50 protein-coding genes and 1 tRNA gene (1 of these 51 only partly in view) are annotated in these 57,671 nt (G+C 67.1%); 42 read left to right on the top strand and 9 right to left on the bottom strand.

The genetic code is table 11. From position 1 onward, the window contains the following. Positions 1-9: 9 nt before the first annotated feature. Together AC1REM_RS13810 and AC1REM_RS13805 are read right to left on the bottom strand one after the other, a co-directional pair. A tRNA-Arg gene (locus AC1REM_RS13810) sits at positions 10-82 on the bottom strand. A 16-nt stretch (positions 83-98) separates the two neighbouring features. After that, the gene (locus AC1REM_RS13805) at positions 99-893 is read right to left on the bottom strand and encodes an SGNH/GDSL hydrolase family protein (protein WP_492515119.1); all 795 of its coding nucleotides are present in this window, start codon (positions 891-893) and stop codon (positions 99-101) included. A 51-nt stretch (positions 894-944) separates the two neighbouring features. Here AC1REM_RS13805 and argS point away from each other — a divergent pair, with 51 nt between their 5' ends. Beyond that, a complete protein-coding gene (gene argS, locus AC1REM_RS13800; RefSeq protein ID WP_492515118.1) occupies positions 945-2,612 on the top strand; it encodes an arginine--tRNA ligase in 1,668 nt (555 codons plus the stop codon). Positions 2,613-2,615: 3 nt separating this feature from the next. Then, the gene (locus tag AC1REM_RS13795) at positions 2,616-3,473 is read left to right on the top strand and encodes an LmeA family phospholipid-binding protein (protein ID WP_492515117.1); all 858 of its coding nucleotides are present in this window, start codon (positions 2,616-2,618) and stop codon (positions 3,471-3,473) included. Positions 3,474-3,479: 6 nt separating this feature from the next. On the opposite strand, the gene AC1REM_RS13790 is transcribed toward AC1REM_RS13795, so the two are convergent. Next, the gene (locus tag AC1REM_RS13790) at positions 3,480-4,493 is read right to left on the bottom strand and encodes a YihY/virulence factor BrkB family protein (RefSeq protein ID WP_492515116.1); all 1,014 of its coding nucleotides are present in this window, start codon (positions 4,491-4,493) and stop codon (positions 3,480-3,482) included. Positions 4,494-4,635: 142 nt separating this feature from the next. On the opposite strand from AC1REM_RS13790, the gene lysA reads away from it, so the two are divergent. From lysA to AC1REM_RS13760, 6 genes are all read left to right on the top strand, one after another. After that, positions 4,636-6,069 carry a diaminopimelate decarboxylase gene (lysA, locus tag AC1REM_RS13785; protein WP_492515115.1) on the top strand — a complete coding sequence of 478 codons (1,434 nt, stop codon included), beginning with the start codon at positions 4,636-4,638 and terminating at the stop codon, positions 6,067-6,069. Beyond that, positions 6,066-7,370, top strand: coding sequence for a homoserine dehydrogenase (locus tag AC1REM_RS13780; RefSeq protein WP_492515114.1), 1,305 nt, complete (start codon positions 6,066-6,068; stop codon positions 7,368-7,370). Before lysA ends, AC1REM_RS13780 begins: the two co-directional genes overlap by 4 nt. Position 7,371: 1 nt before the next feature. Continuing rightward, positions 7,372-8,328 (top strand): homoserine kinase, encoded by a 957-nt coding sequence (thrB, locus tag AC1REM_RS13775; RefSeq protein ID WP_492515113.1) that lies wholly within the window; start codon positions 7,372-7,374, stop codon positions 8,326-8,328. 161 nt (positions 8,329-8,489) lie between these two features. Then, a complete protein-coding gene (gene rho / locus AC1REM_RS13770; protein WP_492515112.1) occupies positions 8,490-10,484 on the top strand; it encodes a transcription termination factor Rho in 1,995 nt (664 codons plus the stop codon). Positions 10,485-10,507: 23 nt separating this feature from the next. Continuing rightward, positions 10,508-11,590, top strand: a complete 1,083-nt coding sequence (gene prfA, locus AC1REM_RS13765; RefSeq protein WP_492515111.1) for a peptide chain release factor 1 — start codon at positions 10,508-10,510, stop codon at positions 11,588-11,590. Positions 11,591-11,649: 59 nt separating this feature from the next. Beyond that, positions 11,650-12,051, top strand: coding sequence for a hypothetical protein (locus tag AC1REM_RS13760; protein ID WP_492515110.1), 402 nt, complete (start codon positions 11,650-11,652; stop codon positions 12,049-12,051). Between the two features lie 3 nt (positions 12,052-12,054). On the opposite strand, the gene epsC is transcribed toward AC1REM_RS13760, so the two are convergent. Next, positions 12,055-12,606 carry a serine O-acetyltransferase EpsC gene (epsC, locus tag AC1REM_RS13755; RefSeq protein ID WP_492515499.1) on the bottom strand — a complete coding sequence of 184 codons (552 nt, stop codon included), beginning with the start codon at positions 12,604-12,606 and terminating at the stop codon, positions 12,055-12,057. A 21-nt stretch (positions 12,607-12,627) separates the two neighbouring features. Further along, positions 12,628-13,566, bottom strand: a complete 939-nt coding sequence (cysK, locus tag AC1REM_RS13750) for a cysteine synthase A (protein WP_204937650.1) — start codon at positions 13,564-13,566, stop codon at positions 12,628-12,630. Between the two features lie 126 nt (positions 13,567-13,692). Here cysK and prmC point away from each other — a divergent pair, with 126 nt between their 5' ends. From prmC to AC1REM_RS13665, 17 genes are all read left to right on the top strand, one after another. Further along, positions 13,693-14,571 carry a peptide chain release factor N(5)-glutamine methyltransferase gene (prmC, locus tag AC1REM_RS13745; protein WP_492515498.1) on the top strand — a complete coding sequence of 293 codons (879 nt, stop codon included), beginning with the start codon at positions 13,693-13,695 and terminating at the stop codon, positions 14,569-14,571. A gap of 59 nt (positions 14,572-14,630) precedes the next feature. Then, the gene (locus AC1REM_RS13740; protein WP_492515109.1) at positions 14,631-15,314 is read left to right on the top strand and encodes an L-threonylcarbamoyladenylate synthase; all 684 of its coding nucleotides are present in this window, start codon (positions 14,631-14,633) and stop codon (positions 15,312-15,314) included. Then, complete coding sequence (locus tag AC1REM_RS13735) at positions 15,311-16,474, top strand: MraY family glycosyltransferase (protein ID WP_492515108.1); 1,164 nt, start codon at positions 15,311-15,313, stop codon at positions 16,472-16,474. Before AC1REM_RS13740 ends, AC1REM_RS13735 begins: the two co-directional genes overlap by 4 nt. Then, complete coding sequence (locus AC1REM_RS13730) at positions 16,471-17,016, top strand: Cg1360 family ATP-synthase-associated protein (protein ID WP_492515107.1); 546 nt, start codon at positions 16,471-16,473, stop codon at positions 17,014-17,016. The genes AC1REM_RS13735 and AC1REM_RS13730 overlap by 4 nt, the downstream gene beginning before the upstream one ends. 139 nt (positions 17,017-17,155) lie before the next feature. Beyond that, positions 17,156-17,962, top strand: a complete 807-nt coding sequence (atpB, locus tag AC1REM_RS13725) for a F0F1 ATP synthase subunit A (protein WP_492515106.1) — start codon at positions 17,156-17,158, stop codon at positions 17,960-17,962. Positions 17,963-18,007: 45 nt separating this feature from the next. Then, on the top strand, positions 18,008-18,244 hold the full coding sequence (atpE, locus tag AC1REM_RS13720) for an ATP synthase F0 subunit C (protein WP_454126857.1): 237 nt from the start codon (positions 18,008-18,010) through the stop codon (positions 18,242-18,244). A 29-nt stretch (positions 18,245-18,273) separates the two neighbouring features. After that, positions 18,274-18,819, top strand: a complete 546-nt coding sequence (locus AC1REM_RS13715; RefSeq protein ID WP_204937645.1) for a F0F1 ATP synthase subunit B — start codon at positions 18,274-18,276, stop codon at positions 18,817-18,819. Beyond that, positions 18,819-19,607 (top strand): F0F1 ATP synthase subunit delta, encoded by a 789-nt coding sequence (locus AC1REM_RS13710; protein ID WP_492515105.1) that lies wholly within the window; start codon positions 18,819-18,821, stop codon positions 19,605-19,607. Before AC1REM_RS13715 ends, AC1REM_RS13710 begins: the two co-directional genes overlap by 1 nt. Before the next feature lie 53 nt (positions 19,608-19,660). Further along, entirely contained in the window at positions 19,661-21,301 is a 1,641-nt protein-coding gene (gene atpA, locus AC1REM_RS13705; protein ID WP_378789197.1) for a F0F1 ATP synthase subunit alpha, read from the top strand. A gap of 18 nt (positions 21,302-21,319) precedes the next feature. After that, positions 21,320-22,219 carry a F0F1 ATP synthase subunit gamma gene (locus AC1REM_RS13700; RefSeq protein WP_492515104.1) on the top strand — a complete coding sequence of 300 codons (900 nt, stop codon included), beginning with the start codon at positions 21,320-21,322 and terminating at the stop codon, positions 22,217-22,219. A gap of 23 nt (positions 22,220-22,242) precedes the next feature. Next, on the top strand, positions 22,243-23,697 hold the full coding sequence (atpD, locus tag AC1REM_RS13695) for a F0F1 ATP synthase subunit beta (protein ID WP_492515103.1): 1,455 nt from the start codon (positions 22,243-22,245) through the stop codon (positions 23,695-23,697). Positions 23,698-23,699: 2 nt separating this feature from the next. Next, positions 23,700-23,960: a F0F1 ATP synthase subunit epsilon gene (locus tag AC1REM_RS13690; RefSeq protein ID WP_204937640.1), complete on the top strand. Its 261-nt coding sequence runs from the start codon at positions 23,700-23,702 to the stop codon at positions 23,958-23,960. 86 nt (positions 23,961-24,046) lie between these two features. Next, positions 24,047-24,802: a YaaA family protein gene (locus AC1REM_RS13685; protein ID WP_492515102.1), complete on the top strand. Its 756-nt coding sequence runs from the start codon at positions 24,047-24,049 to the stop codon at positions 24,800-24,802. Between the two features lie 94 nt (positions 24,803-24,896). Beyond that, positions 24,897-25,634: a large exoprotein gene (locus AC1REM_RS13680; protein ID WP_492515101.1), complete on the top strand. Its 738-nt coding sequence runs from the start codon at positions 24,897-24,899 to the stop codon at positions 25,632-25,634. A gap of 66 nt (positions 25,635-25,700) precedes the next feature. Continuing rightward, the gene (locus AC1REM_RS13675; protein ID WP_492515100.1) at positions 25,701-26,681 is read left to right on the top strand and encodes an aldo/keto reductase; all 981 of its coding nucleotides are present in this window, start codon (positions 25,701-25,703) and stop codon (positions 26,679-26,681) included. A gap of 75 nt (positions 26,682-26,756) precedes the next feature. Next, a complete protein-coding gene (locus tag AC1REM_RS13670) occupies positions 26,757-27,584 on the top strand; it encodes a PP2C family protein-serine/threonine phosphatase (RefSeq protein WP_492515099.1) in 828 nt (275 codons plus the stop codon). 57 nt (positions 27,585-27,641) lie between these two features. Continuing rightward, complete coding sequence (locus AC1REM_RS13665; protein ID WP_492515098.1) at positions 27,642-30,515, top strand: FtsK/SpoIIIE domain-containing protein; 2,874 nt, start codon at positions 27,642-27,644, stop codon at positions 30,513-30,515. Between the two features lie 6 nt (positions 30,516-30,521). Here the strand turns inward: AC1REM_RS13665 and AC1REM_RS13660 are convergent, their stop codons facing one another. Continuing rightward, positions 30,522-31,526, bottom strand: a complete 1,005-nt coding sequence (locus AC1REM_RS13660; RefSeq protein WP_492515097.1) for an asparaginase — start codon at positions 31,524-31,526, stop codon at positions 30,522-30,524. Between the two features lie 91 nt (positions 31,527-31,617). Between AC1REM_RS13660 and AC1REM_RS13655 the strand changes: the two genes are divergently transcribed. Next, a complete protein-coding gene (locus AC1REM_RS13655; RefSeq protein ID WP_492515096.1) occupies positions 31,618-32,130 on the top strand; it encodes an OsmC family protein in 513 nt (170 codons plus the stop codon). A gap of 6 nt (positions 32,131-32,136) precedes the next feature. Here AC1REM_RS13655 and AC1REM_RS13650 read toward each other — a convergent pair whose 3' ends face one another. After that, a complete protein-coding gene (locus tag AC1REM_RS13650; protein ID WP_204937633.1) occupies positions 32,137-32,916 on the bottom strand; it encodes a lysophospholipid acyltransferase family protein in 780 nt (259 codons plus the stop codon). A 143-nt stretch (positions 32,917-33,059) separates the two neighbouring features. Here AC1REM_RS13650 and AC1REM_RS13645 point away from each other — a divergent pair, with 143 nt between their 5' ends. Genes AC1REM_RS13645 through AC1REM_RS13635 form a run of 3 tightly spaced genes read left to right on the top strand, consistent with a single transcriptional unit; the run spans position 33,060 to position 36,513 of the window. After that, a complete protein-coding gene (locus AC1REM_RS13645) occupies positions 33,060-34,025 on the top strand; it encodes an FKBP-type peptidyl-prolyl cis-trans isomerase (RefSeq protein ID WP_492515095.1) in 966 nt (321 codons plus the stop codon). Positions 34,026-34,061: 36 nt separating this feature from the next. Beyond that, positions 34,062-35,144, top strand: a complete 1,083-nt coding sequence (gene dxr / locus AC1REM_RS13640; RefSeq protein ID WP_492515094.1) for a 1-deoxy-D-xylulose-5-phosphate reductoisomerase — start codon at positions 34,062-34,064, stop codon at positions 35,142-35,144. Between the two features lie 55 nt (positions 35,145-35,199). Continuing rightward, the gene (locus AC1REM_RS13635; RefSeq protein WP_492515093.1) at positions 35,200-36,513 is read left to right on the top strand and encodes a M50 family metallopeptidase; all 1,314 of its coding nucleotides are present in this window, start codon (positions 35,200-35,202) and stop codon (positions 36,511-36,513) included. 55 nt (positions 36,514-36,568) lie between these two features. Here the strand turns inward: AC1REM_RS13635 and AC1REM_RS13630 are convergent, their stop codons facing one another. Next, a complete protein-coding gene (locus tag AC1REM_RS13630; RefSeq protein ID WP_492515092.1) occupies positions 36,569-38,500 on the bottom strand; it encodes a chorismate-binding protein in 1,932 nt (643 codons plus the stop codon). Between the two features lie 204 nt (positions 38,501-38,704). Here AC1REM_RS13630 and ispG point away from each other — a divergent pair, with 204 nt between their 5' ends. The 3 genes from ispG to AC1REM_RS13615 all read left to right on the top strand — a co-directional run bounded on the left by ispG (position 38,705) and on the right by AC1REM_RS13615 (position 41,684). Beyond that, complete coding sequence (ispG, locus tag AC1REM_RS13625; protein ID WP_492515091.1) at positions 38,705-39,856, top strand: flavodoxin-dependent (E)-4-hydroxy-3-methylbut-2-enyl-diphosphate synthase; 1,152 nt, start codon at positions 38,705-38,707, stop codon at positions 39,854-39,856. Positions 39,857-39,924: 68 nt separating this feature from the next. Continuing rightward, positions 39,925-40,791 carry a hypothetical protein gene (locus AC1REM_RS13620; RefSeq protein WP_492515090.1) on the top strand — a complete coding sequence of 289 codons (867 nt, stop codon included), beginning with the start codon at positions 39,925-39,927 and terminating at the stop codon, positions 40,789-40,791. A gap of 137 nt (positions 40,792-40,928) precedes the next feature. Continuing rightward, positions 40,929-41,684: a lytic polysaccharide monooxygenase gene (locus tag AC1REM_RS13615; protein WP_492515089.1), complete on the top strand. Its 756-nt coding sequence runs from the start codon at positions 40,929-40,931 to the stop codon at positions 41,682-41,684. Positions 41,685-41,787: 103 nt separating this feature from the next. On the opposite strand, the gene AC1REM_RS13610 is transcribed toward AC1REM_RS13615, so the two are convergent. After that, positions 41,788-43,215 carry an RNB domain-containing ribonuclease gene (locus AC1REM_RS13610; protein ID WP_492515088.1) on the bottom strand — a complete coding sequence of 476 codons (1,428 nt, stop codon included), beginning with the start codon at positions 43,213-43,215 and terminating at the stop codon, positions 41,788-41,790. Between the two features lie 100 nt (positions 43,216-43,315). On the opposite strand from AC1REM_RS13610, the gene AC1REM_RS13605 reads away from it, so the two are divergent. The 10 genes from AC1REM_RS13605 to AC1REM_RS13560 form a co-directional block, all read left to right on the top strand. Next, positions 43,316-44,086: an isocitrate lyase/PEP mutase family protein gene (locus AC1REM_RS13605; RefSeq protein WP_492515087.1), complete on the top strand. Its 771-nt coding sequence runs from the start codon at positions 43,316-43,318 to the stop codon at positions 44,084-44,086. A 44-nt stretch (positions 44,087-44,130) separates the two neighbouring features. Further along, complete coding sequence (locus AC1REM_RS13600; protein WP_492515086.1) at positions 44,131-45,885, top strand: proline--tRNA ligase; 1,755 nt, start codon at positions 44,131-44,133, stop codon at positions 45,883-45,885. 117 nt (positions 45,886-46,002) lie between these two features. Next, a complete protein-coding gene (locus AC1REM_RS13595; RefSeq protein WP_492515085.1) occupies positions 46,003-47,061 on the top strand; it encodes an LOG family protein in 1,059 nt (352 codons plus the stop codon). A gap of 113 nt (positions 47,062-47,174) precedes the next feature. Further along, entirely contained in the window at positions 47,175-48,158 is a 984-nt protein-coding gene (gene nusA / locus AC1REM_RS13590) for a transcription termination factor NusA (protein ID WP_204937622.1), read from the top strand. Positions 48,159-48,207: 49 nt separating this feature from the next. After that, the gene (locus AC1REM_RS13585) at positions 48,208-48,480 is read left to right on the top strand and encodes a YlxR family protein (RefSeq protein ID WP_492515084.1); all 273 of its coding nucleotides are present in this window, start codon (positions 48,208-48,210) and stop codon (positions 48,478-48,480) included. A gap of 61 nt (positions 48,481-48,541) precedes the next feature. Further along, on the top strand, positions 48,542-51,274 hold the full coding sequence (gene infB / locus AC1REM_RS13580) for a translation initiation factor IF-2 (RefSeq protein WP_492515083.1): 2,733 nt from the start codon (positions 48,542-48,544) through the stop codon (positions 51,272-51,274). A gap of 124 nt (positions 51,275-51,398) precedes the next feature. Continuing rightward, positions 51,399-51,824: a 30S ribosome-binding factor RbfA gene (rbfA, locus tag AC1REM_RS13575; protein WP_204937619.1), complete on the top strand. Its 426-nt coding sequence runs from the start codon at positions 51,399-51,401 to the stop codon at positions 51,822-51,824. Between the two features lie 94 nt (positions 51,825-51,918). Beyond that, entirely contained in the window at positions 51,919-54,138 is a 2,220-nt protein-coding gene (locus AC1REM_RS13570) for a helix-turn-helix transcriptional regulator (RefSeq protein ID WP_492515082.1), read from the top strand. A gap of 146 nt (positions 54,139-54,284) precedes the next feature. Further along, a complete protein-coding gene (locus tag AC1REM_RS13565; RefSeq protein ID WP_492515081.1) occupies positions 54,285-57,011 on the top strand; it encodes a glycosyl hydrolase family 18 protein in 2,727 nt (908 codons plus the stop codon). 110 nt (positions 57,012-57,121) lie between these two features. Then, a protein-coding gene (locus tag AC1REM_RS13560) for a glycosyl hydrolase family 18 protein (protein WP_492515080.1) crosses the window boundary here: on the top strand, positions 57,122-57,671 show its 5' end (the start). It continues 1,430 nt past the right edge of the window; 550 of the gene's 1,980 nt are visible here — the first part of the coding sequence; its start codon is at positions 57,122-57,124; its stop codon lies beyond the right edge, outside the window.

Below are 57,671 nucleotides of genomic sequence, written 5' to 3'. Positions count from 1 at the left end.
GGATATGTGTGCCCCTGACAGGAGTCGAACCTGCGACCTACGGTACCGGAAACCGGCGCTCTATCCACTGAGCTACAGAGGCGTACCGAACGACGATATCACCGCTCGACCGCTTCCTCCGATTCGCCGGCAAGCACGGGCGATTCGCTGGCCAGTCTCCGCAGATCTTCGGCGAGGCGCTCCGCGAGATAGCGGTGACCGTCCGTGCTGGGGTGGAAGCGCCCGAGACCCGCGTCGATGACGGTCGCGTAGTTGTCCGGCGTGATCCACGTCTCCGCGATCGGTGAGATGTAGTGCCATCCGCGGCCAGCCGCGAGGCGTGCGAGATCGCGGTCGATGCGGGCCGTCGCCTTGCCGACCGGCAGTTTGTGCGGGGCGGGGCCGAGCACGACGATCGTGGCTTCCGGATATGTCGCCGCAAGCGCATCCCACGCCGCATCGACGGCGGCGTCATAGCCCTTCGCCCCCATGCGTCGATCGTTGATCGAACCCTGCACGATCACGAGATCGGGATGGAGCGTCGGGTCGAGCAAGGGTACACGTTCGCCGAAGGTGGGACCGTCGATGCCGGGTTTGAGGTACCCGCTCCCGCGGACGCCGTTGACGATCGTCTCGGCACCCAGCGTGTCGGCCAGTACATAGGCATATCCCAGGGCGGGATCGGATGCTGCGGAGCCGTATGTCCAGGAATCACCGAACACCAGCACGCGGGGACGTTCCGGCAGCGCCAGCGGTGCGAGGGCGAGGGGAGCGGCCGCCGCCGCCACGGGGACCGTCTGCGGTGAGACCGCCCAGGGGCGCCATACACCGACGACGCCGGCGCAGAGCAGCGCGAGAACGCCGAGTCCGAGCCCGATGGTCCTCGCGCGGCGAAGGCCAGGGCGCGCAGTCATGGATAGAGGGTAAACGATTCTCACGCTGCCTGCGCCGTAGACTGGAACCCTATGAATCCTGAAGCTCTCGCCACAGCCATCCTCGCCGTTCTGACGCCGATCGCAGACGAGCGACGACCGGGCGAGCCTCTCGAGATCACCGCGGCCGACATCGTCCTCGAGCGCCCGCGCAACCGCGACCACGGCGACTGGGCGACGAACATCGCCATGCGTGTCGCCAAGTCTCTCGGCACCAACCCGCGTGAGCTGGCACAGCAGATCGCCGACGGTCTCGCTGCGGTCGAAGGCATCGCGAGCGTCGAGGTCGCAGGGCCAGGATTCATCAACGTGCGACTGGATGCCGCCGCAGCCGGGGCTCTCGCCAAGGTCATCGTCGACGCAGGAGAGGCCTATGGTCAGAACTCCTCGCAGGAGGGGCGCTCGATCAACATCGAGTTCGTCAGCGCCAACCCGACCGGCCCCCTGCACATCGGCCACACCCGCTGGGCGGCTCTCGGCGATGCCATCGCACGCCTGCTCGCCGCATCCGGAGCCACGGTCGCCCGTGAGTTCTACATCAACGACGCCGGCGCGCAGATGGATCGCTTCGCCGCATCCGTCGTCGCCGCAGCCAAGGGTGAGCCGACCCCGGAGGGCGGCTACGCGGGCAGCTACATCGCCGACATCGCGGCGCACGTCGTCGCTGAACGCCCCGACCTGCGGAGTCTTCCGGATGAGGAACAGCACAGCGTCGCCCTGGAGCTCGCCTACGCCTACCAGCTCGCTGAACAGAAGCAGTCGCTGTCGAAGTTCAACGTCGACTTCGACGTCTGGTTCTCCGAGCGCATCCTCCACGCGAAGAAGGCCGACGGCGGGCCGAGTCTCGTCGACGAGGCCGTCGACCGCCTGCGGGTCCAGGGGCATGTCTTCGACCACGAGGGTGCCGTCTGGGTGCGTACGACCGATTTCGGAGACGACAAAGACCGCGTCATCCGTCGTTCCAACGGCGAGTACACCTACTTCGCTGCCGACGCCGCCTACTACCTGAACAAGGGCGATCGCGGCTTCGAGCACAAGATCTACCTGCTCGGCGCCGACCACCACGGGTACGTGCACCGCCTCAAGGCGCTCGCCGGTGCCGCCGGTGATGACCCCGAGAAGGACATCGAGGTGCTCATCGGCCAGCTCGTCTCGGTCGGCGGTGCGCGTCTCAGCAAGCGCGCCGGCAACATCATCGAGATGGATGACCTGCGCAACTGGCTGGGAACGGATGCGCTGCGCTACTCGCTCGAGCGTTCACCCGCCGACTCGCCCCTGTCGCTCGACCCCGAGCTGCTGCAGAAGCGCACGAACGACAACCCCGTCTTCTACGTGCAGTACGCCCACGCGCGAACGCACAACGTCAGCCGCAACGCCGCCGATTCGGGCGTCGACCGCTCCGAGTTCGCGCCGGAGCTGCTCACGCACGAGACCGAGGCGGCGCTGCTCGGCGCACTGCAGGAGTTCCCGCGCATCGTGGCCTTCGCCGCCGAGGTGCGCGAGCCGCACCGCGTCGCCCGCTACCTCGAGGAGCTCGCAGGCCTGTACCACCGCTGGTACGACAACTGCCGGGTGATCCCCAAGGGCGACGATCCCATCGAGACCGTGCACCGTACGCGACTGTGGCTCAACGACGCCACCGGTCAGGTGCTCCGCAACGGCCTCGATCTGCTGGGCGTGTCCGCACCGGAGCGGATGTAACCGGTGGGTGTCGGTGATACGGAGCGCTATCCGGAGTTGAGCGGCCAGGACCACCCGACGGTGCCGCTGCCTCCTGTCGCGGAGCAGTCTTCGGATGCGACGCCGTCCACGCGCACGCGCCGGCGCTGGCCGTGGGTGCTGGGTGTGGCGGTCATTCTCCTCGCTGGAATCATCGTCGGGGCGGAGTTCCTCGCCCGCGCACTCGTCGCAGACACGATTCGCGCCGAAGTCCTCAAGGCCCTCTCGCTGCCCGACGATCAGCAGCTTGAGGTCGATGCCCGCGGAATCATGCTGCCGCAGCTCATCGGGGGCAGCCTCGACGACGTGCGCCTCTCGTCAGACAGCGTCTCCTTCGGCGGGCTCACGGGAGCCGTCGACGTGGAGGTGAAAGGCGTGCCTCTGCGTGGCGGGGCTCTGCAGAGTGCTACCGGAAGCGTACGGCTCGATGAGGCGCAGTTCACGGCATTGGTCGCGAAGGCGGATCTGCCGATGATCGAAGAGATCGATGTGAATGCTCCGAACGTCACAGCACTCGGGAGCTTCTCGCTCTTCGGGGCGCAGATTCCGCTGTCGCTCACCCTCGTTCCGGGCGTCGTCGACGGGGACCTCACGGTCGAGCCCGTCTCGGCGACGGTGGCCGGGGCAGAGTTCGACATGCGCCAGCTTCGTGACCAGTTCGGCTCGATCGCTGACGGTCTTACGCAGACGCACCGCATCTGCATCGCGGATCAGCTGCCCGCGGGCATCCGGATCACCGATCTGGATGTGCAGGGTGATGACATCGTCGCCTACCTCAGCGCTGACGGTGAGATTGCGAGCGATCCTGCGCTCCGTGAGAACGGCACCTGCCCGGGCCGCTGAGCAGGCCTACTTCTTCGCGAGAGCCGCGCGGGCCGCATCCCGTTCTTCTGTCGCCGCTTGAACCATCCTGTGCGCTCGACGCAGACGCCGCTCTTCCATCGAGGTCGCGGGTGCTGCGCCAGGGTGCGCATGATCCTCTCCGGCGACGATGATGTACGTGTTGGCGATCAGGATGACCTGCGCGGACAGATTCAGCCACAGCAGGAGGGCGATCAGTGTCGCGAAGGATGCGAGCAGCGGATTGCTCGCGGCACCGCCGACGAACAGGTTCGACAGCTCTTGCAGCACGAGCAGACCAGCCGCGCCCATCAGAGAACCGGCCCAGAGCGAGCGTGCGGGCGACCGTACGCCTGCAAGGAGAACGAAGATGCCGGCGATCAGCGCCGTGTCGAGCGCATAGACGATCACGATTCCAGCGATGCGCGTCACGATCGCGATGGCAGGGTCGTCGGGGGATGCGCCCCACCAGCCCGCCACGACCGACGCCGCCCGGGTGCTGACGAGCGTCAATGCCGCGGCAAGGACGAAAGCGATCGCGATTCCCACGGCAAGAGCGAGGTTGCGCAGAAGCGCCCACAACCAGAAGGTGTCATCCGCGAGCCGTCCGGAGAGGGCGCGCAGAGCCGAGCGGAGCGCACCGATCGCGCCGAGTGCTGCGCCGACGAGCGCTGCGAGGGAGACGACACCCGCAACCGACAGGCTCTCCACGGGGAGGCGGATGCTGCGCGGATCGATCAGTGCATCGTCGCCGGTCCCCAGCAGGCCCGGAACCGAGGCGTCCACCGCCGCAACCAGGGCGTTCAGCGCTTCGGGAGAACCGGCAAGCCAGAGCCCCGCGACAGAGAAGCCCAGCAGAACGGCCGCGAACACGCTGAACAAGGCGCGGTAGGTGATGCTGTCTGCGAGCTGCGGGCCCCCGCGTTCGAAGTAGAGCAGCACCGCGCGAACGAGGCGCAGCCGCAGGGCGGTCTTCACCACCGCATCGGAGATGCGGAGCCACCACGCGCGCGATTCAGCCATCCGTTCGAGCGTAGCCGCACCCGCCGACGCTGTCTCCTGCAACACAAGCTCATGTGCGTCCGGTGGGCGCGAGGGGTGCTCTAGAATTCAGGGAACTCGGCACGAAGGTCTCGCCGAGAACTTCCCCCACGATTGGTGCTCTGTGCTCTCCGCTTTGCCCGACGACGCTCTTGCCCCCCACTGGCTCCAGGTCCCTGATGACGCCAACGATCTGCCGGCCTCGGTCTGGCCGGCATCCGCCCAGCGCGACGCCGACGGTGCGCTCGCGATCGGCGGTGTCGGGGTCGCCGAGCTACGGACGAAGTACGGCACCCCGCTCTACGTTCTCGACGAGACCGAAGTTCGGGCGCACGCCCGTGGCATGCACGATGCCCTGCGTGGGGCTGCCCAGGCCTACGGCACCGATGCCCGGGTCTACTACGCCGGCAAGGCCTTCTTGAGCGCCGAGGTCGTCCGCTGGGTCACCGAAGAAGGACTCTGCGTCGACGTGTGCAGCCGCGGTGAGCTCGAGACGGCTCTCGCCGGGGGAGCAGAACCTGCCCGCATGGGGTATCACGGCAACAACAAGCGCGTCTCCGAGTTGGAGCGTGCGATCGAGGTCGGCATCGGCGCGATCGTGGTCGACAGTGCGATCGAGATCGAGCGCATCGCGGCCATCGCAGCGCGACGGGGCGTGGTGCAGCGCGTGTTCGTCCGCGTGAACACCGGCGTGCACGCAGAGACGCACGACTTCCTCGCGACCGCGCACGAGGATCAGAAGTTCGGCGTCCCGCTGGACGCGGCACCGGTGTCGGTCGCCCGGATCCGCGAGATCCCGAGCCTCGAGTTCGGTGGCATCCACTGCCACATCGGCTCTCAGATCTTCGGGGCCGCGGGCTTCGTCGAATCAGCCTCGCGCGTCGTCGAGCTCTACGCGACCCTTCTCGCCGGCGGACCTGTGCCCACTCTGAATCTCGGTGGCGGTTTCGGCATCGCCTATACCCGGGTCGACCAGCTGGCCCCGTTCCCGGAGCTCGCCTCCGCAATCGTCGAGGCGGTCGCACGCGAGTGCGAGGTCCGCGGACTCCCGCTCCCGGAGCTCGCCTTCGAACCCGGACGCTCCGTCATCGGCCAAGCGGGCGTGACGCTCTACGAGGTCGGCACGACCAAGAACGTCTCGCTCGGTGAGCGCGGCGACCGTCTGTACGTGAGCGTCGATGGCGGCATGAGCGACAACGCCCGCCCCGCGCTCTACGGCGCCCAGTACTCCGCGCGCATCGCCTCGCGCACGAGCGACGAGGTGCCCGCGCTGGTGCGCGTCGTCGGTTCGCACTGCGAGTCCGGCGACATCGTCGTCGACCACGAGTACCTGCCCGGTGACGTCACCCCGGGCGACCTGCTGGCGGTGCCGGCGACCGGCGCCTACTGCTACTCGCTCTCAAGCAATTACAACCAGGCGCAGCGTCCCGCCGTCGTCGCCGTGCGCGACGGCGAGGCCCGCGTCATCGTCCGCGGTGAGACTCTCGAAGACGTCCTCGCACGCGACCTGGGCATCGCCCCGGCACCCGGCACTCGCGCCGGAGAAGGAGAAGCATGACCGAGCAACGCACCCTCCGAGTCGCCCTCTTGGGCGCTGGTTCCGTCGGATCCCAGGTGGCACGGCTTCTGCAGGAGCACGCCGATGATCTCGCCGAGCGCAGTGGCGCGAGGCTGGAGCTCGCCGGCATCCTGGTCCGCGATCCAGATGCTCCGCGCGACGTCCCGCTTCCCCGTGAACTGCTCACGACAGACGCGGAATCACTCATCCTCGGTGCTGACATCGTCATCGAACTGATGGGCGGCATCGAGCCTGCGCGCACCCACGTGCTCGCCGCGCTCCGCTCCGGCGCGGATGTCGTCACCGGCAACAAGGCTCTTCTCGCCACGCACGGCGCCGAGATCTTCGAGCTCGCCGATCAGGTCGGTGCATCTGTCTCATACGAGGCCGCGGTCGCGGCCGCCATCCCGATCATCCGTCCGCTGCGCGACTCGCTCGCGGGCGACCGCATCGTGCGGATCTTCGGAATCGTCAACGGCAGCACGAACTTCATCCTCGACAGCATGGACCGCCAGGGGCTGTCGGCAGAAGAAGCGCAGCGCATCGCGACGGAGCTCGGCTACCTCGAAGCCGATCCGACGCTCGACCTCGAGGGGTACGACGCCGCGCAGAAGGCCGCGATCCTCGCGAGCCTCGCATTCCACACGAGCGTCGAGATCGACGACGTGTACCGCGAGGGCATCTCCGACGTCACCGCCGACATGATCGAGGACGCGCGCCGCGCGGGTTCCGTCATCAAGCTGCTCGCGGTCTGCGAGCGCATCGCGGATGCGGAAGGCGAGGCGATCTCGGTTCGCGTGTACCCGGCGCTCATCAGCCGTGAGCACCCGCTCGCGAGTGTCCACGGCGGAAACAACGCCGTCTTCGTCGAGGCGGAGGCGGCGGGCCCGCTGATGTTCTACGGCGCAGGTGCGGGTGGCGTGCAGACGGCCTCCGCCGTGCTGGGCGATGTCGTCTCGGCGGCCCGGCGGCACATCGCAGGCGGTGTCGGTGTGGGCGAGACGCCCCGCCAGAGTCTGCCCACGGCACGAATTGGGCGCATCACCACGCGCTACCAGATCACGCTCGAGGTCGCAGACCTTCCGGGCGTGCTGGCCACCGTCGCTGGCATCCTCAGCGAAGAGCAGGTCTCCGTCGCCACCGCGATGCAAACGGTCGAGAACGCAGGCGACGCCACCGCGCGTCTGGTGATCGGCACCCACCAGGCAACGGAGCAGGCTCTCAGCGACACGGTCGCGCGCCTCGCGGAGAGTTCTGTGGTCAAGCGTGTGGCATCGGTGCTGCGCGTAGAAGGGGAGTGAGATGAGCCCAGCGGCTCCGATGATCGGCCGGAGCGTCGCTGTGCGCGTTCCGGCGACCAGCGCTAATCTCGGCCCGGGATTCGACACACTCGGTCTCGCGCTCAGTATGTACGACGACGTCGTGGTGACGGCGCTGCCGCACACGGGCGTTGAGATCGAGGTCGAGGGGTCGGGCGCGGAGGACATCTCTCGCGACGAGTCGAACCTGGTCGTGCGCTCGATCGCGCACGTCTTCGCTGACGTGAAACGCGAGATGCCGGGCATCCGCCTGGAAGCCGCGAACGGGGTCCCGCACGGTCGCGGACTCGGATCATCCGGTGCGGCCGTCGCCGCGGGTGTGCTGGCCGCGAAGGGCCTGCTCGCCGGAGACATCGATCTCAGCGATGACGACCTGCTGCGTTTCGCGACCGAGCTCGAAGGACACCCCGATAATGTGGCCCCCGCGCTCTTCGGCGGACTCACGATCGCCTGGATGGGCGACGACGGATTCCCGCAGCACAAGAAGCTGCTGGTGCACCGCGGAGTCTCCCCGCTCGTCCTCGTCCCCGGATACACGATGTCCACCAAGGCGGCGCGCAGTCTGCAGCCTCTGCAGGTGCCGCGCGAGGACGCTGTGTTCAATCTCTCGCGATCTGCGCTGCTGATCGCAGCGCTCACGCAGAGCCCCGAACTGCTCCTGGATGCCACTGCCGACCGCCTGCACCAGGACTACCGTGCCTCGGCGATGCCGGAGACACACCGTCTCGTGCAGGCGCTGCGGGCCCATGGCTTCGCGGCGGTCGTCTCGGGCGCGGGCCCCAGCGTGCTGGTGCTCGCGGATGGCCCCGGGCAGCGCCTGGAAGCGGCGCGCGTGGCCGATACGGTCACCGACACTCCCTGGGAGCATCGAATGGTCGCCGTCGATGTGCGGGGTGGTACAGTAAAGAACCGAGCGGAGGCTTCTTCGTCACGATCGTGACTCGGCCTTCATCGCACTCTGCGACACCCGCACCTTCCGTCCGGCTCTTCGAGCCACGATGGCATGCGCTGACTGTTCTATCCGGCGCGTGAAATCGTGCGGCCGCGCGCAGCAATCTCTGCGCGTCATGCTCATACCCACGACTTACAAGAGGAGTACTCGTGGAGACAATCTCCGAGACCCAGAACGAATCTCAGGCTCCTGCTGCTGAGGCAGCAGAGACAAAGGCACCGGCGCGCAAGCGCGCGCCGCGTCGCGCGACCACGGCATCCACCGAGGCTGCCGCCGCCGAGTCGACTCCAGCTGCCGCTCCGGCAGTCGACGCCGCCGCGGCGGAGGAGGCGCCCAAGGCGAAGGCCCCGCGCCGCACGCCCCGTGCGAAGAAGACCGACGACGCTGAGGCTCCGGCCGCGGACGCGCCTGCCGAGGCCGCTGCCGAGGAGGCGCCGGTCAAGGCACCCCGTGCCCGCAAGACGCGGGCCGCCAAGGCCGCTGAAACGGCCGAGGCACCGGTTGAGGCTCCGGCCGCCGAGCCTGCACCGGAGGCACCGGCCGCTGACGCTGATGCCGAGCCGAAGAAGCGTCCGGCGCGCAACGCCCGCGGTGCGAAGAAGACGGATGCGCCGGCTGCAGATGCCGCCGCAGACCAGGCAGCTGACAACGGCAGCACCGCGTCGCCGAACGCGGACACCAAGAACGACACCACGGCACCCGCCGCCGGCGGCGACGACAGCACAGCGGGAGCAGATTCCGACAGCGAGGAATCCACCGGCCGCGGCCGCAGCCGTAGCCGCAGCCGTAGCCGCAACCGCAACAGCGGCGGCAGCGGCAACGGCCCGCAGAACAACGAGAGCGGCCGCCAGAGCGGTGCGCAGGACTCGTCGAACTCCGATGACGAGGGATCCGGCCGTGGCCGCCAGCGCAACAAGCGCCGCGGTGGCGGAGCATCCGATGAGTTCGAGACCGAGATCGGCGAGGATGACGTCCTCATCCCGATCGCCGGCATCCTCGACGTTCTCGACAACTACGCCTTCGTGCGTACGACCGGCTACCTGTCCGGCCCGAGTGACGTCTACGTCTCGCTCGGCCAGGTCAAGAAGTACAACCTGCGCAAGGGCGACGCCGTCGTCGGCGCCATCAAGCAGCCCCGCGAAGGTGAGCAGCAGGGCCGTCAGAAGTACAACGCCCTCGTGAAGGTCGACTCGGTCAACGGTCTCTCCGTCGACGACGCCGCCACTCGCGTGGAGTTCGGCAACCTGACGCCGCTGTATCCGCAGGAGCGCCTGCGCCTGGAGACGGCGCCCGAGAAGCTGACACAGCGGATCATCGATCTCGTCGCTCCCATCGGCAAGGGCCAGCGCGGGCTGATCGTCGCACCGCCCAAGGCCGGTAAGACGATCGTCCTGCAGCAGATCGCGAACGCGATCGCGCAGAACAACCCCGAAGTGCACCTCATGGTCGTGCTCGTGGACGAGCGCCCTGAAGAGGTCACCGACATGCAGCGCACGGTCAAGGGTGAGGTCATCGCCTCGACCTTCGACCGTCCGGCAGAAGACCACACCACGGTCGCTGAACTCGCCATCGAGCGGGCCAAGCGCCTCGTGGAGCTCGGTCGCGACGTCGTCGTGCTCCTCGACTCGATCACCCGCCTCGGCCGTGCCTATAACCTGGCAGCTCCCGCGTCGGGTCGCGTGCTCACAGGTGGCGTCGACGCGTCGGCGCTCTACCCGCCCAAGCGCTTCTTCGGCGCCGCGCGCAACATCGAGAACGGCGGGTCTCTCACGATCCTTGCGACGGCGCTCGTCGAGACCGGCTCCAAGATGGACGACGTGATCTTCGAGGAGTTCAAGGGCACGGGCAACAGCGAGCTGCGTTTGTCGCGTGCGCTGGCCGACAAGCGGATCTTCCCCGCGGTCGATGTGAACGCATCGAGCACGCGCCGCGAAGAGATGCTGCTCTCGCCCGACGAAGTCAAGATCACCTGGAAGCTGCGTCGCGCCCTCGCAGGCCTCGACCCGCAGCAGGCGCTCGAAGTCGTCCTCGGAAAGCTCAAGGAGACGCAGTCGAACGTCGAGTTCCTCGTGCAGATGCAGAAGTCGATCCCGACGCCTCCCGCGACCGGGCACAGCCACGGTCACGAGAACAGCATCCGCTGATCGATCGCTGATCAGGATCCCTCGTGTTCGAATCAGTCCACGCTCTCATCGCGGAGCACAAAGAGGTCGAGAAAGAGCTCTCCGACCCCGAGGTGCATGCGGATGCGGCGCGCGCGAAGCGCGTCAACCGTCGCTACGCCGAGCTGAGCAAGATCGTCAAAGCACACGAGGATTGGACCGCCGCAGGCGACGACCTCGAGGTCGCGCGTGAACTGGCGCGGGACGACGAGTCGATCGCTGAGGAGATCCCCGCACTCGAAGAGGGCCTGCAGGCGGCGCAGGAGAAACTGCGCCGCCTGCTGATCCCACGGGATCCGGATGACGCGCGAGACGTGATCCTGGAGATCAAGGGCGGCGAGGGCGGCGCGGAGAGTGCGCTCTTCGCTGCCGATCTGCTGCGCATGTACATCCAGTACGCCGCGTCGAAGGGGTGGAAGACCGAGCTCCTTGAGCGCAACGAGTCCGACCTCGGCGGTTACAAGGATGTGCAGGTCGCCATCAAGGGATCCTCGTCGGACCCCGCTCAGGGCGTGTGGGCGCATCTCAAGTACGAGGGTGGCGTGCACCGCGTGCAGCGTGTCCCCGCGACCGAGTCGCAGGGGCGCATCCACACGTCGACGACCGGCGTGCTCGTGTTCCCCGAGGTGGACGAGCCCGAAGAGGTCGCGATCAATGCGAATGACCTCAAGATCGATGTCTATCGTTCGTCTGGTCCCGGTGGGCAGTCCGTGAACACGACCGACTCCGCTGTGCGCATCACGCACCTGCCGACCGGCATCGTCGTGTCGATGCAGAACGAGAAGTCGCAGCTGCAGAACCGCGAGGCCGGGATGCGAGTGCTCCGTGCGCGCATCCTCGCACGCCAGCAGGAAGTGCTGGATGCAGCGTCGTCCGCCGCACGCAAATCGCAGATTCGGGGCATGGATCGCTCCGAGCGGATCCGCACCTACAACTTCCCGGAGAATCGCATCGCCGATCATCGGACCGGCTACAAGGCATACAACCTCGACCAGGTGATGGACGGTGCTCTGGACCCGCTCATCGAATCGGCGATCCGCGCCGACGAAGAGGCGCAGCTCGCCGCGATCGGCTCCGACGACAACTGAGGTCTGCGCCAGCGCGCCGTTGGTGACAGGCGGGGGAGCGCGCCACTAGGCTCAGCCCTGTGATCCAGTTCCTCTTCCGCACCTTCACTCTCATCCTCTCGGCCGGGCTCGGTCTGATCGCTGCCGACCTCCTGCTCGAGGGCTTCACGATCCAGTGGGACAAGTGGTGGGGCTTCGTCATCTGCATCGTGATCTTCACCGTGCTGCAGAGCGTGCTGGCGCCGTGGATCACCGTGATGGCCAAGCGCTATGCGCCGGTGCTGCTTGGCGGCATCGGCATCATCTCCACGCTGGTGTCGTTGATCGTCGTCGTGTTGCTGCCGATCGGCGGTCTGCGCATCTCGGGTGCGCTGGCATGGATTCTGGGTGCGGTGATCGTGTGGGTGGTCACGGCACTCGGTACGATCCTGCTGCCTCTGATCTTCCTGAAGAAGAAGGTGGAAGAGCGCCGCGAGCGCTGAGCGTCAGATCGCGTAGTCGGGCATGGTCAGCAGCGCGACCGTGTCATCATCGGGTTTGCGGGTACGGGCCTTCGCGGGTATGCCGGTGAGGACAGACCCTGCCGGGGCGTCTTTCGTCACGACCGCGTTCGCTCCGACCATGACGTCGTCGCTGAGCACAACGGGCCCGAGGACTTTCGCTCCGGCGCCGATCATGACCCGGTCACCGATGGTGGGGTGCCGTTTGCCTGCAGAGCGCTGGCGGCCGCCGAGGGTCACGCCATGGTAGAGCATCACGTCGTCGCCGATCTCCGTGGTCTCTCCGATGACGACGCCCATGCCGTGGTCGATGAAGAACCGTCGGCCGATCTGGGCGCCGGGGTGGATCTCGATTCCGGTGAGCCAGCGGGTGATCTGCGATCCCAGTCGCGCCGGGAACCGCAGACCACGCCGCCAGAGCGCATGATTGACGCGATGCGCCCAGATCGCGTGCAATCCGGGGTACAGCACCGCGACCTCGACGCCGGAGCGCGCAGCAGGATCGCGAAGGCGCGCCGCAGCGACGTCTTCGCGCATTCGCGCCAGCAGTGCCAAGTGTCAGTCCTCGCGGAGGTCCTCGAAGAGAGCGGTTGAGATGTAGCGCTCTCCGGTGTCGGGAGCAACGACGACGATCGTCTTGCCGGCGTTCTCCGGCCGCGCCGCGACCGTGAGCGCCGCGGAGACGGCGGCGCCGGAGGAGATGCCGACGAGGAGGCCTTCCTTCGCGGCGAGGTCGCGGGCGACCCGCAGCGACTCGTCGAAGTCCGCGGTCACGATCTCGTCGATGACGTCGCGGTCGAGGATCGCGGGGACGAAGTTCGGTCCGATGCCCTGAATCTTGTGCGGGCCGGGGGTGCCTTCGCTGAGGACGGGGGAGTCCTTCGGCTCCACCGCGATGATGTGCACGCCGGGCTTCGCCGCCTTCAGCGCGCTGCCGACACCCGTGACGGTACCGCCGGTGCCGACACCCGCGATGAAGATGTCGACGTCGCCGTCGGTGTCACGCAGGATCTCCTGAGCGGTGGTCTCGCGGTGGATCTGCGGGTTGGCGGCGTTCTCGAACTGGCGCGCCCAGACAGCGCCCGGGATCTCCTCGACGAGGCGCTTGGTCTCTTCGATGGCACCGGACATGCCCTTGGTGGGGTCGGTGAGGACGAGCTCAGCGCCGAACGCCTTGAGCAGGACGCGACGCTCCTTGGACATCGACGCGGGCATCGTCAGGATCACGCGGTAGCCGCGTGCCGCACCGACCATCGCCAGAGCGATGCCGGTGTTGCCGCTGGTCGACTCGACGATCGTCCCTCCGGGCTGGAGTTCGCCCGAGGCTTCTGCGGCGTTGATCATGGCGATGCCGATGCGGTCTTTCACGCTAGAGGCCGGGTTGTACGACTCGAGCTTGACCAGGACGGTGGCGCCCAGTCCTTCGGTCACACGGTTCAGGCGCACGAGAGGAGTGTTGCCGAAGGCCGTCGTGATGTCGGAGTGAATGCCTGCCATGGAAGTGCCTTTCGGGTACGTGCGCCGGACGCGGCGATGCGGGACTGTCGTGCCGGATCAGCCTAGGCGAGCCTCCTTTCGGAGGGGCGAATATGACGCCAAAATAAGCGGTCGCTAGGCTGAGTGATCGTGCCATCCACCTCAGACACTTCTCTTGCAGCCCTTCTCCGCGGCGTCGCGCAGCGCCTGAACGAGGTCGGTATCGCCGACGCGTCTGTCGACGCGGAACTGCTCGCAGCGCATGTGCTCGGCACCTCTCGCGGCGAAGTCCAGGCCGCGATGATCCGCGGAGACGTCATGACAGAGTCGGATGCTGCGCGCCTGGCGGCCCTGGTCGACCGACGTGCTGCGCGCGAGCCGCTGCAGCACATCACAGGCGTCGCGGCGTTCCGACACCTCGAACTCGCCGTCGGCCCCGGCGTCTTCGTCCCGCGTCCCGAGACAGAGGTGGTGGTGCAGTATGCGATCGATGCGCTGCTGGCGGCAGCATCGGCGGATCCGATCGGGATCGACCTCGGCACGGGCAGCGGGGCGATCGCCCTGGCCATGGCGACGGAGGTGCCCCATGCCAGGGTCTTCGCCGCGGAGCTCTCGCCGGATGCATTCCTCTGGGCGTCGCGCAACACCGCGGCGGCGGACAACCTCACGCTCGTGAACGCCGACCTCGCGTCCGCGTTCGACGAGCTCGAGGGGCAGGCCACGGTCGTGATCTCGAACCCGCCGTACGTTCCGGATGCCGCGATTCCGCGCGATCCGGAGGTGCGGCTCTTCGATCCGGCCATGGCGCTCTACGGCGGACCCGACGGCCTGGACATCGTGCGCGTGCTCAGCATGCGGGCGCAGTTCCTGCTCCACGGCGGCGGCACGCTCGTGCTGGAGCACGGCGAGCTGCAGGGGGACGCGATCCGGGCCATCCTCGATGCGGACGGCTGGCTGGCCACGGCCACGCATCGTGACCTCACCCAGCGTGATCGCGCGACCACCGCGATCCGTCCGCCCCGCTGATGCCCCGAAGCGCCGCGCGCAGCGCGCTCCGAGGCCGCCCCGCGTAGAATGGCGTCGCCATGTCCTCTGTCTTCGACTGCCGTGACGCAGATCAGCTCCTCACCGGATTGCGCCATGCGCGCCAGGCCATCAGCCGCGGTGAGCTCATCGTGCTCCCCACCGACACCGTCTACGGGGTGGGCGCCGACGCCTTCAACCCCGTGGCTGTGCAGCGCCTGCTCGACGCGAAGGGGCGCGGTCGCAACCAGCCGCCACCTGTTCTCGTGCCGGGGCGCGCGACGCTGACGGCGCTCACCGAATCGGTCCCTGAACCCGTCGAGCGACTCGTCGAGGAGTTCTGGCCCGGTGGGCTGACGATCGTGCTGCCCGCGCAGCCCTCCCTGATGTGGGATCTCGGCGACACGCAGGGAACCGTGGCTGTGCGGATGCCCGACCTGCACGCGACGCTGGAGCTTCTCGAAGAGACCGGTCCGCTCGCGGTGTCCAGCGCGAACCTCACCGGACGAGATGCGGCGATCGCCGTGACTGCGGCGAAGCAGATGCTCGGCGAGAGCGTCTCGGTGTACCTCGACAACGGGCCGAGCGCCACGGGCATCGCATCCACGATCGTCGACGCTACCTCACTGGTGCGTCCCGGGGGAGAGGATGCGAAGGTGCGTATCCTGCGCCTCGGAGCAGTGAGCCGCGATGAACTGCAGCGCGTTCTCGGTGACGTCCTCGAGGCACCGGACGAGCCAGCGTGAAGCAGTATCTCTTCACGATCATCCTGACGGCCGCGATCACGCTGGCAATGTCGTGGGGCGTCTGGCAGCTCAGCCTGCGCTTCAAGCTGTATCCCGGAATCCGCGAACGCGACGTCCACACCACCCCGACGCCGCGCCTGGGCGGTGTCGCCATGTTCCTGGCGATCGCCGCCGCGTTCGGCGTCTCCGCGGCGCATCCGTTCTTCAGCAACCTCTGGGCCCGGCCCGAGACGATGTGGGCAATCCTCAGTGCTGCGCTCCTGATCGCCGTGATCGGTGTGATCGACGACCTTCTCGACGTCGACTGGATGATCAAGCTCGGCGCGCAGTTCCTCGCCGCGGGGTTGATCACCGTGGTCGGCGGCCTCCAGATCCTCTCGCTGCCGCTCGGTGAGCTCGTCGTTGGCTCGAGCTGGCTCAGCATCGTGATCACGATGTTCGCGATCGTGATCGTCATGAACGCGATGAACTTCATCGACGGTCTCGACGGCCTCGTCGCCGGTGTGGCCCTGATCGCCAACGGCGTGTTCTTCGCCTACTCGTACATGCTCGCGCGCGACACGGGGGCGAGCAGCTACTTCAACCTCGCTTCCTTCCTCGCCGCGGTGCTGATCGGCGCCTGCATCGGCTTCCTTCCGATGAACTGGAGTCCGGCGAAGCTCTTCATGGGGGACGCCGGGGCCCTCGTGCTCGGGCTGCTCATGGCGACATCCGCCGTGGCCATCACCGGCGAGGTCAACCCGACCATGCTGAACGCCGAGGAATTCGGGCGCTCCCAGCTGCTCGGCGCGTTCATCCCGATCCTGCTTCCCGTCGCGGTAGTCCTGTTGCCACTGCTCGACTTCGGGCTCGCCGTGCTCCGCCGAATGGGAGCGGGGCGCTCTCCGTTCTCACCCGATCGCAAGCACCTGCATCACCGGATGCTGGATCTCGGTCACCGTGACCGCGACGCCGTCCTCATCTTCTATGCGTGGACCGCGGTCATCTCGATCGCGGTGCTGCTGATGTACCTCGGTACACGGGAAGCGTGGATCGGCGACTACTTGCCCGGTGTCGCCTTCGGGGTGGTGGGCGTCGCTGCCTGCCTCGTCGTCACCTTCCTTCCCTCACACGCCTCGCGACCTGCCCGGTCGCGGACGACAACGCAGGAGTCTGCATGAACGCCACGTCCACCAGCCCCGTCACGAGCACGCCGATCCTGAGGCGTACCCTGCTGTGGAGCGCGGTAGCCACCCTGGTCCTCGCCGTCGTCGGCGCCATCCTCGGAGTGACTCTCGCGGGGACTCCAGGGCTCTTCAGCGCGCTGGCCGGCATCATCCTGGCCGCGATCTTCCTCGGGATCACCGGCATCAGCATCCTCATCGCGAACCGGTGGTACGGCGATGCACTCTACGTGCCGATCTTCTTCGGCGCGGTCCTCGGGGGCTGGCTGCTGAAGTTCGTGCTGTTCCTCGTGGTCCTATTCGTGCTGCGCGGGCAGGACTGGATCCACCCGCTCGTGTTCTTCATCGCCGTCGTCGTGAGCATCCTGGTGACCCTGGTGATCGATGTGGTCGTCCTGACGCGCAGTCGTCTGCCGCACGTCAGCGACGTCACGCTTCCGACAGCGGAGGACCTCGCTGTGGCCTCCGCCGCGGATGCCGCCGAACAGCCTCGTGCGATCGAGGAAAGCGAGCCGAAAAAGCCCTCGCTCGGTTCGTGAGCACGCTGAACGTTTGCTAGGCTGAACTTGTTCCCGCTGGCAGTGTGCCGGACCTTCGTGTGACAGCGCCGCCGCGGACGACTCTCATCCGCCCTTCGCTCCGACTTTGTTCGGCGCATACGAAGCTGGAGCCACAACGTTGACTCAAGCCGCGACTCTCATCGCTACCGCCACTGAGGATCCGACGTTCCACCCACCGTCGATCTGGGAGTTCTTCCCCCCGGTCATCGCGTTTGAAGGAACTCCGTTCGCGTTCACGCGCATCAACCTCGCGCAGATCCTGGCCACGGTCGTTCTGCTGCTGATCTTCCTGATCGCCACGCGCAAGCTGCGTCTTATCCCCACGCGCTTCCAGAGTGTCGTCGAGATGGGCTTCGACTTCGTTCGCGTCAACATCGCGCACGATCTGCTCGGACGCAAGGACGGCGATCGGTTCCTGCCGATCCTCATGACGCTGTTCTTCATGATCCTCTTCATGAACTTCACCGGAATCATCCCTGGTATCAACATCCAGGGCACCTCGGTGATCGCCGTTCCCCTCCTGCTCGCGATCGTGTCGTACGTGACATTCATCTACGCGGGTATCAAGAAGAGTCCGAAGGGCTTCATCAAGAACGCGCTGTTCCCGAGCGGTGTGCCCAAGGGGCTCTACCTCATCGTGACACCGCTCGAGTTCCTCTCGACCTTCATCATCCGTCCGGTCACGCTGACGTTGCGTCTGCTGATGAACATGATCGTCGGGCACCTCATGCTCGTGCTGTTCTTCTCGGCCACGCAGTTCTTCATCTTCGGACTCGGCGGCTTCTGGAGCGCCCTCGGTGTCGGCACCGGTGCCTTCGGCCTGGCCTTCACCCTGTTCGAAATCCTGGTGTACGTCCTCCAGGCCTACGTCTTCACCATCCTGACTGCGGTCTACATCCAGCTCGCAGTCGCAGAAGAGCACTAAAGGGGACAGGCGCTCGCCTGCCCACCAATCGAAAGGAAAACCCCCGTGGACGCAACTACGGTTCTTGCAGAAGTTTCTGGCTCGCTCGCAGCGGTCGGCTACGGCCTCGCAGCCATCGGCCCGGCTATCGGTGTGGGCATCGTCGTCGGCAAGACGATCGAGGGTGTCGCTCGCCAGCCTGAGCTCGCCGGTCGCCTGCAGGTCCTCATGTGGATCGGTATCGCCTTCACCGAGGCGCTCGCCTTCATCGGCATCGCTGCCGGCTTCATCTTCGGCTTCTGATCCAGCGACCAAACACCTAAGGAGACAGGATGCTGAGCACTCTTGTCATTGCCGCGGAAGAGGCGCCTAACCCGCTCTTTCCGGCGTACTACGACATCATCTGGTCGGCGGTGTGCTTCGTCATCATCCTGGTGGCGTTCTGGAAGGTCATCATCCCGCGACTCACGACGATGCTCGATGAGCGCTCTGCTGCCATCGAGGGCAACATCGCCAAGGCCGACGAGGCGCAGAAGCAGGCTGAGGCCGCGCTGGAGGAGTACACCCGCCAGCTCGCCGAGGCACGCGTCGAGGCCGGTGAGATCCGTGAGGCCGCCCGCGAGGACGGCAAGAAGATCGTCGCCGAGGCCAAGACCGCTGCGACCGTCGAGGCCGCACGCGTGACCGCTGCCGCCAGCTCGCAGATCGAGGCAGAGCGCCAGGCCGCTTTCGTCTCACTGCGCTCGGAGGTCGGAACGCTTGCGCTCGACCTCGCCGGTGGTGTGGTGGGCGAGACGCTGTCGGACGACGCTCGCGCGTCGGCCGTGGTCGACCGCTTCCTCGCTGACCTCGAGGCATCCGAGAAGGCGGCTCAGTAATGGGCAGCGCGACCACTCAGGCACTCGCGGCATCCACAGAGGCGCTTGCCGCAGCGAAGGGCGTCACCCTCGAGACCGCTGGTGAGCTGTTCGCAGCCGCTCGGCTGATCGGGGAGACCTCCCAGCTGAGCGGCGCGCTGGCAGATCCGGCTGCTCCGGCTTCGGCCCGGGCCGCCGTCATCACCACTGTCTTCTCCGGAGCATCCGCAACGGTTCAGGAGGCACTCGCGGTCGTCGCCGCACAGCGCTGGTCCAGCGCTGGGGACCTGGTCGACGGGATCGAAGAGCTCGCCATCCGCGCAGCGGCAAGCGGCGAGCCCTCCAGCGACATCGAGAGCGAGCTGTTCGCCGTCTCGCGCATCGTCGCCGAGAACCCGGAACTCGAGCTTGCGCTCGGCAGCCGGCTCGGAGACGGCGCGGCGAAGAGCGCGCTGATCGAGCGCCTGCTGGCCGGCAAGGTGGGCGCAGCATCCGCGCTCATCGTCTCGTCGCTGGTCCGTGACCCCCGTGAGCGTCGCGTCCGTCAGTTGCTGAGCCGTGCCATGCGCATCGTCTCGGCGCAGCGCGGCCGCATCGTCGCCACGGTGCACACGGCATCCCCGCTCACCGCGGAGCAGAGCGCTCGCCTCGGCGAGAGCCTCTCGCGTCGCTACGGTGCGCAGGTGTCGCTCAACCAGGTGATCGACTCCTCGGTCGTCGGCGGTCTGCGTGTGCAGGTCGCAGACGATGTCATCGACGGCAGCATCTCCGCGCGGCTCGCCGATCTTCGTCAGAAGCTCGCGGGCTAACTCAGACTTCGCGCGGGTGACCGCGCACCCCTCTTAGAACCAAAGGGAAGACAATGGCAGAACTATCGATCAGCCCCGACGTCATCCGTGACGCGCTGAAGGACTTCGTCGCCGCCTACGAGCCCACCGGCGCTTCGGCGACCGAGGTCGGCACGGTCATCGACGCAGCCGACGGCATCGCTCACGTTGAGGGGCTGCCGGGCGTCATGGCAAACGAGCTCGTCACGTTCGCGGACGGCACCAAGGGCCTCGCGCTGAACCTCGACGAGCACCAGATCGGTGTCGTCGTCCTCGGCGACTTCACCGGTGTTCAGGCCGGCCAGGAAGTCACCCGCACGGGCGAGGTCCTCTCGGTCCCCGTCGGCGACGGCTACCTCGGCCGCGTGGTCGACCCCCTGGGTCAGCCCATCGACGGTCTCGGCGAGATCGCCACCGAGGGTGTGCGTGAGCTCGAACTGCAGGCGCCCGGCGTCATGCAGCGCAAGAGCGTGCACGAGCCCATGCAGACCGGTGTCAAGGCCATCGACGCCATGATCCCCGTCGGCCGCGGCCAGCGTCAGCTGATCATCGGTGACCGTCAGACCGGTAAGACCGCTCTGGCGATCGACACGATCATCAACCAGAAGGACAACTGGGCGTCGGGCGACGTCAACAAGCAGGTTCGCTGCATCTACGTCGCCATCGGCCAGAAGGGCTCGACGATCGCCTCCGTCAAGGGCGCGCTCGAAGAGGCCGGCGCCATGGAGTACACGACGATCGTCGCCGCTCCCGCGTCGGACCCCGCAGGCTTCAAGTACCTCGCTCCCTACACCGGTTCGGCCATCGGCCAGCACTGGATGTACGGCGGCAAGCACGTCCTCATCATCTTCGATGACCTGTCGAAGCAGGCCGAGGCCTACCGTGCCGTTTCGCTTCTTCTGCGTCGTCCGCCGGGCCGTGAGGCGTACCCCGGTGACGTCTTCTACCTGCACTCCCGTCTGCTCGAGCGGTGTGCAAAGCTCTCCGACGAGCTCGGCGCAGGTTCGATGACCGGTCTCCCGATCATCGAGACGAAGGCCAACGACGTTTCGGCCTACATCCCGACCAACGTGATCTCGATCACCGACGGCCAGATCTTCCTCCAGTCCGACCTCTTCAACGCCAACCAGCGTCCCGCGGTCGACGTGGGTATCTCGGTGTCGCGTGTTGGTGGTGACGCTCAGGTCAAGTCGATCAAGAAGGTTTCCGGTACGTTGAAGCTCGAGCTGGCTCAGTACCGCTCGCTCGAGGCGTTCGCGATGTTCGCCTCGGACCTCGATGCCGCTTCGCGTCGTCAGCTTGCCCGTGGTGCACGTCTGACCGAGCTGCTCAAGCAGCCGCAGTACTCGCCGTACCCCGTTGAGGACCAGGTCGTCTCGATCTGGGCCGGAACGAACGGCAAGCTCGACACGATCGAGGTCGAAGACGTGCTGCGCTTCGAGCGCGAGCTGCTTGACTACCTGCGTCGCAACACCTCGATCCTCGACACCCTGCGTGAGACCAACGTTCTCGACGACGCAACGGTTGCCGAGCTGGAGAAGCGGACCGACGAGTTCATCCTGGAGTTCCAGGGCGGCAAGGGCCACGCGATCGGTGCTCCCGGTCACGAGGAGCACGGCGCTGCCGATGCTGAGGACGTCAACCAGGAGAAGATCGTCAAGGGTCGTCGCGCCTAATCGCGCCGGAGACGAACTATGGGCGCTCAACTTAGGGTCTACAAGCAGAAGATCTCTTCTGCTCAGACGACCAAGAAGATCACGAAGGCGATGGAGCTCATCGCGGCTTCGCGCATTCAGAAGGCGATGGCACGCGTCAAGGCGTCGTCACCCTTCGCGCGTGCCGTGACTCGGGCTGTGTCCGCCGTCGCGACGCACTCCAACGTCGATCACCCGCTCACCCGTGAGCCCGAGACGATCCGCCGCTCCGCGGTTGTGATCTTCAGCTCGGACCGCGGTCTGGCCGGCGCGTTCAACTCGCAGATCCTCCGTGAGGGACTCGAGGTGGCCGAGCTGCTGCGTTCGCAGGGCAAGGAGCCGGTGTTCTACCTGGTCGGCCGCAAGGCTGTCGGGTTCTTCCAGTTCCGTGGCCTGGAGGCAGCTGCCGAGTGGACGGGTGACACCGACACTCCGCAGTTCCAGACCGCAGAGGAGATCTCGGCGACACTGCTCGAGGCGTTCTCGCGCGGCGGTGAGGAAGGTGGCGTCGATGAGATCCACCTCGTCTTCAACCGCTTCGTGAGCATGATGACGCAGTCGCCGGAGACGGTCCGCCTGCTCCCGCTTGAGATCGTCGAGTCGGATGAGACGGAGGCTTCCAGCGCCGTCTACCCGCTCTACGAGTTCGAGCCGGACGCCGAGACGGTGCTGGACGCGATCCTGCCGGTGTACATCCAGAGCCGCGTCTTCAACGCGCTGCTGCAGTCGTCGGCCGCAAAGCAGGCCGCGACGCAGAAGGCGATGAAGTCGGCCAGCGATAACGCCGACAAGCTCATCACCGACTACACCCGCCTGCGCAACAACGCACGTCAGGCCGAGATCACTCAGCAGATCGCCGAGATCGTCGGTGGAGCCGACGCTCTGGCGTCGAGCAAATAGACCCTCACGAAAGAGACGAAGAAATGACTTCCACCGCCACGGCCGAGCAGGCCACGACTGCGGTCGTCGGGCGCGTCGCGCGCGTCAACGGACCCGTCGTCGACATCGAGTTCCCGCACGACTCGATTCCGGACATCTACAACGCTCTGAAGACGACCATCACGATCGGTGAGTCCTCGACGGAGATCACGCTTGAGGTTGCACAGCACCTCGGTGACGACCTGGTTCGCGCCATCGCCCTGAAGCCCACGGACGGCATCGTCCGTGGCCAGGAGGTGCGCGACACCGGTGCGCCGATCTCGGTTCCCGTGGGCGACGTCACCAAGGGCAAGGTCTTCAACGTCATCGGCGAGGTGCTCAACGCCGAGCCTGGTGAGCAGATCGAGATCACCGAGCGCTGGCCGATCCACCGCACGGCTCCGAACTTCGACCAGCTTGAGTCCAAGACTCAGCTGTTCGAGACCGGCATCAAGTCGATCGACCTCCTGACCCCCTACGTGCAGGGTGGAAAGATCGGTCTGTTCGGTGGTGCAGGTGTCGGCAAGACCGTCCTCATCCAGGAGATGATCCAGCGCGTGGCGCAGGATCACGGTGGTGTGTCGGTGTTCGCCGGTGTCGGTGAGCGCACCCGTGAGGGCAACGACCTCATCCACGAGATGGAAGAAGCGGGCGTCTTCGACAAGACCGCCCTCGTCTTCGGCCAGATGGACGAGCCGCCGGGAACGCGTCTGCGCGTCGCCCTCTCGGCTCTGACGATGGCGGAGTACTTCCGTGACGTGCAGAAGCAGGACGTGCTGCTCTTCATCGACAACATCTTCCGCTTCACGCAGGCCGGTTCCGAGGTGTCGACGCTTCTCGGTCGTATGCCGTCGGCCGTGGGTTACCAGCCGAACCTCGCCGACGAGATGGGCCTCCTCCAGGAGCGCATCACCTCGACGCGTGGCCACTCGATCACCTCGTTGCAGGCGATCTACGTGCCGGCCGATGACTACACCGACCCGGCTCCCGCGACCACGTTCGCGCACCTCGACGCCACCACCGAGCTCTCGCGTGAGATCGCATCGAAGGGTCTGTACCCGGCCATCGACCCGCTGACCTCGACGTCGCGCATCATGGACCCCCGCTACCTGGGCGAGGACCACTACCGCGTTGCGACCACGGTCAAGCAGATCCTCCAGAAGAACAAGGAACTGCAGGAGATCATCGCCATCCTCGGTGTCGACGAGCTCTCCGAAGAAGACAAGATCGTCGTGGCTCGCGCCCGTCGTATCCAGCAGTTCCTCTCGCAGAACACCTACATGGCGAAGAAGTTCACCGGTGTCGAGGGGTCGACGGTTCCGCTCAAGGAGACCATCGAGTCGTTCGACGCGATCGCCAAGGGTGACTTCGACCACGTCGCCGAGCAGGCCTTCTTCAACGTCGGTGGCATCTCCGACGTCGAAGAGCGCTGGGCTCAGATTCAGAAGGAGAACGCCTGATCATGGCGCTTCAGGTCAGCCTTGTCTCCGCAACGGCGGAGGTCTGGACGGGGGAGGCCACGCTCGTCGTCGCCAAGACCGTCGAGGGTGAAATCGGCATCATGGCCGGACACGAGCCGATGCTGGCCATCCTTGCCGAGGGCCAGGTTCGTATCACGCAGGCCGATGGTACGAAGGTCCTCGCGAACGCTCAGGACGGCTTCCTCTCCAGCGAGGGAAACGTCGTCACGATCGTCGCGGGCAACGCAGCACTGATCGCCTGATTCTCTGAACAGAAGCGGCGGGAAGGCTCTCCGGAGTCTTCCCGCCGCTTCTTTCCGTTCTGCCACTGCTCCTGAAGGAGTGCTCTGTGAAGATCCTGCTTCCGCCGTCGGAGACGAAGCGCATAGGCGGCACCGGCGCCCCGTGGTCGGCCGCCGCGTTGGCGATGCCGACGTTGCAGCCGCAACGTGATCGTGTGGTGGACGCGCTGATCGCACTCTCCGCCGACCCGGAGGCCGCGAGTCGCGTGCTGAAGCTCAGCGCGCGCCAGCGCGGGGAGATCACGCACAACGCGGCGCTGCGCGAGGCCGCGACGATGCCCGCCGTGGACCGCTACACCGGCGTGCTCTTCGACGCGCTGGATGCATCGACACTTCCTGCCGCGGCGCGGCGCTGGCTGGGGCAGCACGTTTGGATCCACAGTGCGCCATTCGGTCCCGTCGGCGCACTCGATCCGATCCCCGCCTACCGACTGGGTGCCGCGGTCTCTCTGCCCGGGGTGCCGCCGTTGCGGCGGCTGTGGGCGGATGCGGTCTCGGAGTCGATCGCGGCGTCGCATCCGCGCTTCATCCTCGACCTCCGTTCCGAGGCGTACGTGGCACTGGGGCCCGTTCCGGATTCGGTGACATCCGCATACGTGCGCGTCGTCACCGACGAGGAGGGTTCGACGCGTGCCCTCAATCACTTCAACAAGCACGCGAAGGGCGCGCTGGTGCGTCGCCTGGCAGAGGCCCGACCGCGTATCGACTCTGTGAACGCGCTCTTCGCCTGGGCGGAGCGCAGCGACGTGACGCTGCGTCCGACGGGCGCTGTGGGAACGATCGAACTCGTCGTTCCGGCGTAACGCGTCATGCACGGGGTATCGGCGCCCTGCGCTCTACCGCTAATCTGAGGGGCGCGAAAGCAACCTTTCGCGTGACTACTCCTGGGAGGAACCCATGCCTGACTACGGCTACGGCTATGATGGCGGCGCGCTGGCCCTGTTGGCCGCCTTTGCCATCTTCTTCACGTTCTTCGGCCTGGCGTTCTACGTCATCGGGTCGCTCTTCCTCATGAAGATCTTCGAAAAGGCGGGTGTGCAGGGCAAGTGGCGTGCATGGGTGCCTGTGTACAACACCATGATCTTCTTCAAGCTCGGCGATCTCAGCCCGTGGCTTGTTCTCTACGGCATCGGTGCATCGCTGGTCCTCAGCTGGCTCCCCGTCGTCGGGCAGCTCATCCCATTCGCGATCCTGGCGCTGACGGCGCTCGCGGCATGGCGCGTCGGCCTGAAGCTGCAGAAGGAAGCGGTCTGGGTCGTGCTCTACGTTCTGCTTTCCCTCGTCTGGCTGGGTATCAACGCTTTCGACAAGTCGCGCTGGAACCCGGCGATCGCGCCGGCACCGTGGGGCGGAAACGCTTTCCTGGGCGACCGGACGGTCTGGGAAGGCATCCCGGCTCAGCCGTCGGCTGCGGCAGCGCCGCAGGGCTACGCAGCTCCCGCTCCGCAGGGTTATGCTCCGCCGGCGCCGCAGGGTTACGCTCCGCCCGCTCCGCAGGGCTACACGGCACCGCCTGCTCCGGTCGACCCCGCCGCTGGCCCCGCTGTGCCGCCGGCTCCGCCCGCGCCTCCGGTTCCTCCGGCGCCGCCAGCACCTCCCGTGCCGCCGGTGGACCCGAACAAGCCTTCGGCCTGACATCACTGTGCGACGCCCCCGTTCCCCGGAACGGGGGCTTCGCCGTTCAGGCGGTAGCGTGGAGCTATGACGGCACTCGAACGGCGCGTAGGTTCCTCTGGTCTGATCGTCTCTGCGGTAGGGCTGGGGTGCAACAACTTCGGCCGCCTCGGCACGGCGAGTGAGTCGTTGGATGGCACGCGACGGGTCATCGATGCCGCGATCGCCAGCGGCATCACCTTCTTCGACACCGCAGACATCTACGGTCGTGAGCCCGGCCTCAGCGAGACCCTGATGGGCGAGGCGCTGCAGGGACGGCGGGATCAGGTCGTGCTCGCGACGAAGTTCGGCCACAACGAGCTGCCCATGGGGTATGAGTTCCCCGCAGGCCTCGGTTCCCGCCGTTACGTGCGCTACGCGGTGGAACGGTCACTGCAGAGACTGGGGACGGACTGGATCGACCTCTACCAGCTGCACACGCCGGATGTGCTGACGCCCATCGCAGAGACCATCGACGCGTTGGACGAGCTCGTGCGCGAGGGGAAGATCCGGTACTACGGTCACTCGAACTTCACGGGGTGGCAGATCGCCGAAGCCGAGCTCACCGCCCAGGCTCGTTCGACCGGGCGCTTCATCTCCTCGCAGAACCACTACTCCCTGCTCGCGCGGGGCGCTGAGCGCGAGGTGCTACCGGCTGCTTCGCGATTCGGCCTCGGCGTCTTCCCGTACTTCCCCCTCTACAACGGCCTCCTCACCGGAAAGTTCACACGCGACGGAGGACCCGCGGAGAGCCGCATCATGCGCACGCGTTCGCACCTCTGGGCACACGCTCCCTGGGATGCGCTCGACGCGTATCGCGACTTCTGCGACGCACGCGGCATCACGATGCTCGAGGCGACCTTCGGCTGGACGCTCGCTCAGCCCGGCGTCGCATCGGTGATCGCGGGTGCGACGTCCGCTGCTCAGATCGAGGACAATGCGCGTGCCGGCAGCGCATGGACTCCGGACGCTGCGGACCTTGCGGCGATCGACGAGATCTTCCCGCTTCCCACCGATCCGGCCGCGTGACGTCGGGCAGAACCCCATCGACTACGATGGGTGAGGCTTTGGCCGCCGTTCATTTCGAACTCCGAAAGGCATCCCGTGACTGACGCGTCGACTGCTACATCTCAGGAAGTCGACCTCGGCGCGGGTGATCGGATCACCGTCACCTGGGCAGGACGCACCGACATCGGCCGTCGGCGAGACAGCAATCAGGATTCGTTCTTGGCCGAGTTCCCGCTTTTCGTCGTCGCGGACGGCATGGGCGGACACGCCGGGGGAGAGGTCGCGAGCCGGCGCACCGTTGCACGACTGCATGCTGCGGTGAAGGCCGGAGCACTCTCCGCATCCGCCATCGAGAAGGCGATCGACAAGGCCGTCAGCGACATCCGGGATCACCCGGAGACGACCGATGAGGGTACCGGCACCACCCTCACAGGCGTCTATCTGGATGTGCAGGCATCCGAGGACGAGGGCGAGAAGGCCACGGCACGGTGGGTGTCGATGAATATCGGTGACTCACGCGTGTACCTGCAGCGCGACCAGGCGATGACCCAGGTCACGACAGACCACTCTGTTGTGCAGGAGCTCATGGCGGCGGGGCGGCTGAGCCCCGAGGAGGCCGAGGGCCACCCGTACGCGAATGTGATCACGCGCGCGGTGGGTGTGAGCGAGCAGGCTCCTCCGGACTACCGCGAGTTCGCCGTGCACGACGGGGATCGTTTCGTGATCTGCTCGGACGGCTTGACCAAAGAGCTGACGGACTACGGGATCCAGCATTTTCTCAACGAGAATGCCGATCCGGCGGCGGCTGTCGACGCCATGATGACTGCGGCGCTGGAGAACGGTGGGCGTGACAACGTCACGGTGATCGTCGTGAATGTCGCCCGTGTCGACGAATCCTCCCCAGCGGGCCCTGTTCTGGACTGATCCACAGATCGCGGGCGGCCGAGACCGCCTGTCAACGGGAGCCGCTCAACTGGACAGATGGATCTGTCCGAGCCTCTTGCTCTTCCCATCGCACCGCCGGAACCCCGACGGCCGTCGTTGCCCATCCTCGCGGCGCTCGTGCCGGTCGTCTCCGGTCTCGTGCTGTGGGGCGTCACCGGCTCGCTGTTCTCCCTCTGCTTCGCGGCGCTCGGTCCGCTGATGCTGCTGGCCTCGTTCGTCGACGGCGCTCGCCAGCGCAGACGTGAGAGCCGACGTGCGAACGTCGAGCACGATGAAGAGTGGGAGCGTGTCGAACGGGAGCACACGCGGCGGCAGGAGCAGGAACGAGTCACGCTGCTGCGGTCCCATCCGGATGTCGCGTGTCTTCTGCAGGAGGAGACATTGCGTCGTGCAACTGTCGAATCGGGCGTTTCGCTGACGGTGGGACGAGGCGCGACGGTCAGCAGCCTTCGCCTCAGTGGTGGGGAGGGGGAGCGGGCGAGGGAGTTTCGCGAGCGGGCGAGGGAAGTGGATGCGGCGCCCCTCACTGTGTCCCTTGCCGACGGCGTGTGTGTTCGCGGACCTGCTCCCATCGCGGGTGCGGTTGTCCGCGGACTGCTCCTGCAGACCTGTCTTCGGTATTCACCGCAGGCACTGCGGATCACAGGTGCGTTGGCGGAGCAGCTGGGGCTCGAGGGGCTCGCCCACCTGCGTGGCACGCGGCGTGCTGCATGGGTGCTCGATGTGTCGGACGATGCATCTGATGTGGTCACCGCGAACGGGCGCGTCCTGATGCTCGACGGCGGCGCGGATACACCGCCGGGCTATGCCGCGGTGCTCGACGTCGCCGATCCTCTCGGCGCATCGCTACGCACGGCGACGGGGGTGCGTGAATGCGCCGTCGAGGGAATCTCGCGAGCCCAGGCGGAGGCGCTCATCCAGGCGATCGCCGACACGGACGATGTCGGTGAAGAACTGCCTGCACACGTCGTCTGGGATGACCTGCAGATGGATGCTCCGCTGTCGGCTGACGGGGGACTCCGCGCCTCTCTCGGACGTCAGGCGCGCGACGAGCTCGTGCTGGATCTGGTGGAGGACGGCCCGCATGCAATCGTCACGGGCGTGACCGGCTCTGGGAAGAGCGAGCTGCTCGTGAGCTGGGTCGTCGCGCTGGCGAATGCGTACCGGCCAGAGGATGTCGTCTTCGTGCTTGCGGACTTCAAGGGAGGCACCGCGTTCGATCCACTGAGGGAACTGCCGCACGTGGCGGCGGTCATCACCGACCTCGACGGCGATGGGGCCGAACGAGGCGTGCAGAGTCTGCGTGCCGAGCTGCGTCGTCGTGAGCGTGCTCTCGCGGCGGTGGGGGCGCGGAGTGTGGCCGATCCTTCAGCCGACCTTCCTCGCCTGGTGATCGTCGTCGATGAGTTCGCAGCACTTCTGCAGGAGCATCCTGATCTCGGCACCGTCTTCACCGACATCGCTGCTCGAGGACGGGCGCTCGGCATGCACCTGATCTTGGGGACGCAACGCGCCTCCGGAGTGATTCGCGACGCGCTCGCCGCGAACTGCCCGCTGAGGGTCAGCCTGCGGGTCAGCTCCCCTGGCGACAGTCTGGCTGTGCTGGGCGTCGACGACGCCGCGCATCTTCCTGGGGACGCGGCCGGACGCGGACTCGCGCTGGCACGCCGACCGCGGGACGCGGATCCGGTGCCATTCCGCGTCGTCCTCACTCGGGCGAGCGATCTCCGTCGGGTCGGAATGCGACATGCGCACGCCCGGCGGGCGCGGAGCCCGTGGCGTCCGCCGCTGCCGAGCCAGGTGACGGTCAGCGAACTGCTCTCGACGACCGGTGAGGTCGCGACATCCGACAGGCTGGTGCTTGGCCTTGCCGACGAACCGGACGAGCAGAGGCAGAGTCTCCGGGCGCTGCGCGTCGGACGTGATCGTGGACTCGTCGTGATCGGCGGTCCTGGCACGGGGAAGAGCAGTGTTCTGCGAGCGGTGACCACTCAGCACCCGGAGGCGGTTCGCGTGCCCCGCGATCCGGAGGGCGCATGGAGCCTGCTGGCTGATCTCGCGCAGGGTCGGCGGCCGCTGCCGCCCGTGCTTCTCTGCGACGATCTGGACGCAAGAGTTTCGGCGTTCCCGCCCGACTACGCCGCCGAGTGGCTCGGAGCGTGGGAGCAGGTCGTCCGACGCAGTACCGCGGAAGGATCGACGATCGTCGTCAGCCTGTCACGGCTCACGGGGGCACTCACGTCACTGGCTGATCTGGTCGGACAACGTGCGTTGCTGCGACTGGGATCGCGAAGCGAGCATCTTGCCGCGGGCGGGGAGCCGGGCGCCTATCGTGCGGACCGTCCAGAGGGCCGCGCACAGTGGAATGGGAGAGAGGTGCAGTTCGCGTGGACCGAGCAGATCGCGGATGACGCCCGAGGGGCGGAGGCGGGTGCGCCGAATCCCTCGGAGTGGTGGCCGAGGTCCGCCACGACGGCGATCATCACGACGCGGCCCTCCGACGTGGCGACGGCGCTGCGCCGTACCTGTGTAGACGTCGACGTCCGCCTCGTCGGCGAGCTCGACACGGCCGCAGCGGCCCGCGCCCTGGAAGACGTGCGGCAGACACTGCGCGGTGATGCACCCTCGACATCGAGTCCAGTCCTCCTGCTCGGAGACGCCGACGCGTGGCAGCGGCAATGGCCGCTCTGGCAGCTCAGCCGCGCAGAGGGCGAGGTGCTTGTGTCCAGCGAGTGCGCGCGGGAGATGCGCACGCTGCTCGGAATGCGCGACCTGCCGCCCTATGCCGTTTCGAACGCGGGGCGAGCGTGGCTCATCCGTGAGGGGAACCCGCCCGAACGCACAACGATCGGAGCGCTCACGGCCCGCGCCGGACAGTCGCACATGCGCAGGGAGAGACGGCTTGAGTGAGTGCCGTTAGAGGCCGATGATTCCGGCGCCGGGGTGGATCTTACCGACCGCCTGACCGCCTCCGAGAACGTCCAACGGCAGGGCGGCGGTGAGGTCCTCGATCTGCGCGGCAGTGAGCGCACCGACACGAGCGAGCAGAGTCGCTGCCACGATCGTCGTCGCACGGGCCGAACCGTCGAGCATCTTCAACGCGACGGTCGCACCATTGGGTGCCACCATGACCATCACTCCCTCAGCGCCGCCCTTTGCGAAGACACCGAGCTTCTCGATCGCGATCGTGTCCGCGCGACCGGGACCGTCGATCGTCCAGGCGTTCTGTCGCACCGCCGCGACCAGCGCGCCGGCGACGCGGTGCAAAGCGAAGGGGGAACGGCCGGATGCCGATCCGATGCGGTGGATCGCGCGAGCGAGGCCCGTCAGGGTCATCGCGTAGATCGGTGCGCCGCACCCGTCGATCGCGGTCGCCGCGACCTTCTCGCCGGTCAGACGCTCGATGACCTCGCGCGTGTGTACCTGCAGCGGGTGATCGGGGGAGAGGTAGCCCTCGGTCGGCCACCCGGTCGCAACGCACGCGCGCAGCATCGCCGCGTGCTTGCCCGAGCAGTTCATGCGGATTCGTGTCTGCTCACCGTGCTCGCGAACGAGCTCGTCACGCGCATCGCTGTCGCTCGGCCATGCCGGGGGGCACGCGAGATCGTTCTCCGTCAGACCGCCCTCGAGCAGGATCGCCCGGACGACCTCGACATGACGGTCGGTGCCGGCGTGACTCGCCGTAGCCAGGGCGAGTTGCTCACCCTCGAGCGCAGCGCCGGTCGTCACGCTCGCGATCGCCTGCAGCGGCTTCAGGCTCGAACGGGGAAGCACCAGCGCATTCGTGTTGCCGAGTGTGAGCACGGCCTCACCCTCAGGGGAGAGGACGACCGCGGCACCCGCGTGACGGGATTCGATGAATCCGTTCCGCTCGACAACGGCAAGTTCGACAGCATCCTGAACGGTGAGAGTTTCCAGCACGACAGCAAGCCTAACGCCGCGCTGAACTCCGTGCAGTGCGCGCGCGGAGGCTGCGTGGCACGATCAATTCCTGCGTGGCACGATGAGTTCCATGGATTCATCGCGCCTTCCCCTCGGACAGCACCGTTACGCCCTCACCACCACCTGGACCGGCAACCGGGGCACAGGAACGAGCGGCTACCGCGACTATGCACGCGATGTGACCCTGCAGGTCGCGGGAAAGCCCGACATCCTCGCGTCCGCGGACAAACCGTTCCGCGGTGATCCGGAACGATGGAACCCCGAAGACCTTCTGCTGGCGGCGCTCTCCGAATGCCACCTCCTGTCGTACCTGCACGCCTGCGTTCAGGCGGGGGTCGTCGTGGTCGACTACCGCGACGAGGCGACCGGCCACATGCAGGAAGACGGGCAGGGTGGCGGCGCCTTCACCGAGGTGATGCTCCGTCCGACGGTCGTGGTCGCGGATGCCTCGATGGTGGACGCGGCACACGACGCTCACGCCCAGGCGAACGCCTGGTGCTTCATCGCCAATTCGGTCTCATTTCCTGTCCGTCACGAGGCGACGATCCTCGTCGTCGGCGAGTCCGACGCTCGGCAGGAGTGAGAGGACTCAGCGGCGCTCGTGCGGCAACGCCTGCTTGATCTTCTCGATCGCGCCGTGCGCGGGGACCTCGTTGTAGGCGTTCGCGAGCTCCTGCTCGGAGAGCGCGTGGATCGCCGCCATGATCTCGTCGGTCGCCAGGCGTCGAGCCCGTCCGGAGTTCGCCGCACCGTGCCGCGACAGGTCGAGCGGTTCACCGAAGCGCACGGTGATCCGGGCGCTCAGCGAGGGCATCTTCGCACCGACGGGCATCGCCTTGTCCGTGCCGATGAGACCCACGGGCACGACCGGCGCGCCGGACTGCAGAGCGAGGAAGGCGACGCCCGTGCGGCCCTTGTAGAGACGCCCGTCCGTGGAGCGGGTTCCCTCCGGGTACAGTGCCACGGCGAATCCGTCATCCAGAAGCTGGCGCTGCTGGTCGAGCGCGTCCAGAGCTGCCTGACCTGCGCCGCGACGCACCGGGATGGCGCCGATCGATTCGAAGAACGTGCGGCTGATCCAGCCTTTCACTCCGGTGCCCTCGAAGTAGGTCGACTTCGCGAGGAAGTGCACGGGGCGAGGAGCAGCGACCGGAATGGCGAGAGAGTCGATGAACGACAGGTGATTGCTCGCGAAGATCACGGGCCCGTGCAGGGGAACGTTCTCGCGGCCTTCGATGCGGGGCCGGTAGATTAGCCGGGCGAGCGCGCTGATGACAAAGCGTCCTGCGGCGTATGTGAAGCCCGCGCGCTTCGGGGTCTGAGCCGGAGCCGTCGTCGTAGCGGTGTCGTCCACGGGCTCAGAAGTCATCAGACCAGCGTATCCCGGCATTCATTCCCGTCGCGGAATGGGCACGGCCCGAAATGTCGAGGGAACGCACGGACTTTCTCAGCGCGGGCAAAGCCGAGTGCGTCAAGATAGAGGCGCTCCCGAAACAGACTTGAGGTATCACTGTGCGCATCCGCCCGTTCGCTGCTGTCTCCGCCGTCGCCGTGACGGCACTCCTGCTCGCCGGTTGCTCCGGTGCGCCCGAGACCGCTCCGGAGTCCAGCCCGACACCAGACGCACAGTGCCTGCTGGACGCGAAGCCGGGCAAGACGTCCGACGCCATCACGATCTCCGGCAGCGGCGCAGACGCCACCGTTGAGGTTCCTGCCGATCTGCCGTTCGAGGCGCTGGAGCGCACGATCGTCACCGAAGGCGACGGCGACGACGTGTTCGCAGGAGACCTGCTCTCGATCCGCTACCAGGTCGTCAACGCCGAGACGAATGAGGTTCTCGACTCGAGCGAGCGTGGTGAGGGCGGTGTGCTTCCCGTGCTGATGGATCCGCAGTCCTCCTCGCTGTTCGTGGCTGCCCTTGAGTGTGAGCCGCTCGGCTCGACCGCTGTTCTTGCTTTGCCGGCTTCCGTTCTCGGCGGCGAGGGCGCGCAGTCGCTCGTCGTCTACGCGGAGTCGGTGGAGAAGCTCCCGACGATCGCCTCCGGCACCCCGGTCGACCCTGCAGAGGGAATGCCTACGGTCAAGCTGGACAAGGACGGCGCGCCGACGATCACGATCCCAGAGGGTACAGAACCGCCCGCGGAGACCCGCGTCGAGGTGCTGCAGCAGGGCGACGGCGCCGAGGTGCAGCCCGGCGACCTCGTCGTCGTCCAGTACCGCGGTGTGAAGTGGTCCGACGGCGAGGAGTTCGACTCGAGCTGGTCTCGTGAGGCGACCCCTACCCAGTTCCAGACCAACCAGGTCGTCAACGGGTTCCGCCTGGCGCTCGAGGGCCAGAAGGTCGGCTCTCAGGTGCTCGTCGCCATGACGCCGGCCGATGGATACGGCGAAGCGGGCGGAACGCACGAGCTCTCGGGTGAGTCGCTCGTCTTCGTGGTCGACATCCTCGCCACGACGCCGGTCCAGGCGGCGCAGTAGATATTCCGACGGGCGCCGCACGCGTAGGCTGAACGCATGCGGCGCATCATCGTTCTGGGGTCCACCGGCTCCATCGGCACTCAGGCCCTCGACGTCATCCGGGCGAACCCGCGGCGCTTCGAGCTCGTCGGCATCGCGGCCGGTTCCAATCGCACGATGGTCGATGAGCAGGCGCGTGAGTTCCGACTGGAGCACACGGCGCTCGGTGCGGCAGAAGCCGAACAGCTGGTGCGAGACGTCGAGGCGGATGTCGTCCTCAACGCCATCACGGGGTCGGTCGGCCTGGGCAGCACGCTCGCCGCGCTGAAGGCCGGTCGCATGCTCGCCCTCGCCAACAAGGAGTCGCTCATCGTCGGCGGTTCCCTCGTCACGGCGGCCGCCGCTGAGGGGCAGATCGTGCCCGTCGATTCCGAGCATTCCGCGCTCGCGCAGGCCCTGCGTGCAGGGACGCACGCGGAGGTGCGGCGACTCGTCGTGACCGCCTCGGGTGGCCCTTTCCGCGGGTGCACCCGCGACGAGCTGCGCGATGCCACGCCCGCGGAGGCGCTGGCGCACCCCACCTGGGACATGGGACGGGTGGTCACCACGAACTCCGCGACGCTCGTCAACAAGGGGCTCGAGGTGATCGAGGCTCATCTGCTGTTCGACATCGCCTATGACGACATCGACGTCGTGGTCCATCCGCAGTCCATCGTGCACTCGATGGTGGAGTTCGTCGACGGCTCGACGATCGCACAGGCATCCCCTCCTGACATGCGCCTTCCGATCTCACTGGGGCTCGACTGGCCGCACCGCGTCGGCGGCGTCGGGCAGCCGCTGGACTGGACGAAGGCCACATCGTGGACCTTCGAGCCGCTCGATGAGACCGCTTTCCCGGCGGTTTCTCTCGCGAAGCAGGTCGGACGTGCAGGTCTGACATTCCCGGCGGTCTACAACGCCGCCAACGAGCAGGCTGTCGACGCGTTCCATGAGGGACGACTGTCGTTCCTCGGGATCGTCGACACCGTGGCTCGCGTCATCGACGCCCATGAGCCGCCTTCTGCCCTCACCGTCGAGTCGCTCGCGGAGGCGGAGGACTGGGCACGCCGGACCGCAGATGCGCTGATCGCCGCGGGCTGATTCCGCTTCCTCGCGCGTTCGGCGTTTTCCTATCCCGCACCACTAGCGTGTGAGGGTGGAAACCCTGCTCTACATCGGCGGCCTGCTGTTCATGCTGGTCGGCCTTGCCGTCTCGATCGCGCTGCATGAGATCGGGCATCTCGTTCCGGCGAAGCTGTTCGGTGTCCGCGTGGGGCAGTACATGATCGGCTTCGGCCCGCGTCTCTGGTCCCGCCGGTTCGGTGAGACGGAGTACGGGTTCAAGGCGCTCCCGCTGGGCGGCTACATCTCGATGTCGGGCATGTACCCGCCGTCGACCGCGGGCAAGCCCGCACGGGGGCTGTTTCGCACGCTGGTGCAGGACGCGCGATCCGCCAATGACGAGACGATCGTCGACGGCGATGAGAGCGGCGTCTTCTACCGGCTTCCGGTGTGGAAGCGGATCATCGTGATGCTCGGCGGCCCGTTCATGAACCTGGCCCTCGCGGTCGTGATCTTCTCGGTGCTTCTCTCGGGGATCGGTCTTGAGCAGGGGACGACCAAGATCGCCACGGTGTCGGAGTGCGTGCTTCCCGCGGGCTCTACACAGACGACCTGCAGCCCTGACGATCCCGCAGCCCCCGCGGCAGACGCGGGCTTCATACCCGGCGACACGCTGATCTCCGTCGACGGTGAGCCCATGCACGACTTCGCCGAGGCGACGGCGATCGTGCAGGCGTCGCCGGATGTTCCCCTGGAGGTCGTGGTCGAGCGGGAGGGACAGCAGCAGACGCTCACCCTCACCCCGATCGCTGCCGAGCGTCCGATGTCGGATGCGGCAGGGCAGCCGCTTCTCGACGAGAACGGCGACCGCGTGACCAAGACGGTCGGGTATGCGGGACTCGGTGCGCAGATCGGCTTCGTGCCACAGCCCCTGACGGCAGGGCCGGAGCTTGCCGCGGAGAACGTCAGCGCCGTCGCGTCCCTCGTGATCAACCTGCCCGCGCGTCTCTGGGACGTCGGGGTGTCTCTCTTCACCGGCTCTGAACGAGACCCGAACGGCCCGTTGAGCGTGGTCGGCGTGGGCCGCATCGCGGGTGAGGTTGCCGCGACGGACGCGCCGGTATTGAACCGCCTCGTCTTCCTGCTGAGTCTGCTGGGATCTCTGAACATCGCTCTCTTCGTGTTCAACCTGATCCCGCTCCTGCCTCTCGACGGGGGGCACGTCGTCGTCGCCCTTTGGGACGGTCTGCGTCGCGCGTGGGCGAAGCTCTTCCGTCGTCCGCCGCCCGCGCCCGTTGATGCCACGAGACTCGTACCGCTCACGGTCATCGTGGCGGTGCTCCTGGTCGGAATGGGAGCGCTGCTGCTCGTCGCTGACCTCTTCAACCCGGTCAAGCTCTTCGGCTAGACGAGACAGGAGGGTGGTGACGGCGCAGCCGTCACCACCCTCCTGTCAAAAGCGCCTACGCGTCGAGCGCGTGTGCGACGAGCCGTTCGAGCGTCTCCATGCCATCACGCGACAGGATCGACTCCAGATGGCCTTGCACTGAGGCGAAGCCCGGGCCCCGCAGTGCGTACACATCTCCGGTCTCTGTGTCCGCGGAGACCTCGGCGACGCCGACATGCGTTGAGCCGGGTGCGACCCGAGCAGTGAACGTGTTGTAGAAGCCGATCGATGCATCCTGCTCGAACACCGGCACAGACTTCTGCAGCCCCTGATGCGGCGAGGCGAGTGGTGCGAGGTCGATGTTCAGCGTGTCCGCCAGGATCTGGTGGCTGAGGCACACGGCAAGCAGCGGGGACCCGCTGGCACGACGCGCGGCCACGACTTCGCGCATCCGGGCGATGCGCGGCGAGGAGCCGTCACGCGGGTCGCCAGGACCGGGCCCGGCGACGAGAAGGTCGACGGCGGCGGCATCCGCATCCGCCACTTCGCTCCAGGGGGCGATGCGCACATCCAGGCCGAGGTGGCGCAGCTGGTGGGCGAGCATCGTGGTGAAGCGGTCTTCGGCGTCGACGACAAGGGCGGTGCGTCCGCTGAAGGGACCGACATGTGCCGCATCCGTCTGCGGGTTGATCCAGAACTCGGCGAGACGCGAGTTGCGTGAGGCGAGCAGAGCGGCGATGGTCGGATCCGACGCGAGGTCGTTCTCGGCAGCATCCGGAGCATCTGGGTCCTCGCGGGCCTCTGCGGCATGATCGCGTTCGATTGCGCCGATCGCGCCGAGTACACCGGCAGCCTTGCCGTGGGTCTCACTGACCTCGCCGGCCGGATCCGAGTGGCGTACGAGCGTCGCCCCGACCGGTACGCTCAGCTCGCCGTCCTTGACGTAGACCGTGCGGATGAGGATCGGCGCGTCGAGATCGTGTCCGCCCTCTGCGTTCGGGGTGAAGAGTGCGGCGACTCCCGAGTAGTATCCGCGGGGCTTGCGCTCGTGGCGTCCGATGACCGTGCAGGCGTTCTGCATGGGGGAGCCGGTGACGGTGGGCGCGAACATGGTCTCGCGCAGGATGTCTCGGGGGTCCATGCGGCTCCGACCGCGCAGCATGTACTCGGTGTGCGTCAGACGTGACATCTGCTTCAGATGGGGACCGGTGATGCGTCCGCCGTCCGAGCAGACCGCGCTCATCATCTTGAGCTCTTCGTCCACGACCATGAAGAGCTCTTCGGTCTCCTTCGTCGACGAGAGGAACGCGGTGAGAGACTCCTTCGTCGCCCCTCCCGCCGGATGGCGGAATGTGCCGGAGATCGGGTTCATCGTGACGATGCCGTCGCGGGCGATCACGTGCGCCTCGGGGCTCGCGCCGACCGCGATGACGCCGGGGGTGACCACGGCGAAGGTCCAGTAGGCGCCGCGTTCATGGGTCAGCAGGGCGCGGAACCAGGTGAGCGCCGCGTGACGCTCGTCGACGGAGATGCGGGCGGTGAAATCCCGCCGGATGACGAAGTTGGCGCCTTCGCCGCGGCCGATCTCATCGGCGATGACGCGCTCGACGATCTGCGCGTATTCCTCGTCGGGAACGTCGAAGCCGGCGTCCTGGAGTGCGATGGGATCCGACGGCAGCACAGTCAGCGCATCCGCGAGGGGGGTGGTGAGGTGCTCATCCACAAGAAGGCACCGCAGCGGCGCACCGTCGTCCTGGGCGGAGAAGCCGCGTTCGCGGACCTGGCGGTAGGGGACCATGGCGAAGACTTCGCGCGCGGTGCCGTCACTCAGCAGAGGAATGTCTGCGAGGAGGTCGACGTCGCGCACATCACCCGTGAGCAGCTCGACGACGGTCGCGTTCTCGCGCGCGAGCAGCACGAAGGATGCCGCAGGGTCAGCCACCAAAGCGGCAAGGCGCTCTCGCAGAGCGGCCGGGTCCGTGGCCGTGAAAGCCGCGTTCTTCGTCATGTGTGTCTCCATCGGTGTCTCGTGAATCGGGCATCCGGTGCGGCACGACAAACAAAACCGCCTCGGAAGGCGGTCTGGGTTTCGTGGGTACGCGAACTGACCGCCTAGAAGGCGGGCCACCAGGAGCGGGTCGCGGACATGGGGCGAAACTATCACACGGGCGGCGCCCAGACTCATCGTGTGTCGCAAAGGTAGGCTGGGGGCGTGCCAGCTGTGAATCTGGGGATGCCCAAGGTCCCCGAAGTCCTCGCCCCCCGCCGCAAGACGCGTCAGATCTCTGTCGGCAAGGTTCTCGTGGGCGGAAACGCGCCCGTCAGCGTGCAGTCGATGACGACGACGCCGACGACGGACATCAACGCCACACTGCAGCAGATCGCCGAGCTCACCGCCTCCGGGTGCGAGATCGTTCGCGTCGCCGTTCCGTCGCAGGACGACGCGGACGTGCTGCACATCATCGCGAAGAAGAGCCAGATTCCGGTCATCGCCGACATCCACTTCCAGCCGAAGTACGTGTTCCAGGCGATCGACGCCGGCTGCGGCGCGGTGCGCGTCAACCCCGGCAACATCCGCAAGTTCGACGACCAGGTCGGCTCGATCGCCAAGGCCGCGAAGGAAGCCGGAGTCTCTCTCCGTATCGGCGTCAACGCCGGTTCGCTCGACCGTCGCCTGCTCGAGAAGTACGGCAAGGCCACGCCCGAAGCGCTCGTGGAGAGCGCCGTCTGGGAGGCGTCGCTGTTCGAAGAGCACGACTTCCACGACTTCAAGATCTCCGTGAAGCACAACGACCCGATCGTCATGGTCAAGGCGTACCGCATGCTCGCCGAGCGGGGCGACTGGCCCCTGCACCTCGGTGTCACCGAGGCAGGGCCTGCCTTCCAGGGCACGATCAAGTCGGCCACCGCTTTCGGCATCCTCCTCTCGGAGGGCATCGGCGACACGATCCGCGTCTCGCTCTCGGCGCCGCCGGCGGAAGAGGTCAAGGTCGGTCACCAGATCCTGCAGTCGCTGAACCTCCGAGAGCGCAAGCTCGAGATCGTCTCCTGCCCGTCCTGCGGTCGCGCGCAGGTCGACGTCTACACGCTTGCCGACAACGTGACCGAGGGGCTGAAAGACATGACGGTGCCGCTGCGCGTCGCGGTCATGGGCTGTGTCGTGAACGGGCCGGGCGAAGCCCGCGAGGCCGACCTCGGCGTCGCCTCCGGAAACGGCAAGGGCCAGATCTTCGTCAAGGGTGAGGTCATCAAGACCGTTCCCGAGTCCGAGATCGTCGCGACGCTCATCGAAGAGGCCAATCGCATCGCTGCCGAGATGGGCCCGGATGCCCCGATCGGCACCGCGCAGGTCGTCACGTCCTGACGGCACGTCGAGTAGACGTCCGGCGCCCAGGTTTTCCGAGCTCCGCCAGGGGCTGGCAGACTGAACAGATGAGCGACACCCTCGTCACCTTCCCGAGCGGCACGACAGAAGGGCACGCCACAGTGCTTGCCGTGCATGAGACGGAGGCTGGCGGTGTCGTGATCGTCGATCGCACGCCGTTCCATCCGGTGGATCACACGTGGCCCGATCAGCCCGGCGATCGTGGCACGATCACGGCGAGCGGAGAATCGATCGCGGTCACGGAAGCGGTCATGGCGGCCTTCAGTGACGACGGCGTGTTCGCGACGGGTGCGGCGATTCCCGTGCGGCGCGGCACCGAGGGCTGGACCTGGCAGGTCGCACACCCGTTCGACGGTGCGGTGCCGGCGTGGTTGATCGCGGGCGCCGAGGTGGACCTGCGGGCGGATGCGGCGCTGCGCGCGGCTCTCAGTCGCGGACACACGGCCTGTCACTTGGCGTCGCTCGCGCTCGACCTGGCACTTGCGGACCTGTGGCGTAAGGACCCCGGTGCGGATCCGCTCGGGAGTCCCGACTTCGAGGCGCGCGCCAACCAGACCAGTCGCATCCATGAGGACGGCAGCGTCGACGAGTACCGTCTGGGCAAGAGTCTGCGCAAGGCCGGCTTCGACACGGAGGCGTTCGCGGGGAGCGTGGCGGAGCGTCAGCAGCACGCCAACGACACCCTCGCACGCTGGGTCGCCTCCGCGGCGTCGAGCCGTATCGACTCTGACGGGCCGAGCATCGTCGATCGCCGACAGTGGCGTTGCGCGTTGCCAGAGGGGGAGGTCGCATTCCTGTGCGGAGGCACACATGTGGCCTCGCTGGCCGAGTTCGCGGAGATCACTGTTTCGCTCGATCTGAGTGACCCGCAGCTCCTGGTGATGACGACGACCGCGCGGGGCGCGAGCGCCTAGAGGTCCCTACGTGGTTTCCACATTGCCCGGCTGTGCCGGGATATCGGCAAGGTGATTCTGGTTACCGTGAGTCCAGGTGAAGCGACGGGGGAGGCGCCTTCACTCGGAATATGTCACTGATGACTGGAGAAGAACACATGAAGCGTATGCGTACAGTATTCGCGGGCCTGGCTGTGGTTGCCGGGATCATCGCAGGCGCTGGCGTCGCAAGCAGCGCCAGCGCGCACGGCTGGGTCACCGACCCGCCGAGCCGTCAGGATCTCTGTTCGACCGGCAGCACGTCGTTCGACTGTGGTTCGATCAAGTACGAGCCGCAGAGCGTCGAAGCCCCCAAGGGCTCGCTGAAGTGCTCCGGAGGCAATGCAGCCTTCGGGATCCTCGACGACAACTCCCGCCCTTGGCCGGTGAAGAACGTGTCGTCCGACCTCAGCATCACGTGGAAGCTGACGGCGCGTCACGCTACCGCGTCGTGGGAGTACTTCGTCGACGGTCAGCTGTTCAAGACGGTGAACGACCACGGCGCGCAGCCGTCCGCATCCGTCACCCACGTGCTGCCGAACCTTCCGGCCGGCAAGCACACGATCCTCGCTCGCTGGACGATCGCGGACACCACCAACGCGTTCTACAGCTGCATCGACGTCAACGTGGGCGGCACCGGCTCGACCGACGGCACCACCGACGGTTCGACGGACGGCGCCACCGACGGTTCGACCGACGGCACCACGATTCCTGCGTGCGGCGCGGCCTGGGACAAGAACGCTGTCTACACGACCGGCGCGAAGGTCGACCACAACGGTCGCTCATACACCGCCAAGTGGTGGACGCGCGGCGAGACCCCCGGTTCCACCGGACAGTGGGGCGTCTGGACGGACAACGGAGCCTGCGCAGCCTGAGTGCTGAGCATCCTGTTCTGATCCACTGAATCTTCGGGTTCGCGGATCGAAGGGCACCGCACGATCCTTCGTGCGGTGCCCTCTTCTGTGTGAGAACCAGGGCTCAGGATGCGGCGTCGGCGAACTCCAGTGCGCCGGTGGCGATCTCGGCACCGGCGAGGACCAGGTGGACCGTGTCGCCGGGCTTCGTCCCGGCGCGAACCGGGGCGGTCGCCGTCACCGCAGGTTCGGCGATCTGGATCCGTGCGCGGTCCGCGCCGCGCATCTCGACGACGGCGGCCGGCAGGGTGTGACCGATGAGGGGTGTCAGCAGCGCGGCTTCGACGCGGTTGATCGTTTCGTTGTCGAGCCGCGAGGCACGCTGGGCGGATGCCTGCATCAGGCCGGGCAGCTCGGGCAGTGACTCGCGCGCCCACTGCGGGATGGCGCTGTCGGTGGAGATCGCGAGGCAGATGCTCAGCGACCAGCGGTCGACAAGACGACGCAGGGGTGCGGTGGCGTGGGCATAGGGCGCGGCGATCGCCGCCTGCGTATGCTCGGCGGGCACCTCGCCGTCGAAGACGACGTATCCGGCGCCACGGAACAGACTTGCCGCCGCTTCCAGCACGGGCAGGGTCATCGGGTCGGTGCGATCCAGCGCGTGCAGGTACTCGCCGTAGCTTCCGCTCGTCCAGGGGCGACCGAGTGCCGCCGTCTGATGACGGAACGTCTCGAAGGCTCGCTCGTCGGGCTGGGGCATCGTACGCAGGACCCCGACGCGGGCATCGATCATGAGTGACGCCGCGGCCATGCCTGTCAGGAGTGAGAGCTGCGCGTTCCAGTCCTCTACCGGCAGCGGGCGTCGGCGTTCGATCGCGTAGGTGCCGTCTTCGAGCTGCACGACCTCCTCATCAGGAAGGTTCAGGCTGGCACCGCCGCGCTGGTGCTCCTGTTCTTGACGCAGTCTGCCGATCTCCGGCAGGAGCGAGAGGGGGGTGTCTTCGCCACGATCGAGGCTCGCCTGCGCCGAGGCGTACTCGAGCTGTGCGCGCGAGCGCACGAGCGCACGCTCCAGGCGGAATCTCTCCAGCGTCCCGGCGGCGTCCAGGTCGAAGGTCCACACGAGTGCGGGGCGCTCGGCGTCCGCGAGCAGTGAGGCGCGATCCTCGCTGAGGACGCGAGGATGGAGCGGAATCGAACCGTCTGCGGCGTACAGGGTCTGTCCGCGTTCGCGCGCGGCCAGATCCATCGCGCCGCCGGGCCGCACGAACCCCGGAACATCGGCGATCGCGTAGCGGACCTGATAGCCGGATCCACGACGCTCCAGGTGCAGCGCCTGGTCGAGATCACGCGATCCGGGCGGGTCGAGCGTCACGAATGGCACTTCGCGCAGATCGAGGTCGGGCGTTGGCGCCGTTGCCGTCTCGGCTTCGGCGAGTGCCTCCGGAGAGAACTCCGTCGGCGCGTCGAGGTCCTCCCGCAGTGCCGCGAGCGCGGCGGCGAGCTCGCTCTGGGCGGCTGACGGGGCGACATGAGAACGGCGCTGGGGCATGCCTCCACACTAGGCGGGCGCATGAGGGCATCCGCGCGTTCGAGCGGCCATGATTCGTCGTTTTCCGCCGGATGCCGTGAGCCACGGCTAGCGTGGGGATATGACGACCGCGCAGAAGGCCCAGACCCTGACCGCCCTGTATGACGAACCGGAGATCCTCCGCGTCGTGAACGTCTGGGACGTCGTGTCCGCGAAAGCGATCGCGGCACTGCCTGAGACGAAGGCACTGGCGACGGCCGGGCATTCGATCGCGGCATCGTTCGGATACTCCGACGGAGCGATCCCGCGCGAACTCATGCTCGACATGGTCGGACGCATCGCAGCATCCGTCGACGTCCCCGTCTCCGCCGATCTCGACGACGGCTACGGAGACGCGGGGGAGACCACGCGTCTCGCAATCGGCGTCGGCATCGTCGGTGCGAACATCGAAGACCGTCTCGCGTCGTTCGACGACTCGGTCGCCAGGGTGCGCGCGATCGTGCGCGCGGCCGAGGCGGAAGGCGTCGCGTTCGCGCTGAACGCCCGCACCGACGCCTTCGTCCGCGCCGGCGAGCGTCCTCTTGAGGACTCGATCGCGGATGCCATCGCGCGCGGACGCGCCTTCCTGGCGGAAGGCGCGACGAGTGTCTTCGTCCCCGGCATCCTCAACGCCGAAGTCACGCGACAGCTCGTCGAGGGGATCGGCCGGGGCAAGGTCAGCGTCATCGGGCTTCCCGGCGCGCTCGCCGCGGCCGAGTACGAAGCACTGGGCGTCGCCCGCATCTCGTATGGGCCGACAACGCAGCGCGTCGCCCTGGGCGCCCTGCAGGACCTGGCGACCAGCCTGTACGCGGATGGCGTGCTGCCCGAGGGCATCCGTCCCCTCAACTGACGGCCCGTGACAGGCGGCTGATCACGCCTCGCTAGAATCGTTGCGTGATCACCCGTCTCTCGAATTTCTTCCTCCGCACTCTCCGTGAAGACCCGGCTGCCGCCGAGGTCACCAGCCACAAGCTGCTCATCCGGGCCGGGTACATCCGACCGCAGGCGGCGGGCATCTTCGCGTGGCTGCCACTCGGCCTGCGGGTGAAGGCGAAGATCGAGACGATCATCCGCGAGGAGATGTCGAACGCGGGTGCGCAGGAGGTGCACTTCCCTGCTCTGATGCCGCGCGAGGCGTACGAGGCGACCGGCCGTTGGGAAGAGTACGGCGATCTGCTGTTCCGTCTCAATGACCGCAAGGGCGGCGACTATCTGCTCGCGCCCACGCACGAGGAAGCGTTCACCCTGCTCGTGAAAGACCTCTACTCGTCGTACAAGGATCTGCCCATCACGCTCTACCAGATCCAGGACAAGTACCGCGATGAGGCGCGTCCCCGCGCTGGCCTCCTTCGCGGGCGCGAGTTCACCATGAAGGACGCGTACTCCTTCGACGCGTCGGATGCCGGATTGGACGCCAGCTACCAGGCGCAGCGCGACGCCTACGAGCGCATCTTCCAGCGTCTGGGTCTCGAGTACGCGATCGTGCAGGCGGATGCCGGCGCCATGGGCGGTTCGCGCAGCGAGGAGTTCCTGCACCCCACCCCGATCGGAGAAGACACCTTCGTGCGCAGCGACGGCGGATACGCGGCGAACGTCGAGGCGTTCACGACCGCGATCCCCGCGCCGATCGACTGGTCGGATGCTCCTGCGGCCACGATCTACGATTCGCCGAACACGCCCACGATCGAGACGCTCGTGGCGCACACGAACGCTGTCCTCGACGGAGAGGTCACCGCGGCAGACACGCTGAAGAACGTCGTGCTGGCGCTGACGCACCTCGACGGCACGCGGGAGCTCGTCGTCGTCGGAATTCCGGGTGATCGCGAGGTCGACACGAAGCGCGCCGAAGTGGCCTTCGCGCCAGCCGAGGTCGAGCCCGCGAACGACGGCGACTTCGCCCGTCACCCGCTGCTCGTGCGCGGCTACATCGGGCCCTGGTCCGAGCAGGGAGCCATCCTCGGCGAAGAGTCGGCGACGGGCATCCGCTACCTCGTGGATCCCCGCGTCTCCGAGGGCACTCGCTGGATCACGGGTGCGAACATCGACCAGAAGCACGTGCACTCGGTTGTCGCCGGGCGCGACTTCGCCGCCGACGGTGTCGTGGAGATCGCGAACGTGCGTGAGGGTGACGAGGCTCCTGACGGCTCCGGTCCCGTGCACCTCGCACGCGGTATGGAGATCGGTCACGTCTTCCAGCTCGGCCGCAAGTACGCTGACGCTCTGGGACTCAAGGTGCTCGACGAGAACGGCAAGCTCACGACCGTCACCATGGGGTCGTACGGGATCGGCGTGACGCGCATCCTCGCGATCATCGCCGAGCTCAACAACGACGACAAGGGACTCATCTGGCCCTCGTCGGTCGCCCCGTTCGACGTGCACGTCGTCGCCGCCGGCCGCGACCAGGTCGCGTTCGACGTCGCCGCCGATATCGCGCAGCAGCTCGAAGCAGCGCGCCTGGATGTGCTCTACGACGACCGTGTCAAGGTCTCGCCCGGTGTGAAGTTCGGAGATGCTGAGCTCGTCGGCGTGCCGAAGATCGTCATCGTCGGTCGTGGTGCGGCAGAAGGCCAGGTCGAACTCTGGGATAGGGCGACGGGGGAGCGCGACGCTCTCAGCGTCGACGAGGCGATCGCCCGTCTCACCCGCTGACGCGCGGAAGAGCGTGTGGGGAACGCCGCGGTGCCCTCGGGCCCGCGGCGTTCCCCGTCTGCGGTGCGAGCCGCACACCGCGCACCGCGCCGGAGAACATGACAGGGTGGAGTCATCATGACTGATGAGCTCACTCCCCAGCCCTCGCAGCCAATGCTCGCGCCGGAGATCGTCGAGGCGATCGACCGTCTGATGACCGACGCGGGCATCACGACGAACCGCACGCTGGTCGCGCGAATCCTCTCCACGGGGATTCAGCTCGGGCAGGAGCAGACCGAGCGTCTCGACCTCAAGATCACGTCTGCCGCGCTCGCAGAGATGCGCGAGGCGTTCCGACTCTTCGCACCGTTCCACGACGTTCCGAAGGTGACCGTCTTCGGCTCGGCGCGCACGCGCACGGATGACCCGCTCTATCTTCAGGCGCGTGATGTCACGCAGGCGCTGGCCTCGGACGGCTGGATGGCCGTGACCGGCGCAGGGCCGGGCATCATGCTGGCCGCAGCAGAGGGCGCGGGCGCCGACATGTCGCTCGGTGTGTCCATTCGGCTGCCGTTCGAGGAGAAGGCACACGGCTTCTTCGCCGATGGCGGTCAGGTCGTCGCGATGAAGTACTTCTTCACGCGCAAGCTCATGCTCATCAAGGAATCGCGCGGGTTCATCTGCCTTCCCGGCGGATTCGGCACGCTCGATGAGATGTTCGAGCTGCTGACCCTTCAGCAGACCGGCAAGGCTGAGCCGACGCCGATCGTGCTCCTGGACGCGGCGGGCGGGACGTTCTGGCACGGGCTGAAGCAATTCATCGACGAGTACCTGATGCCGGCCGGGGTGATCTCGCCCGGAGACTTCGATCGCGTGCTCATCACGGATTCAGTCGAGGACGCGGCCGCCGCGATCACCGGGTTCTGGCGGAACTACGATTCACTGCGCTGGGTGGGCGATCAGCTGGTGCTGCGCCTGCGCACCGCGCCGACGGACGCGGAGATCGAACAGCTGAACACCGAGTTCGGAGCCCTCTGTGCCACGGGCGGCATCGCGCGCAGTGAGCCGCTCGGCCCGGAGCGCGCCGACCGCGACGCGCTGACTCTTCCCCGACTGGTGCTCACACTGGCGCAGCGTCAGGTGGGATCTCTTTACCGGCTGATCAACGCGATCAACGCCCTTCCTTCGGCGCAGTAGTGCGCCGTCGCGGCGGGTGGCGCCGGTCGCGCGGCGCTGGATGTTCAGGAATCGGGTACCGTTAGACGGATATCGTGCGTGCAGGATGCGCGAGCTGAATACGGAGGTTTCCGATGGACATTGATCTCGGACTGTTGCGAACGATCGAGCGCGAGAAGGAGATCCCTCTCGACGAACTCGTCGCGATCATCGAACAGGCGATCCTCACGGCGTACCAGAAGCACATCTCCGACATGGGCGAGGAGCCCGTCGCCGCACGGGTCGAGCTCGACAAGAGCGGCCACGTCTCGGTGCTGGTCCCCGTGACGGACGATGAGGGCGCGGTCATCGGCGAAGAAGACGCGACCCCGGACAACTTCGGTCGCATCGCCGCATTCGCGGCGAAGCAGGTCATCAGCCAGCGCCTGCGTGACATCGCGGATGACGCGGTGCTCGGCGAGTTCCGCGGCAAGGAGGGCGACATCGTCGCCGGTGTGATCCAGCAGGGGCCGAACCCGCGGATGGTGCACGTCGACCTCGGCACGGTCGAGGCGATCCTTCCCCCCGAGGAGCAGGTGCCCGGAGAGGAGTACGCGCACGGCTCGCGCCTTCGCGTGTACGTGACGTCCGTCGCCAAGGGCAACAAGGGGCCGCAGATCACGGTCTCTCGCACGCACCCCGGTCTCGTCCGCAAGCTGTTCGCGCTCGAGGTCCCTGAGATCGCGAGCGGGATCGTCGAGATCGTCGCCCTGGCTCGTGAGGCCGGACACCGTTCCAAGATCGCCGTCGTCGCGAAGGAGCCCGGCATCAACGCCAAGGGCGCCTGCATCGGCGAACTGGGCCGCCGTGTTCGTGCCGTGACGGAGGAACTCGCGGGCGAGAAGATCGACATCGTCGACTACAACCCGGATCTTGCGACGTTCGTCGCCCAGGCGCTGTCTCCTGCGAAGGTCACCTCTGCCTTTGTCCTGGACGCCGGCACCAAGGCCGTGCGCGCGCTCGTCCCCGACTACCAGCTGTCGCTCGCGATCGGCAAGGAAGGTCAGAACGCGCGTCTCGCGGCCAAGCTGACGGGCGCGAAGATCGACATCCAGCCCGACAGCATCCTGGACTCCTAAGCGGTGCCCACCGGTGGGGCGAACGTCCCCGTCGAAGGCGAGGTGTAGGATGGAACCCGTACGAACATGCGTCGGTTGCCGCATGCGTGCCTCTCGGACCGCCCTGCTCAGGGTGGTTTCCCATGACAGCGAACTCATCTTCGATGAGCGCGCGGTCATGGCCGGGCGGGGCGCGTGGGTGCATCCGGCACAGCAGTGCATCGACGCAGCTCTCAAGCGTCATGCTTTCGCACGAGCACTCCGCGTGTCAGCGCAGCTGAGCACGCAGACCATCGAGAAACGGCTGAACGGCTATGGAACCAAAGTGAACGGCTCGAAATGAGTCCCTTCCACGACTAATGGTCTGCCCTGTCTGGGGCTGACCACCCTCAGACAGGAGAATTGTGGCTGCCAAACCACGCGTACACGAGATTGCCGCCGAACTCGGCGTCGACAGCAAGTTCGCACTTGCAAAGCTGAAGGAGCTCGGCGAGTTCGTCAAGAGCCCCTCCTCGACCATCGAGCCTCCCGTCGCCCGCAAGCTGCGTGCGGCGATCGAGGCTGACAGCTCCGCGAAGCCCGCAGCGAAGGAGTCCGCGGCACCCGCGGCTCCGGCTGCGGCAAAGGCCCCCGCGACGTCGGCCAAGCCCGGCCCGCGTCCAGGACCCGCGAAGCCCGCTCCCGCGGCACCCGCCCCTGAGGCGGCTGCTCCCGCGCCGTCCGCTCCGGCTCCTGCTGCTCCGGCAGCGCCGGCTCCGGCCGTTGACGAGCGTCCCAAGGGCGACGCTCCGCGTCCCGGTGCCCCGCGCCCGGGCAACAACCCCTTCGCCTCGTCCCAGGGCATGGGCCAGCGTCCGGCAGGCCCGCGTCCGGGCAACAACCCGTTCGCATCGTCGCAGGGCATGGGCCAGCGCCCGACGCCGGGTAACATCCCGCGTCCGCAGGCGCCGCGTCCCGGCGCCCCGCGCCCGGGTGCTCCTCGCCCCGGATCCCCGCGTCCCGGCGCACCGCGTGCGGGTGGAGGCGGTCGTCCCGGCGCTCCGTTCCAGCAGCGTCCCGGCGGCCCCGGTCGGCCCGGTGGTGCAGGTGGCCCCGGTGCAGGTGGTCCCGGTGCACGTCCGGGTGGTGGCGGCGGCTTCGCCGGTCGTCCCGGCGGTGGCGGCGGCCGTGGCCGTGGCCCCGGTGGAGGTACCGCCGGTGCCTTCGGCAAGGGCGGCGGCAAGAGCAAGCAGCGCAAGTCGCGGCGGGCGAAGCGTCAAGAGTTCGAGATGCGGTCGGCCCCGGTCGTTGGCGGCGTCAACGTCTCGAAGGGCAACGGCGAGGTCATCCGCCTGCGCCGCGGAGCATCCATCGCGGACTTTGCGGACAAGCTCGAAGCACTGAACGGCTACACCGTCCAGCCCGGCACCCTGGTCACCATCCTGTTCAACCTGGGCGAGATGGCCACGGCCACCGAGTCTCTGGATGAGGCGACCTTCGAGGTGCTCGGCGAGGAGCTGGGCTACAAGATCCAGATGGTCTCCCCCGAGGACGAGGACAAGGAGCTCCTCGAGGGCTTCGGACTCGACCTGGAGGGCGAGCTCGAAGCCGAGAGTGACGACGACCTCGAGATCCGCCCGCCGGTGGTCACCGTCATGGGTCACGTCGACCACGGTAAGACGCGCCTTCTCGACGCCATCCGCAAGACCAACGTCATCGAGGGCGAGGCCGGCGGGATCACCCAGCACATCGGTGCGTACCAGATCTGGACCGAGCACGACGGCATCGACCGTGCGGTGACCTTCATCGACACCCCGGGTCACGAGGCGTTCACTGCCATGCGTGCCCGTGGTGCGCAGGTCACCGACATCGCGATCCTCGTGGTCGCCGCCGACGACGGCATCATGCCGCAGACGGTGGAGGCCCTGAACCACGCGCAGGCAGCCGGTGTTCCGATCGTGGTCGCGGTCAACAAGGTCGACAAGCCCGAGGCCAACCCTGGCAAGGTGCGCCAGCAGCTCACCGAGTACGGCCTGGTCGCCGAGGAGTACGGCGGCGACGTGCTGTTCGTCGATGTCTCTGCGCGGCAGGGCACCGGCATCCAGGAGCTGATCGACGCCGTCCTGCTCACCGCTGACGCCGGCCTCGACCTCACGGCCAACCCGAACAAGGCCGCCCGTGGTGTCGCCATCGAGGCGAAGCTCGACAAGGGCCGTGGTTCGGTCGCGACCGTGCTCATCCAGTCCGGAACGCTGCGTGTCGGCGACGCGATCGTCGCCGGTACCGCCTACGGCCGGGTGCGCGCCATGATCGACGAGAACGGCGAAGCGGTGGAGTATGCCGCACCGTCGCGTCCGGTGCAGGTGCAGGGTCTGAACTCCGTGCCCCGCGCTGGCGACGTCTTCATCGTCACCGAGGAAGACCGGATGGCGCGTCAGATCGCCGAGAAGCGCGAGGCTGTTCAGCGCAACGCGCTACTGGCCAAGGCTCGCAAGCGCATCTCGCTCGAGGACTTCACCCGAGCCCTCGAGGAGGGCAAGGTCGAGACGCTCAACCTCATCATCAAGGGCGACGTGTCCGGTGCCGTCGAGGCGCTGGAGGAGTCGCTGCTCAAGATCGAGGTCGATGACTCGGTTCAGCTGCGCATCATCCACCGCGGTGTCGGTGCGGTGACCGAGTCCGACGTGAACCTGGCGACGATCGACAACGCGATCATCGTGGGCTTCAACGTCCGCCCCGATCCGAAGGCCCGTGAGGCCGCAGCCCGTGAGGGTGTGGACGTGCGGTTCTACTCGGTGATCTACTCCGCGATCGACGAGATCGAGAGCTCGCTCAAGGGCATGCTCAAGCCGGAGTTCGAAGAGGTCAAGTCGGGTGTCGCCGAGATCCGCGAGGTGTTCCGCTCTTCCAAGTTCGGCAACATCGCCGGTGTCATCGTCCGCTCGGGCACGATCACCCGAAATGCGAAGGCACGTGTCATCCGCGATGGCGTTGTCATCGCAGACGGCCTGGCCATCGAGTCGCTGCGTCGCTTCAAGGACGACGTCACCGAGGTGCGTACGGACTACGAGGCGGGTATCGGCCTCGGCAAGTACAACGACATCCAGATCGGCGACGAGATCGAGACCACCGAGATGGTCGAGAAGCCGCGCGCCTGATCGCACATCGCTGAGAGATCAGCGAAACCCATTCGGATGCCTCGTCTCTCCGCGCCGCGGAGGGCGAGGCATCCGTGGCCTCGGGCTATGCTCGGGCACGAAAGCAGCAACGAAGGAGAAGGCCATGGCCGGGGAACGACAGGCACGACTGGCGGATCGCATCCGCGTGATTCTTGCGGAGCGTCTCGACAAAGGACTGCGCGACCCGCGCCTGGGTTTCGTGACGATCACGGATGTCCGGGTGACCGGCGACCTGCAGCACGCATCGGTGTTCTACACGGTGCTCGGCGATGACGCGGAGCGTGTCGCGAGCGGTGAAGCGCTGAAGTCGGCAACCGGGATGCTGCGCTCTGAGGTGGGCCGTCACCTGAACGTGCGACTCGTGCCGACCTTGGAGTTCATCGCCGATGCGCTGCCTGAGAACGCGGACCACATCTCCGGTTTGCTGCGTGAGGCGCGCGAGCGCGATGCTGAGGTTTCGCGTCTTGCGGCGGGGGCGAAACCCGCCGGTGACGAAGACCCGTACATCCGCAGCGACGACGAAGAGTAGGTCGTCGCGGCGCGTCGGACAAAATCCGGCACTGCTTTGTAAAGCTTGCTAACATATCGCTCACGGCCCAACGGAGTGAGCGGAGGATAGCGTGGTGACGACATTCGCAGTTCCGCGTGGCAATGACTTCGGCGCCTCCTCTTCCTCCAGCCGTTCGCTGTCCTCGTTTGCGAAAGCGCATGCGTTGCTGCGCGCGCACGGGCATCGTTCGGCCCCCACCGTCGTGGCGCGGCTGGTCGCCGGATGTCATGGCGATCCGCAGGCTTTCCTCGAGACCGTCGAGCGCCTGACGGCGGACCAGCGCGCCGGGCAGCGATGTCTGCCGGACCCGCTTCCGCTCGTTCCGGCGATCGTGGAGCACTTCTCAGAGGTCTCGCTCGAAGCGTGGGAGATCCGAACGCTTCTGGCCGCATCCGTGTGCGTCGACGATCGCATCGATGTGCTCCTCGCGATCGCGGAGCGGCCGATGGATGCGCTCATCGAGAGTCCGCTGAGTGGGCTGCTCATGATGGTCGCGGGACGATTCGCTTTCGCGGATGCGCGCGTGCGCACCTGGGTGCACGAGAGTGCGAGCCTGGGGGAGCGCACTCGGCTGCATCATGCGCTCCTGGAGATCTACGAGGCGCAGGGCGATCATGCACGCGCGCTGTGGCACCGGGCGCTGAGTTCGATGAGCGGTGATACGACGATCGTTCCGGCGATGCTCGACGTGGCACGAGAGGAGCTGGAGAGCGGCAACGCTGAGCGCGCGTATGTGATCGCGCGGGAGGCGGCGAGCCACGCCGACGAGACGTGTGTCGATGCCGCGCGTTCTTTTGCGGGTCGGGCGGCGCTCAACGCAGGATGGGTCGCGGACGCGCTGGACTGGTTGTCGCCCGTCATCATCGCCGGCGGAGATGATGACCGCGCCACGACGCTGCCGTCGTACATCGTCGCGGCGACGCTTCAGGGCGGTGTCGTGCCGGCGGCCGATCTGGCACAGCACCGCCCGACGACGGCGGACGCGGAGCAATGGTTCTCCTACGGTCGGGCCGCGGGGCTCGCAGCGGGCCTCTGCGCGGAGCGCGGAGCGAAGAGCGAGAGCCGGACCTGGCTGGCGGCGACGCGAGAGGCGGATGCTGCCGCGGGCGCGGACGGTGCGTTGCGCGAGCCGGCAGTCGGGTGGAGTTCACTGTTCCTGGGCGAGCCGATCGACGAGCTGTACGCCGACGAACGTCAGGGGCTGATCGACAACCTCTGTCGCGCGCTGCGCCTGGCGCTCGAAGGTGACATCGCGGGCGGCCTTCAGATCGTCCTCCATGATGAGGGCTCCTGCGTCGATCTCGAAGATGCTCTCGCGCTCGGTTTCGGACGCAGTCCCTATGCGCGGGCGCACCGGGCGGTGATCGAGGCGCTGCTGCGGCTGTGGCAGGGCGACGTGACCGGTGCTTCCCGCACGCTCAAGCAGGGCGCCTACACGCTGCCGCTCGCTCTGCCATTCGCGGGGCTCGGCGTGCAGCTCGCACGCCGCCTCGAACTGGCGATCGACGGGCATACAGGGCCGCTCTCCGAGTCGCTGACAGCGGCCCTGCCGACCGCCCTGCCACAGGACCGGCTGGTCGACCGTGGCCTTGAGAGCTATCTCTCCGGGCGTGTGGAAGAGGCGGCCGTGCACGTGCGGCTGTGGGCGGAGCGCGGTGCGCCGACCGCGCCGTTGGGGCTTCCTGGCCTGGATGAGGTCGGGCCGATCGATCCTCCCTCCGTCATCGAGCCGCCGGATGTCGCGCGTGCGCGTGCCGTACGGCTGCGAATTCGCTCCGCGCGGGAGAACGCGTGGATGCAGGACTATCAGGACGCGGCCGAAGAGAGTCGCAGCATCGTCTCGCCCTTCGAGCGCGGGCGGGTCGAGGCGATGCTCGGTATAACCTGTGTCACCCGTGGTGATCGCGGTGCGGGGCAGCGCCATCTGCGTGCCGCGCAGAGCCTGTTCACCGAGGCGGGCGCGGGGGCATGGCGTGCGGCGATCGACGTGCGCCTCGCGCGTCTGGGGGAGCAGCTGGCTGAGAACCTGCAGATGCCGACGATGCCCATTGCCGTGGCATCCGCAGAGCCTTTGGCCACCTGCCGGGCCGCGTGGGAGCCGCTGCTGACCGAGCGTGAGCTCGCAACTGCGATGCTCGTCGCTGAAGGGCGGACCAACCGGGAGATCTCCGAGCAGATGCGCGTGTCGGTGCGCACTGTCGAGGTGTACATCGGGCGGCTGTTCACGAAGTTCGATGTGAAGAGCCGCGGCGAGCTCACCGCGCTGGCGCACCGAACGAACCAGCACGCCTGATCCGTTCGTCGTTGCCGTACATTCTGATATATCGGCGTTGCAAGGAATGTGGAAACCCCTAATGTGCGCCGAGGATCCTTCTCACTAGGTTGCAATCACGACCCGTCATTTCGCGGGCGCCGCAGCCAGAGTAGAGAAGGTCATTCATGGCAAGACAACGCTCATCGGTTCGCCTGCGCATAGGTGCGCTGGCGACCGCCGCGATCGTGACAGCAGGATTCGCTGTCGCGACGAGCACCGCCGCCTCCGCGGCGACAGCGGAGTGCCAGACGCCGTGGTCGGCAACCGCCGTGTACACCGGAGGCGGACTCGCCTCGCACAACGGGGTGAACTACCGCGCGAAGTGGTGGACCCAGAACGAGGTTCCGGGCAGCAGTGCCTGGGGCGCGTGGGAGAACCAGGGGGCGTGCAGCACGGGCACGACCGATGGCACCACCGACGGCACCACCGACGGTACGACCGACGGAACCACAGACGGTACGACCGACGGTACGACGGATGGGACGACGGACGGCACCACCGACGGTACGACGGACGGCACCACGGACGGCACCACGGACGGCACCACCGACGGCACCACGGACGGTACGACCGACGGCACCACGGACGGTACGACCGACGGGACGACGGACGGCAGCACCGACGGTGCGACCGAGGGCACGCCGTGGACCTCGAACCCTGACGAGACTTGCCGCCCCGATGGCCTTTACCAGACCCCGGGCGTCAACGTCCCTTACTGCTCGATCTACGACACGAATGGTCGCGAGATTCTTCCGAACGGTCTCGAGCACCGCGTGATCGGCTACTTCACGAGCTGGCGTACCGGAAAGAACGGCCAGCCCAGCTACCTGGCCAGTGACATCCCGTGGAAGAAGCTCAGCCACATCAACTACGCCTTCGCGCACATCAACTCGCAGGGCAAGGTGTCGGTCAACGCGGAGGTCCCCGGCAACGCGGCCACCGACATGACCTGGCCGGAGGAGCCTGGCGCTGCGATGACCGCGTCGCTTCCGTACACGGGGCACTTCAACATGCTCAACACCTACAAGGCGCAGAACCCGGGTGTGAAGGCGCTCGTCTCCGTCGGCGGGTGGGCGGAGACCGGAGGCCACTTCGGGGCAGACGGCAACCGCGTCGCTGACGGTGGCTTCTACACGATGACCGACACGCAGGCCAAGATCGACACCTTCGCGACCTCCGCAGTCGAGTTCATCCGCACCTACGGGTTCGACGGCGTCGACATCGACTACGAGTACGCCAACAGCAACGGCAAGGCCGGCAGCCCGGATGACTTCTCATTCTCCGAGCCGCGCCGCGCGAAGCTGTGGTCGGGCTACGAAGCACTCATGAAGACGCTGCGCGAGAAGCTCGACGTCGCGGGCGCTGCCGACGGCAAGCACTACATGCTCACGGTCGCCGCTCCCGCATCCGGCTGGCTGCTGCGCGGCGCGGAGGTGCACCAGATCCTCCCGTACCTCGACTACGTCAACATCATGAGCTACGACCTGCACGGATCGTGGAACAACTTCGTCGGCGGCAACGGTGCGCTGTTCGACGACGGCAAAGACCCGGAGCTCGCAGCCGGCGGTGTCTACAACGCCTACAGCAACATCGGCTACCTGAACACCGACTGGGCGTACCACTACTTCCGTGGTGCGATGCAGGCGGGCCGCATCAACATCGGCATGCCGATGTACACGCGCGGCTGGGATGGCGTGCAGGGCGGGACCAACGGCCTCTACGGCTCGGCGCCGCTGGCAGATCAGTCCAAGTGCCCTCCGGGAACCGGTCCGTCGAACGGCGGAAACTCCAAGTGCGGCGCCGGCGCCGTCGGAATCAACAACCTGTGGCGTGACCTCGACAAGCACGGCGGCGAGATCGGCGCGGGTGCGAACCCCATCTGGCACGTGCTCAACCTCGAGAAGGGCATTGCCGGTGACTACGCGGCGTCGTACGGCGCACCGACGACCCTGAACGGCTCGTACACACGTCACTTCGACCCGACGACAAAGGTCGAGTGGTGGTGGAACAACACCACCAAGACGTTCCTCTCGGGTGACGCCGACCAGGCGACCACGGCCAAGGCGAACTACGTCGCCGAAAACGGCATCGGCGGCGTGATGATCTGGGAACTCGCCGGTGACTACAGCTACAACCAGGCCAAGGGACAGTACGAGATGGGTTCCACGCTCGTCGACATCCTGCACACGCGCCTGTCGGCCTCTCAGCCGTATGACGCGGCCAAGGCCAACGTGGCGATGCCGACGAAGGCGATCAAGCTCGATGTGAAGTTCACGGAGTTCGCGCTGGGGGACAACAACTACCCGATCAACCCCAAGGTGACCTTCACGAACAACTCGGCGACCGCGATCCCGGCCGGGGCGACGATCACCTTCGACACCGGAACGAGCGACACCGGTGCGCTGGGCGAGCAGGGCGGCTGGGGAATCACCAAGCTGTCCAGCGATCACACCGGCAGCAATGTCGGCGGCCTCAAGGGCGACTTCCACACCTACTCGCTGAAGGTGCCCACGGGCGGTATCCCGGCAGGTGGATCGGTATGGACGAAGTTCTCCTGGCGTCTGCCGATGACGCAGATCTCCAACCTGCGCGTCACGGTCGGTGACCAGACCTTCGCAACGCTCTACGACCTGCCGCGCGGTGTGACGGTCGTCGAGCCGAGCGCAGGCACCACCCCGGGCGGCGGCACGGGCGGAACGGGCTCGTGCACGGTCGCGGCCTGGAGTGCTTCTGCGGTCTACACCGGCGGCGCGAAGGTCAGCCACGGCGGTTCGGTCTACACGGCCAAGTGGTGGACGCAGGGCGACACCCCCGGCACCAACGCCGTGTGGGGCGAGGGCGCTCGCTGCTGAGTACGCGGGTGGGGCGGCGGTGACGCCGCCCCACCTCCTTGACGTCCCTCGGCCGTCAGCCGGGTGGAACACCCTGCGGATGCCCCGCATCCGCTCAGAGAGAGAAGATAATGACACTGAGAAAACCACGTCGCGGCATCGCCGCCGCGATCGCGACACTGGCCACGGCGGCCACGGTCGCGACGTTCGCCACGGTTGCCAGCGTTCCCGCTGCAGCCGCCACCACCGAGCCGGGTGTCAGCGCGCAGGCGCAGGTGCCGAGCGCGGTCAACGGATACCGCAACGTCGGCTACTTCACCCAGTGGGGTGTGTACGGCCGCAACTTCCAGGCCAAGCAGCTGGATGTGTCCGGCACCGCAGCGGACCTGACCCACATCAACTACTCTTTCGGCAACATCCACCACCAGACGCTGGAGTGCTTCATCGCCAACAAGGCGCAGGGGACGGGCCCCAACGGCTCGGACGGCGCCGGTGACGCCTGGGCCGACTTCGGCATGGGGTACACGGCAGCCAACTCGGTCGCCGGCGTCGCGGACAAGTGGGACCAGCCTCTTGCCGGCTCGTTCAACCAGCTCAAGCAGCTGAAGGCGAAGAACCCCAACCTGAAGGTCATGCTGTCGCTCGGCGGCTGGACCTGGTCGAAGAACTTCTCTGCAGCCG

This window comes from Microbacterium sp. GW823-FHT02G05, assembly GCF_058797175.1.
Note: the sequence above shows the minus strand (reverse complement) of the source record. Positions and strands in the feature narration are given on the sequence as shown.

Coding starts and splice junctions, on each gene's coding strand:
- AC1REM_RS13805 (WP_492515119.1), bottom strand. CDS start 893: ATGACTGCGCGCCCTGGCCTTCGCCGCGCGAGGACCATCGGGCTCGGA.
- argS (WP_492515118.1), top strand. CDS start 945: ATGAATCCTGAAGCTCTCGCCACAGCCATCCTCGCCGTTCTGACGCCG.
- AC1REM_RS13790 (WP_492515116.1), bottom strand. CDS start 4,493: ATGGCTGAATCGCGCGCGTGGTGGCTCCGCATCTCCGATGCGGTGGTG.
- AC1REM_RS13780 (WP_492515114.1), top strand. CDS start 6,066: ATGACCGAGCAACGCACCCTCCGAGTCGCCCTCTTGGGCGCTGGTTCC.
- thrB (WP_492515113.1), top strand. CDS start 7,372: ATGAGCCCAGCGGCTCCGATGATCGGCCGGAGCGTCGCTGTGCGCGTT.
- epsC (WP_492515499.1), bottom strand. CDS start 12,606: ATGCGCGAAGACGTCGCTGCGGCGCGCCTTCGCGATCCTGCTGCGCGC.
- cysK (WP_204937650.1), bottom strand. CDS start 13,566: ATGGCAGGCATTCACTCCGACATCACGACGGCCTTCGGCAACACTCCT.
- AC1REM_RS13740 (WP_492515109.1), top strand. CDS start 14,631: ATGTCCTCTGTCTTCGACTGCCGTGACGCAGATCAGCTCCTCACCGGA.
- AC1REM_RS13730 (WP_492515107.1), top strand. CDS start 16,471: ATGAACGCCACGTCCACCAGCCCCGTCACGAGCACGCCGATCCTGAGG.
- AC1REM_RS13715 (WP_204937645.1), top strand. CDS start 18,274: ATGCTGAGCACTCTTGTCATTGCCGCGGAAGAGGCGCCTAACCCGCTC.
- AC1REM_RS13710 (WP_492515105.1), top strand. CDS start 18,819: ATGGGCAGCGCGACCACTCAGGCACTCGCGGCATCCACAGAGGCGCTT.
- atpA (WP_378789197.1), top strand. CDS start 19,661: ATGGCAGAACTATCGATCAGCCCCGACGTCATCCGTGACGCGCTGAAG.
- AC1REM_RS13700 (WP_492515104.1), top strand. CDS start 21,320: ATGGGCGCTCAACTTAGGGTCTACAAGCAGAAGATCTCTTCTGCTCAG.
- atpD (WP_492515103.1), top strand. CDS start 22,243: ATGACTTCCACCGCCACGGCCGAGCAGGCCACGACTGCGGTCGTCGGG.
- AC1REM_RS13690 (WP_204937640.1), top strand. CDS start 23,700: ATGGCGCTTCAGGTCAGCCTTGTCTCCGCAACGGCGGAGGTCTGGACG.
- AC1REM_RS13680 (WP_492515101.1), top strand. CDS start 24,897: ATGCCTGACTACGGCTACGGCTATGATGGCGGCGCGCTGGCCCTGTTG.
- AC1REM_RS13675 (WP_492515100.1), top strand. CDS start 25,701: ATGACGGCACTCGAACGGCGCGTAGGTTCCTCTGGTCTGATCGTCTCT.
- AC1REM_RS13665 (WP_492515098.1), top strand. CDS start 27,642: ATGGATCTGTCCGAGCCTCTTGCTCTTCCCATCGCACCGCCGGAACCC.
- AC1REM_RS13655 (WP_492515096.1), top strand. CDS start 31,618: ATGGATTCATCGCGCCTTCCCCTCGGACAGCACCGTTACGCCCTCACC.
- AC1REM_RS13650 (WP_204937633.1), bottom strand. CDS start 32,916: ATGACTTCTGAGCCCGTGGACGACACCGCTACGACGACGGCTCCGGCT.
- dxr (WP_492515094.1), top strand. CDS start 34,062: ATGCGGCGCATCATCGTTCTGGGGTCCACCGGCTCCATCGGCACTCAG.
- AC1REM_RS13630 (WP_492515092.1), bottom strand. CDS start 38,500: ATGACGAAGAACGCGGCTTTCACGGCCACGGACCCGGCCGCTCTGCGA.
- AC1REM_RS13620 (WP_492515090.1), top strand. CDS start 39,925: ATGAGCGACACCCTCGTCACCTTCCCGAGCGGCACGACAGAAGGGCAC.
- AC1REM_RS13615 (WP_492515089.1), top strand. CDS start 40,929: ATGAAGCGTATGCGTACAGTATTCGCGGGCCTGGCTGTGGTTGCCGGG.
- AC1REM_RS13610 (WP_492515088.1), bottom strand. CDS start 43,215: ATGCCCCAGCGCCGTTCTCATGTCGCCCCGTCAGCCGCCCAGAGCGAG.
- AC1REM_RS13605 (WP_492515087.1), top strand. CDS start 43,316: ATGACGACCGCGCAGAAGGCCCAGACCCTGACCGCCCTGTATGACGAA.
- AC1REM_RS13595 (WP_492515085.1), top strand. CDS start 46,003: ATGACTGATGAGCTCACTCCCCAGCCCTCGCAGCCAATGCTCGCGCCG.
- nusA (WP_204937622.1), top strand. CDS start 47,175: ATGGACATTGATCTCGGACTGTTGCGAACGATCGAGCGCGAGAAGGAG.
- AC1REM_RS13585 (WP_492515084.1), top strand. CDS start 48,208: ATGGAACCCGTACGAACATGCGTCGGTTGCCGCATGCGTGCCTCTCGG.
- rbfA (WP_204937619.1), top strand. CDS start 51,399: ATGGCCGGGGAACGACAGGCACGACTGGCGGATCGCATCCGCGTGATT.
- AC1REM_RS13565 (WP_492515081.1), top strand. CDS start 54,285: ATGGCAAGACAACGCTCATCGGTTCGCCTGCGCATAGGTGCGCTGGCG.